Consider the following 56517-nt stretch of genomic DNA (forward strand, 5'->3'; position numbering starts at 1 on the left):
ATTTCCGCTTCGCGATGCGCCAGATCAAGACGGATTTCCGCCGTCTTGAAACAAAGACGGAATGGGTCGTCAGGCGTCCATAGCTGCGCCAGATTGACCGCCATGAAATGCGACATCCAGCTGCCAGCTGAAATACGCACCGTCGGAAGCTCATTGACGCCTTCATTCCAGGCGCCGATAGACCGGGCGGCTTCGTTCATCGCTAGAACATGTGTGAGCAGCGCTTGTCCGTCCTTGGTCAGCGAATAACCGGTTTGCCGCCGTATGAAAAAGTTGCGCCCCATCTGGCGCTCCAAAGCCAATAGCCGCCGTCCTATTGTCGCCGGGCTTGCACCGGTTTTTTCCGATGCGCCGGTTAAGCCACCCTCGCGCGCAACATGCAGGAAAAGTTTCAGGTCATCCCAATTCTCGTTTTTCATTTTTGAAAAACCTGTTTCATCGTTGCTCGTAGAAAACAGCCATTAATCTGCCCATTCTTCTCTCATGTGCAAACGGTTTTTTACTGGAGATAAATATGGGTGGCGATTTTTACCTGTTGTGGGGCACGGCCCATCAGCTAATAAGCCGGAATCAAAGGTGTCGGATGTCGGAGGATGAGTTTTATGAAAAGTACGGTGGACCACCAAGCCGGCTTTCCCTGTTGCTCAATCGCTTTTTTACATTGATACGTTCCGTGTTTTTCCGGCGCAAAGGTGCGTAACACCACTGAGTTTGATGCAAAAAAATTCATGCCCAAACAACTTTCTGCATAAGACCTGCGCGATCCCAGTTGACGAAGTCATCGCAATCTAAAAAGGTAGGGGAAACTTACCTGTGCGGTGCACCTTCGCGGATGCACAAAGATACAGTAAAGCGTCGATCTGGGAACGGGCGGCATTGTAGAAGGTGCTGGCAGCATGGAGAAAATAATGGGTATCAAAACAATATTGTTAACCGCAACGCTTGCGCTGGGGCTGACCACATCCGTGTGGGCACAGGAACGCGTCGTTAATGTCTACAACTGGTCAGACTATATTGACCCGACCACTCTTGAAGATTTTACCAAGGAAACCGGAATCAAGGTCGTCTATGACACCTTCGACTCCAACGAAATTCTGGAAACTAAGCTTCTGGCAGGCGGAACCGGCTATGATGTTGTTGTTCCGACAGCCTCCTTTCTCCAGCGCCAGATTGCTGCCGGGGTATTCCAGAAGCTCGACAAGTCAAAGCTGCCAAACCTCTCCAATATGTGGGACGTCATCTCCGAGCGCGTCCAGAAATACGATCCCGGCAATGAATATGCGGTTGACTGGATGTGGGGAACCACGGGCCTTGGTTATAACGTAGCCAAAGCCAAGGAAATCCTGGGCAATGATGAGCCGCCGACATGGGATGCATTGTTCAAGCCGGAACTGGCTGCCAAGTTCAAGGATTGCGGCATTCATGTTCTCGACTCGGCAACCGATGTCCTGCCATCCGTTCTTGCCTATCTTGGTCTTGATCCTGACAGCAAGAACCCAGACGACCTGGCAAAGGCCGGCGAGTTGCTGGAAAAGACCCGCCCCAATATCCGCAAGTTCCATTCGTCAGAATATATCAATGGACTGGCCAACGGCGATATTTGCCTTGCGCTCGGCTATTCGGGCGATATTTTCCAGGCCCGCGACCGCGCAGCGGAAGCCAAGGCCGGTGTTGAAGTCGGCTATTCCATTCCGGGTGCTGCGCAAATGTGGTTCGACGTGCTGGCCATTCCTGCCGATGCGCCGCATGTGGCCGAAGCACACGAACTCATCAATTATCTGATGCGTCCGGATGTAGCCGCCAAGGCTTCCAACGTGGTCTTCTATGCCAATGGCAACAAGGCCTCGCAGGAATTCGTCAGCAAGGAAATCATGGATGATCCGGCGATTTATCCAACGCCTGAAGTTCTGTCGAAACTGTTTACCGTCACACCCTACGATACCAAAATTCAGCGTGTGGTGACGCGCCTGTGGACCAAAGTCGTCACAGGCCAATAATCAACAAAGACCCCGGCAGCAATTGCCGGGGTCTTTTAACAAAAGCGACAGAATATCGGGGCATATTATGAAGTCATTGGGAAGTTTTCGCCGCAAATTTGCACCCTGGAATGATCCGGAAGCAAAGCCCTTCATCGCTGTCGAGAACGTTACCAAGAGATTCGGCGATTTCACCGCGGTCGACGATCTTTCCCTGAATATCTACAATCGTGAGTTCTTTGCGCTGCTCGGCGCGTCGGGTTGCGGCAAGTCAACGCTGCTGCGCATGCTGGCTGGCTTTGAAACACCGACATCGGGCCGAATTTTGATTGATGGCCAGGATATGAGCGGCATTCCGCCGTATAAGCGTCCGGTCAATATGATGTTCCAGTCCTATGCGCTGTTTCCGCATATGACAGTCGAGGGCAATATCGCCTTTGGCCTCAAGCAGGATGGCATGCCCAAAAACGAGATCGAAGCCCGCGTTGCCGAGATGCTCAAACTGGTCAAGCTCGAACAATTTGCCAAGCGCAAGCCGCACCAGCTTTCTGGCGGGCAGCGCCAGCGCGTTGCCTTGGCGCGTTGTGTCGCCAAGCGGCCAAAGGTTTTGCTTCTGGATGAGCCTCTGGGTGCACTCGACAAGAAGCTGCGCGAGGAAACCCAGTTCGAACTCATGGACCTGCAGATGAAGCTTGGTCTGACATTCGTCGTGGTAACGCATGATCAGGAAGAGGCAATGACCATGTCAGATCGCATCGCGGTCATGGACAAGGGCAAGGTCAAGCAAGTGGCGACCCCTGCAGAAGTTTACGAAGCACCTAATTCGAAATTTGTCGCAGACTTTATCGGCAATGTGAATATGTTCGAGGGTACGGCGGCGGCGGTCGAAAAGGGCAAGATCGATATTGACGTTGCGACCGATAAAATGACGATCCGAACGGAGGCGACGCGCGACTGTTCTGTCGGGCAAACGGTCGGTTTCGCAATCCGGCCGGAGAAAATCAGAATCAGCCGTAAGGAGCCTGCAAACTCCTCAGTTAACACCGCTTATGGCGAGCTTTACGACATTGCCTATTTCGGTGACATGACAGTTTTCCATGTGCGGCTTGAAAATGGCCGTATCATCAAGGCGGCAAGCCTGAATGCAGTGCGCACGGTGGAAGACCCGCTTGGATATGAGGATATGGTCTGGGTCAATTTCGATACCGATGCCGGTATTCTTTTAACCGCGTGAGGAGGGCTATCCGATGCAAAAATTGATAGCATCTGTCACAAGCCGGTTGGTCATCAGCGTCCCTTATCTGTGGCTGCTGGTCTTCTTTCTTGTTCCATTCCTCATCGTATTCAAGATTTCCCTGTCCGAAGTGGCGATGGCCATTCCGCCCTATACGCCCGTGCTTGATATTACGGCGGGTATCAGGTCTGTCTTCAACAGCATATCGCAGTTCTCCTGGGATAATTATATCTGGCTGGTCGAGGATCCGCTTTACTATAAGGCCTATATTTCCAGCCTGCTCATAGCGGCGGTTTCGACGCTTCTGACACTCATCATAGGCTATCCAATCGCCTATGGCATGGCGCGCGCGCCTGCAAGCGTTCGCCCGACTCTGCTTATGCTTGTCATTCTTCCATTCTGGACCAGTTTTCTTATTCGCGTTTATGCGTGGATAGGCATTTTGAAGCCCGAGGGATTGCTCAATCAGTTTCTGATGTGGGCCAATGTCATCGATACCCCGCTGAATATTCTCAACACCAATACGGCGATTTTCATCGGTATCGTCTATTCTTATCTGCCGTTCCTCGTCCTGCCGATTTATTCGGCTTTGGAAAAGATGGATTATTCGTTGGTTGAAGCTGCCGAAGATCTTGGGTGCCCGCCGCTCATGGCGTTCTGGAAGATTACATTTCCACTCTCAATGCCCGGTGTCATTGCCGGTTGCTTCCTTGTTTTCATTCCGGCTACCGGCGAGTTTGTCATTCCTGATCTCTTGGGCGGCTCGTCTACGCTGATGATCGGCAAGACATTGTGGAGCGAATTCTTCTCAAACCGCGATTGGCCGGTGTCGTCGGCGGTTGCGGTTGTTCTGCTTTTGCTGCTGGTCGTGCCCATTGTGCTGTTCCAGCGGTCCGAAGCCAAAGCCCAGGAAAGCGGGAAATAAAATGAACACAACCTGGTCCCGCTTTAACATTGCTTCGCTGGTTTTGGGCTTTGCCTTTCTTTATCTGCCCATCGTTCTGCTGGTGATCTATTCGTTCAACGAGTCCCGTCTCGTCACCGTTTGGGCCGGTTTCTCGACCAAATGGTATGTATCGCTTTTCCACAACCAAGCCTTTATCGATGCGGCTTGGGTTACCATCCGTGTCGGCCTGATTTCGGCGACGTTTGCTACCATTCTTGGCACGCTCGGTGCGTTGGCGATGACCCGCTACACGCGCTTTCGCGGGCGCATGCTCTTTTCCGCGATGATCTATGCGCCGCTGGTCATGCCTGAAGTCATCACAGGTCTGTCACTGCTGTTGCTCTTTGTCGCCATAGGTCTCGACAGGGGCATTTTGACAGTCACGCTCGCGCATATCACTTTTTCCATGTGCTTCGTGGCCGTGGTGGTTCAGTCGCGCCTTGTCACCTTTGATCGTTCGCTGGAAGAAGCGGCGATGGACCTTGGCGCAACGCCCGTCACGACGTTCTTCAAGGTGACATTGCCGGTTATCCTTCCTGCTGTCGTCTCTGGCTGGATGCTTGCTTTCACCCTCTCGCTTGATGATCTGGTTATTTCCAGCTTCACTTCTGGACCAGGGGCAACCACCTTGCCGATGCGCATTTATTCGCAGGTGCGTCTTGGCGTGACACCGGAGATCAATGCTGCCTGCACGATCCTTATCGCCATTGTTGCTGTGGGAGTAATCATCGCTTCGATTGCCAATAAGCGCCGTGAGGTCAACCGCGCCCGCGATGAACAGGCCGCCGCACGGAATTGATGCAGGAAATGCTGTTGTTTGCAGCGTAAGTAAACAGCAAAAAAGCGCGAACCTTTCTCGCTCCACCAGAGGGGATAGGCGAATTATTGTGAAATGATTGGCGAGATGAATGGATTGTCCCACGAGCCGCCGATGAAGAACCGCGTATGATTGAACATAGGTTCCGGCTTTGGCGCATCAGCCGGCGCGCCTTCCGCAGGCGCGGGCGTAGCGATCGGTGCTGCGAAGTCACCGGTGAGTGCCAGGCTCTTGCTCACAAGCGTTACAATGCCTGCAAAGGTAAAGGTGCCAAGCTTGTTCTGGATTTGCGCCGTTTCGAGCGCCGCGACACCGTCCATGATATTTGCCTTAAGCTCCAGCCTGTCGAGACTAAGCCATGCATCGGTCTTTTCGTTCAGGCTGAAAAATCGATCTGTCTTTGCTTTGCTAAGCAAGCGATTGAGATCGAGACTACGGATTTGACCATTGCCGAAGCGCATGGATAGCGTGCCCTTGGCGCTGCTCAAGGCTGTGGACCAGCGTGTTATCGGCCCCTTCAGCACCAGTGACACGGTGCCCTTGCCAAGCTCAAAGCGATTTCCAAGTCCGAGCAGCGAGGCAATGGAAGCGCTGTTTACATCGGTTCCATTCAAGCGCAACTCCCCGGTTGTCCCGGCTTCAGGTTCGTCGGCAAGTTGGAAGCTTCCGGCAACCGAGCCGTCAAAAGCAGTGGCATCGCCAATGTCAAATATGGCGCGGCCATTCCGCACTTGTGCAGTCGCCGCCACCTTTGTCAGGCTGACATTGCCCGCCGTTGCCTTTTGCGCCGAAACCCGCAGATCAAGATTGAGCTGTTTAAGAAAGGCCGTGTTTATCTCAGCGTCGGAATTGGCTGAGCCATCCGGCAGCGGCATGATGCCGGAGAAAACCGAGCGAAGGTCCAACGTCTCGAATGCCAGCGTTCCATTGATACCAAGCGGAGTGCCCGTTGCCGCGTTATTCAGCGTGATTTCGATCACACCCTTTGCCGGATTGTCGTTCAGCGTGGCCGTCAGATTATCCAGTTTCACACGGGAAGAGGAGCCGGTAACGGAAGCATCAAGCGTAAAGCTGCCAATGGGCGCCGTCGGGATTTCCGCCATTCGGGACCATTCGAGCGTGCGTCGCAGCGATGGTGAGGTGAGGGATAGTGTCCCTTCAAAAAAACGGTCCTTGGCAATATTGGCGGAGCCATTGAAAGAAAGGGTCAATGGCGTCGAACTCAGATTGATCTGCATCGGGCTTGACCCGCCCGCCAGAAGCAGCAGCGCCTTGCTGGCAGAGCTGTCGATTTCAGTCTCTTCGCCATGCCAGATTGCTTTGCCCTGAAAGCTGGCAATGCCAGATGTCTGCGGCCAGTCAAACACACCGCTTATGCTTGAAATCTGTTCTTCAGCGCCGTTGATAGGCCTTTTGAACGTGACCATTGCATCTTCCAGCCGTACACGCCCGAATGGCTGCGACGACACTGTGCTCATATCCGGCTTGGCAGGGTTGGCCACGATAGCGGCCTTTGCCTCGCGCACGACATCGCCGATGCGCCCATCGCTCCTGGCAAGCGCTTCACCAATATCTGCAAGGCTTTTAATTGGCTCATCGAGGACAAACCGTGGCCTGATGATTTTGGTCTCGGTGAATTCGGTTTTTCCCATCAATGCCGAGAGCAGGGAAAGATCAACCTCGATCCGCTCTGCCTGCATGAAGGGTTGGCCTTCCGTAGCCCATGGGTTGCGGATGGTCACATTGCCCATTGACGCGGTGAATGTTGGAAAGAAGGAAATGTGAGGTTCTTGACTTGCTTCGACGCTGTAGCCAGTCCAGTTGCTGATTTCTTGAGCCAAACGCTCGCGAATGAGATCCGTGCTGACAAGGCTGGGCAAAGCAACGAGTATCCCACCGGCGATAAATGCCAATAGCAGGATTGTCGCCAAAAGGTTTCTCGGTCTCAGCCAGAACATGAGTATTCCGATTTACAGCCAGTGAGCCAAAGCTCATGGTGCTATTGCACTATCTATCAACGGTTTAGCCATCATGGGCAGCAATTCAAGTCGATAAAACGGCTTTGGCGCAATTTTATTGCCTAAGCTCCTGTTTAATCCCGTGCGCGCGCATTTTCAAATTGACAGGCGCGCGTCTGGTCGGAGAACGTAAGGACGGTAAGACCGTGATCTATTTAATTGCCGACGATCACGTCCTGAAGCTTATCGAGAATGCGATCGAGCAACATTAACCACCAAGTTTTTTTGAAAGGAATGAATTATGAGCAACTGCACTTTTCCGCATCACCACGATCATGATCACAAGCATGAACCTAATTGCGGCCACACCGCCATTCGTCACGGCGATCATGTGGACTACCTTCACGATGGCCATTTGCATCACCCTCATGGCGACCATATTGATGAGCACGTGCTTGAGGTAAGCGCTAGAAATCCTGATCGCTGCACACCGGAACATCATTGCTCGGGCCACGATGCTGACCATGTGCATGGTCCTGGCTGCGGCCACGAGGCCGTACCCCACGGGGATCATATTGATTATCTCGTGGATGGGCATTTGCATCATCCACATGGCGATCATTGCGATGATCATGGCCCCGTTGAAATCGTCGCTTGATCAATAAGGACCATACCCCTGCATATCAGCAGGGGTATCTTTATTCGAAGATGGAAGATTACTCGGCCAGCACCCGCGTTGAAGGGAACGTAATTTCGACCATCGTTCCGCGGCCCGGGCTGGAATCAATATTGAAACTCGCCCGGTTTGCTTCCGCCATCGCTTTGGTGAGCGGCAGACCGAGACCTGTTCCGTCGCTGCGAACATTCCCCGGTGTTGTAATCTGCTTGTAGGGGCGCAGAGCCTGCTCGACTTCCTGCCGGGTCATGCCGATGCCTGTATCGCGTACCCGCAGCAAAACATCGCCGCTGGCTTCATAGCTTGTCGAAACGATGACCTGCCCGCCGGGGCCGGTAAAACGCACGGCATTTGACAATAAATTCAGCGCGATCTGCGTGATGGAGCGGTTGTCCGCCACGATGTCCGGCAAGCGCGAGGTCAGGCTTGACCGGATAATGACGCGCTCGCGATTGGCTTGTGGCTGCATGATCGCGACAGCTTCCGTCAGGGCGTCGTTCAAGGAGACTGCCTCGAAATTCATCTCGACAGCGCCAGCCTCGATCTTGGAAATATCCAGAAGATCATTGACCAGCGAAAGCACGTGATTACCCGAGCGGCTGATATCGTGCAGATAGTCGCGGTAACGCTCGCTGCCGATGGGACCGAATTTTTCATCCGCCATCAATTCGGAAAAACCGATTATGGCGTTCAGCGGCGTGCGGATCTCATGGCTAATGCGAGCCAGAAATTCACTTTTCTGGGTGGACGTGCGTTCAGCCTCTCGCTTGGCGCTTAGCAGTTCTTCTTCCGCGCGTTTCCAGTGGGTTATGTCGCGCAGCACGACACAATATCCTTTGGAAGCGTCCAGCTTGCCGATTGTCATGAACAGCGGAATAAAACGCCCCTGACTTTCGCGGCCAATCACTTCGCGCCCATCATTCAGCAGGCTGGCAACACCATTATTGGAAAGGCTGTTGAGATAATCCATCGCCGCTCTTTGGCTTTCGATAGCGAACAGGAGCGAGAATGCTTTGCCGTTGACCTCTTCCGGTTCATAGCCAAACAGCGCGGAAGCAGAGTGATTGATCGAGCGGATGGAACCTGCGGAGTCAAGCAGGATCACACCATCGGTAGCCGTATCGAGAATGGCGTTGAGCTCATCGATCCGCGTCTGCAGCAGCAGTCGTTCGCTTTCGTCGAAATGATTGGCCTTTGTTTGGGGCGACAAAGCCAGAAGCAGGGCGCGTGACCCATCGCCGTTTTCATCATTCCAGCGCACTGCCTGTAAATGTGCTTCAACACGGAGCGTCGAAGCGTCATTGCGGCGCAAATTCATGCCGCTTTCATCCTCGTCTTCGCCTTCAGGGCCGTCGGCGAAAAGGGTGCTTAATCCGCCAGCGGCATTGATTTCTTCTGCACTCTCATAAGCCGTCGCATCAAGCATGGCTTTGTTGGCATAAAGAATCTGGCCTTCACGATGGATCAAAACAGCAAGCGGCAAGGCTGCCAGAATCGATGTGTCGACGCCCTGGCGCACCTGCTCGCGAATGTCGCTGGCAAAACTCTTCGACGGCGCGTCAGCGGCAAATCCGGGCCCAACAATCTCGGCTTCAGGCACCTTGGCTTTCGCGGCTACAGGCTTCGTTTTTTCTTCCCGATCAGTAACGGCTTCCTCTGCGTTAACAGAAGCGGGCTCAAGAACCTCCCGGCGCAGCCTCTCGGCAATCTCACGAAATGCATTGCGTTCTGCATCATTCAAGCGGCCATCATTCTGCAAGGGCCGCTGGGTTTTCAGCGCTACAACATTGCTGGGCTCTGACGATGCGGTGGCAAGAGCCGGCGGTTCGCCCCCAAATGAATCGGGCTCGCTGGCAGCTATCGGATGGACCGAAGTTTCCAGCCCGCTCGAGTCCAATGGCGTGTCGATGACGGTCAAGTCCTCAACGACCTCTGCCATTTTGGCTACACCAAAGCCGCGAAAGCCCAAAAAGACCCGCTCACGCGAATAGATGGGCAATGCTGCAAGTTCAATTGGCACACGCAGATTGGTGCCCTCGATTGGCCAAAGCACGGCCCGCCCTGACCATGTATCGCGCCGTTCAAGCAGCCCGGCTATTTCACCATCCGCATCAAAACCATATTGGGCGGACACGTCGCGAAAAGATTTGCCGATAATATCGGCTGAAACCGGCCCGACTGCTGCCGCGAATTCCGGCGAAATCTCGCTGAAATTGGCCTGCGCATCCACTTTCCAGACAAAACGGGCGGATGTGTCACTGGGCCTGTATTGAAACGCCTCGGAAACTGGTTCGCTCTCGCTTGATCTTACTGCCGTCTGTTTATCTTCGGCAGTTATGGCAGGCGCAATCGGTTCGAATGGCAGACTTGCCTGCGGCACGTCCTTCACTTCGGCATCTGGAACAGGTGCAGCGGGGATCACATTCTCGGCAGGCGCCACCAGCCCGACATTCTCAGGTTCGATAGCCAGCAATAAATGCAGGGCAGGGCTATCAGTCAGCCGGGCTATACCTGTCGGCACAATACCCTTTATCGTCGTGACAGCGCGCTTCACCAGCCGATTACGCTCATGGCGGACTTCCCGCACCAGGTCGCCAAGGCTCTTGTCATTAAAGCCAAGCGCTGAAAATTGTTGCGATGCTGCGATGACAGCGCCTGATCCATCGACCATGGCGGCATGGGTTGTTTCGTCACCAAAGCCTTTTATCGCCAGAGCTGCGATCTGCTCCTCGGAACTCACGCGGTCATTATTGGCGATTGAAAGCACGATAGCCTGTTCGCCGCGCGGCAGAATAATATCGCTGGCCTGAAAGGTTAGAATGCGGCTGGTCAGCCCGAATGCAATGCGAAGCGAGACGCTGCGCCCATGCCCGATGGAAGGAAAGCCGTCCAGCGCCTTCAGCTGCCGCTGTGCCTGAACGCCCAGCACCGTGCCAGCAGTCAATATATCATCAACTGTCGCATAGCCGAGCATGGAGGCGCCTTGGCCATTGGCCCAGATGACATTTGCAAGATCGGGTGAAATGACCACAAGCGCATCGCCATTGGCAAAGTGCTCGCGAATTTCATCGAGAACGGCAATGTCGATGAACGGGTATGTTCCAGACGCCATTATTGTTTAGCAGCTCCGTAGCGGACCACCGCATCCATGCGACGTCCTTAATACTTTATTAATAATAGCCACAACGGCGCGCGTCCACTGGCTGCCTCTTATCTGCCAGCTCTTTCTCTTGGTTTAGTTAACTTCGATCAGCGCCTTTTAATGGTCCCCAGAATAATTTCCTTGGAAAATCAACGGGAAATGGTGCGCTGCAAGAAAAATGTTGCAATGCACAATAAATGTATTATATTCGGCCTATCAAATCACTTGCAGAGACAAACATCTGCACCAAGGAAGGGCTTTATTATGAGCAAGACTGCTAAACAGACTGCCGACGCATTTGCAATGCCTGCCTTCGATGCTACCGCTGTAACCGATCAGGTTCGCGAATTCACCGAAAAGGGTGTTGCCCAGTCCAAGGAAGCCTATGCCAAGATCAAGGATCAGGCTGAAGCTGCACAGAAGACTCTTGAAACAACTTTCGAAACTGCCCAGTCCAATGGCACTGCTCTTTCGTTGAAGGCGCTTGCTGCCCTGCGCACCAACACAGAAGCTGGCTTTGCACATATCGAAGCTCTGTTCGGCGTAAAGTCGTTCGGCGAAGTTATCGAACTGCAGACTGCATTTGTTCGCAAGCAGGCTGAAGCAATCTCCGGCCAGGCCAAAGAGCTTCAGGCCGTTGCTTCCAAGGCAGTTGAAGAAATCTCCGCACCGGTCAAGTCGGCTGTAGAGAAGGCAATCAAGGACGTAAAGGTAGCCTGATAAGGCACCTGCGGATCGCAATTTTTGCCTGCAAAGGCGTTAGGCGATCCAGATATTCTCCAGCGGCATTCCTCCTCCCAGCCGCCGGAGACGCGAGAACCGGCATCTCCTCCCAGCCATTCTCGCATTTATGGAAAAGGCCGGGTCCTCCCCCCGGCCTTTTTTCTTTTCTGGAGGTAGCTTGGCGTTTTTTTGGGAATGTCCCTGCCTTTTGTTGCATCAAGCGCTTGCAAAAAGCATCAATTCTCCGTATGTGACGCCAAGTCAAAAACTTGACGGTGTGCGGTCGTAGCTCAGTTGGTTAGAGCGCAGGATTGTGGCTCCTGAGGTCGGTGGTTCGAATCCACCCGTCCGTACCATTTTTCCCACATTATCAAAGATCATTCCTGCCGATCAGCTCCGTGCGCTTTGCCCAGGTCGTGTGGCACATAAAAGTGTTCCGTTGAAATCACTCAAAAGCATTTGATGCCCTTCCAACAAATGGTGGAGTGACCCAACAATACCGTTAAGTATGTTGCAAGTTTCGCCTATCTGTTCATGCCGCCTAAAGTCAGGCCGCCGAAACTCTCAAGTTCAGGATAGGACTATCGTGTTCCGTCCACCTGATCACGGCGTACCAGAATGAATAATACGCATTCATGAGGGCGACGGCATCCTCATTCTTGACCCTTTGTCTAACTGCGATCGTCATACACGAAGCCGTTGCTGCAGCCATGTGCCTCGCTATGTCATAACTTATCGCGATGATGCGCGGCTCGTCTGGGAAGGGACCTACGATTGTCAGGTCATTTGGGGAAATTGAATGATGACGACCCGGGTCGACGTGTGTTCCATGACCTGAATATAGGTTGTAAGCTGCTCGCCTGTACTCGACCGTCGAACTGTCTCGTTCTTCAAGCATTTGACGCACTTTGATAGGCTTGAATTGAGATTTTCTCTCTTTTTCCGAGGATTCTATCCAACGGATAAATTGCGTATTGTCTCGTTGAAACAAATCCAGCAGCAACGCCACTTCAAGAATATCCCGCAAACCCGCGATCGCCGGTTGGTAATACCCAGCTAGTGCAGAATCGCCCGCTGCACCTGCGGAGTTGATCAGGCGCACCGCCAAGCGGCACAGATTAATCTGCAGATCAGTCGTAAAAGATGCTGTGTATGCGCATGCCTTTAGGGCGTCGACGGCCAGTTGCACCATCATGATGTTCGCTTGCGCAGGATTGCTTGCCGCAATGTGCTTCAAATTCTCCTTCACGACATCAGAAGTATCTAGGAACATGCGTTTACTCTGCCTAGCTTAATCGCCGTGACCATATGCGCTTAATCTGTTGCTAACTCAATGTGGGATGAAAGCAGACAGTACCGTGGGCCACATAGCGCGCCGCATCAATTGTTGGGGTATCGAAACAAGCCAGTAAGTTTGGCATCACGAAGTACGGTAAAGCGATCGGTCCGTACCATTTTTCCCACATTATCAAAGATCATTCCTGCCGGTCAGCCCCGTGCGCTTTGCTATGAAGCGGGCGATGGCCGGGCCCGTTACCAGCACGATGAGAAAACGCGCTGTTTGCATTGCCATGACGAATGGCAGATCCACATCGCTTGAGGCGGCAATAATAGCGATGGAATCGGCACCGCCCGGGCTGGTGGCAAGATAGGCTGTTAGCGGGTCAATATCGGCGAAATAAACCAGCAAGGCTGCAATGCCGCCGCATATGGTGATGAGTGTAAGGATGGATGCAACCACGCGGGGCAGGGCGCGCGCTGCATGAACGAGGATCGGCCGCGTAAAGCGTGAGCCGATGTTCCAGCCGATCAGCGCATAGCTGGCTGCAAGCATCCAGGGCGGCAGTACGATGGTCATCAGGCCGGTATTGTGAAGAATAATGCCGAGAATCATCGGCACCAGCATTGGTCCAGCCGGGATACGCAACCTGACCGCGAGCCAACTTCCTCCTATGATCAGAATCAAGGTCTGGCCAAAGCCTAACCAGTCGAGTGGTGGGAACCAGATGAATTCAGGTGCTGCGGCGACCGGACCTGTTATCCACATGCGAGAAACGAGCGAGGCGATCACTGCTACGAAAACAACGCGCAGATATTGCATGAAGGCGACGAGGCGGATATCCGCGCCATAGGCTTCGGCCATCAGGGTCATCGCGGCAGCTGCACCCGGCGACGAACCCCAGACTGCCGTCGTACCTGGCAGTACCTGCCAACGTGCGAGAAACCAGCCGAGCGTGTTGCTGGCAAAAATTACAGATGCAATGACCATCAGGAAAATCGGCCAGTCATGCACCATTTCTTTCAGCGTCGAGGGTTCGATACTATGGGCAATAAGACAACCGATTACACCTTGAGATAGGATGAAAGGACGTACCGGAACACGAATGGCGCCTTCAGCCGCCGCAATCGCAATCGCCGCTGCCATGGGGCCAAGAAGCAGCGCTGCGGGGAGGCGCATGGCCTGAAAAATTACAAAAAAGAGCAGGGATAGGGCAAGCAGAGCCAGCCATTGCAACCCTGGCGAGCGGCTGCTCAAATTCATGCGCATTGTCTGTGAGTCCTAGCCTGTTTTGAAATTGCAGAATAATACTCTGAGTGCCGCCGTCCAGCCCTGAAGAGTTTCGCATTAGACGAATTGACACTTTAGCAATGGTCGATGAGATGCTATATTTGTTCTTGGAGTGGGGCGAACTTTCGTCCGCCCCTTTCCTCATTTCGTAAAGTGAACCCGGATCGTGAGTGACCAGCTCGTCCGGGTTCTTTTTACGATGAGGGTAATGCTAAGCGGTTTTGGCCACATAGCTTACCTCCAAGTTTGAGAGCAAGGCTGATGCCGCAGTCAAGGAAGCCAATCTTCCTTGATGCACTGGCTGGCTCAATGCTGCTGCTTCTGCGCTCAAAATCGAATAAGCGTCTGACCCATCGCCTGAATTCATACGCGCTGCAACGAATGCAGGGTTGCAATCATCTATGCTGGCTGGGTTGAGCAGTTGCGCGGGCGGCAATCGATACTGTTTGCGGGCTTTCCTGTTTCGTGCCAATGAAACACCATGCGCATATTGCTGGTAGAAGACACGCACGATGTGGGAGAAGCGATCGTCAAGCGCTTTGAAGCGACTGGCCATGCCGTCGATTGGGAAACCAACGGGCGCAATGCGGCGGAAATAATTGATTTTACCGAATACGCGCTCATCATTCTTGACGTCATGCTGCCGGGCATGGACGGTTTTGAAATTCTCAAATCCATCCGCAAATCGGGAAATGCCGTTCCCGTGCTGATCCTCACGGCCAGATCGGAAATTGACGACCGCGTGAGCGCACTTGATCTTGGCGCGGACGACTATCTGGTCAAGCCATTCGACTTCCGCGAATTGGAGGCCCGTGCCCGCGTTTTAATGCGTCGCCATGGTGGCGGGGAAGCGACCAACCTTATCAAATGCGGCGATATTGCCGTGGATCGCGCCACGCGTTCTGTCCATGTGGGCAAGCGTGAAATACAGTTGAAGCGGCGCGAGCTGACTTTGCTGGAGGTATTGGTCGCCAGACCGGGCCGCGTTTTCAGCAAGGATGAATTGCTCGACCAGATTTTCGGATTCGATGAGGCGGCCAATGCCAATGCCATCGAACTCTATATTGGCCGTTTGCGCAAAAAACTTGATGGAGCCAAAGCCCGCATCGTCACTGTTCGCGGCTTGGGTTATCAATTGGTGTCCGGCGATGCTGCCTGAAATGCGCGCAACCCAACCTTCGCTGTTCGCGCGCCTTGCAAGGCGCATTTCGCTGGTTCTTGGTGTTGGGGCAGCTCTGCTGGTCAGCGCCGCCTGGTATTATGCCGACACCGCCGCGGACAAGGCCTATGACCGTCTGCTTGTGGGCGCTGCGCTGCAAATGGCGGAAAGCCTGGCAGTTGAAGATGGAAAGCTCAGTGTTCGCCTTCCGGCCTCGGCTTTCGAGCTCCTCGGTCTTGCCGATCGTGACCGGATTTTCTACCGCGTCATCGATACCAATGGCGAAACGCTTACCGGCTATGACGACCTTGAGAGTCCGCGCGCTCCGGAAAGCAATGATGATGCAATGCGTGTCGAAGAGGGCACTTATAAGGGAGAGGATGTTCGCATTACCCGCGCCACCCGCGTTCTCGCTGATCCAGCCGTTACGGGCCGCGCCTATGTCATCGTCGCACAGACCAATGAAGCGCGATCGGCATTGACCCGCGAACTCACTTTGCGCGCGACTATATTGGTGATCGTCATGAGCCTTCTGGCATTTGTCGGGGCCATGCTTGCCATTCGTTATGCGCTCAAGCCTGTCGAACATTTGGGGACGGAAGTCCGCGGCCGCGATCCGCATGATTTGACACCAGTTTCTGTCGATGTGCCGCGCGAACTTGATCCATTTGTCGGTTCAATCAATCATTTCATGGGTCGTCTTGGTGAGCGGGTCGACCTGCTGCAGCGCTTCATCGCCGATGCCGCTCATCAGATACGCACCCCGCTTACCGCACTTAATGCCCAGATTGATCTGCTTGGTTCAGGGAAAATGAGTAAAGCAGACCGCCAGCATTTTGATCGTGTCAAGGAACGCACGGACGAGTTATCCCGCTTGACCAATCAATTGCTCAGCCATGCCATGGTTGTTCATCGCGCCGATTCTGTGCAACTGGAACCGATCAGTCTCGTTGATGTGGCTCGGCGCGCTTGGCGTGCGGCTGTGCCCATTACTGTTGATCCGGATATTGTCGTTTCCTTCGAGGCGCCGGAGAACCGCCCCTTTGTCCTGGGCGATGCGGTCAGCCTTCGCGAGGCGATTGTCAACGTCATTGATAATGCGCTGCGTCATGGCACTCGTAATCGTCTGGAAGTGCGGGTCAATGCGGACCAAACGCACGCCTTTGTCGAGGTCGAAGATGATGGGCCAGGCATCCCACCGGAAGGGTGGGAAAAGGCGATGCAGCGTTTCTCGACCTCGAAATCGCACGAAGGCGGCTCCGGACTCGGCTTCGCGATCGCACAGGAAGTTGCCAAGGCCCATGGCGGAAGCCTGAGTTTCCGTCCACGCAATGAACGCGGTTTCGTTGTGGTTTTAACACTGCCGCTCCACCAGAAAGAGCAAACCGCAGATTAGTCCTCACCATTGCTTATAAAAAAGACAGGCCCTGAAGAGCCTGCAAGTTGCCGCAGCGGGGACCAGGTTGCGGGGGAGCTGTGATGGGATCATACAGCCACCTTCAAATCTGCCATTGGCTCCAACTTTGTGCGTGGTTCGACGGGCTCACCATGAGGAAGGTTGAGGACTGCAAAAACCGTCTTCAATGCGGAATTAAAGTTCTCGCCAAACTTATGAGCGAGATTGGGATTGTACTACGCGCTAACAGTACGAGTTCCTTGCCAATCTCCACTTTCCTCATGGTGAGCCCCGTCGAACCACGCATAACGCCCTTACCATCCTGAGCTTGTCTTGCGCTTTAGAACAGCAACCTCGTATATGTCTATATTGGCAACTTGGCTGGGAGCCGGAAGATGATCAAACGCCTATGTGTTGCGCTAGCCGCAGCATTCATTGCGGCGCCCGCCTTTGCCGCAGATAATACAATCCGCTTTCCTGCCTTGCAGACAGAAACCGGTCGCTTGACCATTTATTCGGCCACAGACCTTGTTGTCATGAAGCCGTTGATTGATGACTTTCAAACCATTTGGCCGGACGTAACTGTCGACGTTATCGATTACCTGACCAATGAACTCAGCGTGCGTGCTGCCGAGGCCTGCCGCAAACAGCAGCCGCTCGGCGATCTTCTGCTGTCATCATCCGTGGATCAACTTGTGAAACTGGCCAATGATGGCTGTGCAACGGCCCATACCTCACCCGAAACCGCCCGCGTTGCCGACTGGGCAAATTGGAGGGATGAGGTTTTTGGGTTCACTTACGAACCGGCCGTCTTTGTATATAATAATGTCAAGGTGCCGCCGGGCGACGTGCCGCGCACCCATGTCGAGCTTGCAGATCTGCTGCGCGAGAAACTCGATACCTATCGCGGACGTGTCGGAACCTATGATATCCGCCTGTCCGGCATTGGATATTTGTTGGCATTTAATGATGCCCGTCAGACAACAGCCGTGTTTGGCCGGTTGCTGGAAGGCATGGCGCGCGCCTCTGCCGTGGCTCGTTGCTGCACGGGCGAAATCCTTGAGGAAGTTGCCAAGGGCAATCTCTATATCGGCTATAATATGCTCGGTTCCTATGCCTATGAGGCGGCACGTCGCTATCCGCAATTAAAAGTTGTCGTTCCTCGTGATTACACTTTGGTGTTGAGTCGTGGTGCCCTGATTCCGAAAGGCGCGAAACGTGCCGATCTTGCCGCAAGATTTCTGGATTATCTCCTCTCGCAGCAGGGGCAATCGGTTGCAAAAAACAATGCGTTTTACTTTACCGAAACCGGCAGCCTGCCGCCCGGTGTTGATGGCCCGCAAAACTTGAAGGAGTCGGGTATTGCGCAGCCGATCCGCATTGGACCTGCCTTGCTGGCGGTGCAGGACAGAGCGCAACGTCAGCGTTTCATTGATGATTGGTCGCAATCACTGATTGAACTGAACAGCCCGTCATGGAATCGGGAATAGATAAAACGGTTTTGGAAAATCAATGTTTGCTTTTAGCTAACTGTAAGCCCTGTCTCAGACAGGTTTTGCGCCAAACAACTGCGTTTCAAACAAAGTTTGAAGCTTTTTGCCGAAGAATGGCTGATTTTTGCTGAAAAATTTCCATCATGGCGAGTAAAATAGTTGTGGCGACGCGAGTAGAGCTAGAAAAGTGATCCCTGCGAACCGCCCGGAACAGGTGTTTTCTTGATGGCTGCAGGCTTCTCGATTTTTGGCTGTGCGGGCTTTGCATCGCCGTCTTTTGCCAATGCCTGAATGTCTCCATCCTGAAACCGGAGCGTCAAATCATCGCCAGCAGCGATACCCGAGGCGCGCTTGATCGGCGTTCCGGAAGGATCGAGAACGATAGCAAAACCACGCTCCAGAATGCTTGTATGAGACAAGCCATTCAGCAGCCGCCATTGTTCGTCCCTGCGGCGTTTGGCGCGGTCAAGCAGAAGCTTTACAGCTTGGATCTGGCGTCGGTCGAGCTGCTGCAAATGTTGCCTGCCGCGCTCGGCCAGACGTGACGTCTGTTCTATGGAAAGCCTGACTGAGCGGCGCGCGAAATTGGCACGCCTGTCCCGCACAAGAATCTCGACGGCACGCGGCAGGCGAGCGGATAAAGCACTGATTTCACGACGCTTTTCACGAAATTTCTGTTCGAGAAGGCGCGGGGACAATTGGCGTGCAGCCCCATCAAACTCACCGCGTTTTTTCTGCGTATTGGCTTGCAAGGCACGGCCCAGCCTCGCCGCGGTTTCGTCAAAACGACGTCTTGGCAATGCCAGTAACTGGTCTGCCGAGGGCAGGGCTCTCGCCAAGGCTCTTTGAGCCTGCCGCCGCCGGTCGAGATAGCGCGACATGCCTGAGGAAAGCCTTGCGCCAAGCGTTGCAAGATGGGCAACCAGGTCGGCTTTTACAGGCACTGCCATCTCTGCGGCCCCAGTGGGTGTCGGGGCGCGAACATCGGCGGCCAGGTCAATCAATGTCCAATCGGTCTCATGACCAACAGCGGAAATGACAGGTATATGCGAGGCAGCGACGGCTCTCACCACCACCTCATCATTGAAGCCCCAAAGGTCTTCAAGGCTTCCTCCTCCGCGCGCCACGATCAAGACGTCCGGCTGCGGGAAAACAGCGCTATTGGCTAAGCTATTGAAACCATTGACAGCATTGGCAACCTCATTGCCGGAAGTCTCACCTTGTACGCGCACCGGCCAGACCAGAACGTGCAGCGGAAAGCGGTCTGTTATGCGGTGAATAATATCGCGAATGACTGCACCTGTAGGTGACGTCACGACGCCGATAATCCGTGGCATATAAGGCAAAAGTTGCTTGGCGGAACTGTCGAAAAGTCCTTCTGCACCAAGCTTGCGTTTTCGCTCTTCAAGAAGCGCCATCAGAGCCCCGGCACCAGCTGGCTCCATTTGTTCGATGACAATCTGATATTTTGAAGAACCGGGGTAAGTGGTCAATTTGCCGGTAGCGATCACTTCCATGCCTTCTTCAGGCTGAAAGCGCATACGGCTCATGGAGCCGCGCCAAACAACAGCTTCAATGCGCGCCTTGTCATCCTTCAGTGAAAAATAGGCATGCCCCGAAGAATGCGGTCCCCGATAACCGGAAATCTCACCACGAACCCGAACATGGCCGAATGTATCCTCGACGGTACGCTTCAACGCCCCCGAAATTTCAGACACGGTATATTCGGCAACATTGGATGTGGTTTCGAGTTTTTCAGTCATATTCCATTCCTATCGGGACGATGGCGGAAATCAACCTTCCATAATCTCCGATTGCATTCTCAGCGGCAGACGAATAACGCCTATGGGAGAATGTATAGGGGAAAGAGGGAACACCATATGCCTGCAGTTGCATATATACAGAAAAAAAGCCCGAATTTGCGTTACTATTTGCTGTTAGGTGCGCTCATGATCGCTGTTGCGGCGGTGATTTTGCTGCTCATGGGCCGCAACCCCATCTGTACTTGCGGGACGGTAAAATTATGGGTGAGTGACACAAACTCTTCGGACAATTCGCAGCATATCGCCGATTGGTACACGCTTTCCCATATCATTCACGGCTTTCTGTTTTACGGGATTCTCTGGCTTGCAGCCCGCAAAAGGCCAGTCGGGCAGCGTCTTCTCGGAGCCATTTTCATAGAGGCAGCCTGGGAAATATTTGAAAATACCGAGATGGTCATAAGCCGCTATCGCGAAGCGACCATTGCGCTTGGCTATGTTGGTGACAGCGTGCTGAACTCCGTCAGCGATATTCTGTTTATGGTGCTCGGCTTTTTCTTTGCCGCGCGTGCGCCAATCTGGCTGACAATCGTTTTGGCGATCATATTTGAGTTGCTGGCTGGGTGGGTTATCCGCGACAACCTCACCCTTAATATTGTCATGTTGCTTTATCCGCTTGATGCAATCAAAGCCTGGCAGGGCGGATTATAATTACCAACCCGGGACAAGTTCGGTCGAGCGGACTTGTCTCATGCGCTGATTGACCGGCACTGGAACTGCCGCTTGTGTCATGCTGACTGGCGTTGGCATGGACAGATTATCAAGACTTTCAACAATGTGCTGCACCAACGCATCAACAATGGCGGAGGGCTTCGTGTGACCGCGCATGATGCCGATTCCAAACTCTGGAAGACGGCCAAATCCATCGGCCTCCGTTAGAACCCGCATACCCGGTCGCAACGCACATTCCGGTAGAATTGACACGGCAAGCCCGGCGAGAACAGCCGCGGCAAGAACTGTGGCGGACCAGCTGGTAAAGAGAATGCGATAGTCGTGATGCATCGAGTCGAGCACATCGACAGCGGCTGCGCGCCATATGCAGGTGGGTCGACCCACTGCCAGCGGCAGAACCACCTCCTCATGCACATTATGATTTGCGGACGTCACCCATAGGAGCTGTTCGCTACGCACGACCTCAGAGCGGCGCTGTTCGTCGCATTGAGTAACCAGCGCAATATCCAACTGGCCCTTGCGGATCATCTCATCAAGATTGACCGTTGGCTCACAGACAACGGATAGTTCGACACGTGGATTCGAGCGCGAGAAACGCGCCATGATTTCGGGCAGAAAACGATCTGCATAGTCGTCTGGAGTGCCGATGCGGATATGACCCTGCAACTGCGTATCATCAAAAGCTGCAATGGTTTCATTGTTTAGCTGCAGCATGCGCCGTGCATATGCAAGAAGCCGCTCGCCATCCTCGGTCAGACGGTTCGTGCGGCCATCGCGTTCGAAAAGCGCCTTCGAAACACGTTCTTCCAAGCGCCTCATCTGCATCGATACAGCCGATTGAGTCTTGTTGACCTTATCGGCTGCCTTGGTGAAGCTTCCCAAGTCGGCTATGGCTGTGAATGTCTGCAACTGGTCGAGATCAAGCGGTGCGCTCATGTCAGGTTCCCAAGGCTGTTGACTCATCATTATTATTGAACGTTTACATTAAAAACATTCGTTTGAATAATCAATCCTTCTGTATCATTCTAAAGATGTTCAGGAAACGCTGGTGTCTAACGGACATTGAGCGTGCTGCGCGGAAAATGGTTTTTCGCGTGATTTAACTTCTGATCGCTGCCGTTCAAAGGAGTACGGGCGATGACAACAACAACGAGAATGACTGAAGTAACTGGTTTCACCGGCACGATCGCATCGCTTGCGTCGCTGGCTGTCAGCTTTGTCAACCGAATGATTGTTGCCCGCCGGAACCGTAAAACGATTTTGAGTCTTGGCGAATGGAACGATTCAATGCTGCATGACATTGGTGTCACGCGTGCGGATCTCCATTCCGCCATTGGAACATCGCTGCTGGATGATCCGAGCGAAAGGCTGGGAGCGCTTGCAGACGTGCGCTCACGCGTTCGTAGTGCAACCAGATAGTATGATTTGACTGTTTAGCAGGCGCCCATTCACGCCGGAATCCCCTCCCGGCGCTCCGCCTGCCTCCTGCCCGGCCCATTTTGCATATGCAATTTGGCCGGGCTTTTTCTTATCGCGCCTGACCTATTTGTGGCGGTCCATTCCCCGCATATATTGGTCGAAAATGGATTCCATGCCCTTCTGATATTGCTCGTTGGTCTTACGGCCCGTATCGAACATCTGGCCTAGAATATCTTTCAAAGGATTATCAGAAGGAGGCGCAGACGCAGTTTCCGGCTCTGGCGCGGGTTCTGGCTGCGGAGTCGATCGCTTTTGCGTCGCGCCACCAAGCATTTCTTCAAAGATTTTGCCGAAAGGATTATCGCCAAAGGGATTTTGGCCTGCGCCCGGCTGCTGTTGGTTTTGCTGTGAGGTTTTTGGAGTTGCACTGCCAGGAATTCCCCCACGCATCATTTCCTCAAAGATCTTTCCGAGCGGGTTATTGCCGGTGGTACCACCTTGCCCTTGTGGTTGCTGCGTTGCGCCACCGAGCATTCCTTCGAGAATCTGCCCCCAAGGATTGGCGCTGGGTGCATTTTGTTGCGTGCTGGCAGTCTGGCCTCCGCCCCCTTGCCGCATCATCTGCTCGATCAGATCGCCGATTACATTTCCGCCGCCAAGACCGGAGGCGGCAAATTGGCCCGTAGACTTCTTATAGAGCCCGCCCATCAGCATGGAAGCGATAACGGGAAGCATCTCCTTTAGCGTGGTAGTCGCTAGGCCGGTCGTGGCAGCGGCATGGTCAGCTACAGCCCGTGACAAATCCTTGGAGCCAAACAAATGGCCCAGAATATTATTGCCGTCAGCTATACCAGACGAATTGAATGCCGCAGAAGGATCATCAAAATAATTGGCGTGCTGACCCGATGAAAGTGCCTGCACGAAAGCGCCCATGCCCATGGGATCGGCAGTGTTGCGCTGCAGCCCTTGCGAAAATGCGGGCATCAACGCTTCGATAGCGGCAAGCGTTTGCTGTTGGGAAAGATTGAATTGCCGGGAAAGCGCTTCAATATTTTTCCCCCCATCACCCTTTAGAAACATGTCCACGAGATTCATAACGCTGTCCTCCCTCACACTTGGTGTTGAGGAAGACTACCGCCGTAATAATGCGAACATCAACTGATTTGTGAGTCTAGAAAAAGCGCTTCAAGTTTTCCCTGATGCGTTGCAATGGATCTGTTGCAGCATCACCGGCTTCAAATTTACGGTCAGTGATTTTCTCATAGGCCTGAATATAGACCTTGGTTGTCGCATCAATGACGTCTTCAGGAATTTCCGGAATATCATCCTTGTATGGATCGCAACGCTCAACGACCCAATTTCGCACGAAATCCTTGTCAAAACTGACAGGGCGCTTGCCCGCTTCGTAGCTATCGGCAAACCAGTAACGGCTGGAATCGGGCGTATGGATTTCATCGGCAAGAACGATATTTCCTGCTTCATCCGTACCGAATTCATATTTGGTGTCGGCAAGGATCAGACCCCGGCTTGTCGCAATTTCCTGGCCGCGTGCAAAGAGCTTCAAAGCGTAGGATGAGATTGTCTCCCATTGTTCTTTGGTTAGCAGCTTTTGCTCGATTATATCTTCAGCAGTCAAAGGCTCGTCGTGACCGCCATCAAATGCTTTGGAAGTTGGCGTGATGATTGGCTCCGGCAGCTTTTCATTGTCCAGCATGCCGTCCGGAAGGGTGAAGCCGTACATTTCACGTCGGCCGGACTTGTATAGTGTCAGGATTGACGTGCCCGTTGTTCCGGCGAGATAGCCACGCACAATGATTTCGACCGGCAAGATAGTAAGCTTGCGGCAGAGCAAAACATTTGGGTCGGGATATTCAATAACGTGGTTGGGACAAATATCCTGCGTTTGCTCAAACTGGAAACGCGCCGTTTGCGTCAAAACCTGCCCTTTGAGCGGTATCGAGGCCAATATACGGTCAAACGCACTGATGCGATCCGTAGCGATAATGATGCGCGTGCCATCCGCAAGATCATAATTCTCGCGAACCTTGCCTTTATAGTAATTTGGAAGCTCGGGGATAAAGGCTTCGGACAGCGCTTTGTGTTTTGCCATGGTTCGTCAATCCGCGTGAATGAGATTGCTCCGCATAACACATATAGCGCGCAACGGGAGTCCTAATTGTCGATATGAACGTTTAACGTCCACCCGTCACGTCGAGCAATGCGCCCGTGACATAGGATGATGCATCGCTTAGTAGCCAGACGATCGATTCCCCAACTTCCTCTGCGGTTCCAGCCCTGCCGAGTGGGGCTGTGGCTCCAAGCCGTTGCGCACGGTCGGGTTGCCCTCCACTGGCGTGAAGGTCGGTCTCGATCAATCCCGGACGCACTGCATTGACGCGAATATTTTCAGAGCCAGCCTCTTTTGCAAGACCAAGTGTCAGGCTGTCCATTGCGCCTTTTGATCCGGCATAATCCACATATTCGAAAGGGCCACCGATGCGGGCCGCTGCCGAAGATAAAAGCACTATGGAGCCACCATTGCCGCCGCGCGACGGTGCGAGATAGCGTACAGCCTCGCGGGCACACAAATAGGCTCCAAATACATTCACGTCGAAGACACGCCGCATGCGGTCGCTGTCCATATCCATGAGTTTGGAAGCCGGGGCCACGATACCCGCATTGACCACAACGCCATCAAGTTTGCCGAGCTGCTTGGTCTGCTCGAACATTGAAATGACATCAGCCTCAACGGCTACGTCTCCCTGAATGGCTAATGCCTTGCCGCCAGCTGCGATGACGGCCTCCACCACTTCGTCAGCAGCAGCTTTGTTGCTTGCGTAGTTTACGCCAACGGACCAGCCCTTTTGACCAGCGAGAATTGCGGCTGAACGACCAATACCGCGGCTCCCGCCTGTGATCAGAATTGTCTTTGTCATCGGGCTTTTTCCTCTGCTCAGTAGGCATATTCCAGAAATGCGGGTTCGACGGAACTGCCCCAAACTGTGTTGTACTGGGATAACATCTGTTCGGCTGATGTTGTACCACGCGCAACGACTTCTTCCAGCGAAGAGAGATAGTGCGTCTCGTCGAAACCTTCACTATTGAGCATCGCTCTGTTTCGAAGGCCAAGCTTCGAAATAGCCAGCACGTCGCGCGCTATTTCGTGGACGGAACGATTGCGTAATTTGGCCTGAAGGCCCTTGGCGGGAACCTCATCGCGCAATGCCTGAACTTCTTCGTAGCTCCAGTCACGCGTCATAGCTTCCGCTGCATTGAGAGCCTCGGCATCATAGAGCAAACCTACCCAGAACGCGGGCAGGGCGCAGATACGCCGCCATGGTCCACCATCTGCGCCGCGCATTTCGAGGAAGCGTTTCAGCCGAACCTCGGGAAAAAGCGTTGAAAGATGATTGGCCCAATCACCCATATTGGGCGTGCTTTCCGGTATCGAATCCTTAAGCGCACCATTCATGAATTGCCGGAACGTCACATGGGTACAGTCGTGATAGCGCCCATGACGCATGACAAAATACATCGGGACATCCAGCGCCCATTCAACATAGTCGGCAAAGCCGAAATTTTCGTTGAAGATGAAGGGCAGGACGCCCGAGCGATTATTATCGGTATCCCGCCATATCTCCGAACGCCACGAAAGCAGGCCATTTGGCTTGCCTTCCGTGAAAGGCGACATGGCGAACAGTGCGGTAGCGATGGATTGCAGTTTGACCGAAACCTGCATCTTGCGCCGCATATCGGTTTCGGATGAGAAGTCCAGATTCACCTGGATAGTACAGGTGCGGTACATCATGTTCAGTCCATCCTTGCCAACCTTTGGCATATAATTGGACATGATATTGTACCGGGATTTGGGCATGCGCGGTGTTTCGGCAAGCGTCCATTTCGGGCTGCCGCCAAGACCCAGAAAACGAATGCCGAGTGGTTCGGCAATCTCGCGGACCTGAGCCAGGTGAGCGTTGGATTCGCGGCAAGTCTGATGGATGGAAAGAAGCGGTGCGCCGGAAAGCTCGAACTGCCCGCCCGGTTCAAGCGAAATTGCCCCTTGTCCTGTTGGCTCAACCAGGCCGATAATATTACCTTCGTCAATGATCGGTTCCCAGCCGAGTTTAGACTGCATGCCTTCCAAAATCGCGCGAATGCCGCGTGGCCCGTCATAGGGAACCGGGCTGTTATGCTCGGTGTAGAAGGGGAATTTCTCGTGTTCCGTCCCGATCCGCCAGGCAGATTCCGGCTTTGATCCTTCCGCGAGATGCGCAGCCAATTCTTCTGTATTGGCGATCCGTGTTTCGTCTGTCGTGTCCCGCGCCATGACTGGTGTTTCCATTATTGAAATATTGTTGGGCGTGATTGGCCATTTTTTGCATGAGAGCGCAAGCAAATTTCATTGATAGATCGATCAACAGAAATTGCTTCTCACCAATCTCCGATTGTCGCCTGAATCAGGGCGAGTGCAGCTACCGCCGCAGTGTCTGCCCGCAAGATGCGCTGACCAAGCGGAATTGCCGTTATAAAAGGCAAGCTGCGTAATCTCTGCCGCTCCTGATCGGAGAAGCCGCCCTCTGGTCCAATGATCACGCCAAGAGGTGTTTTAGGCAATGATTCCAACAGAGGTAGGGGATTATGTGTGTCGTGTCCCTCGTCGCAGAAGATCAACCGCCGCGCGGGGTCCCATTCATCGAGCAATCTTTCCAGTTTCAAAGGTTCGCGCACTGCAGGAATCGCCAAAACTCCACATTGTTCAGCTGCTTCAATTGCATTTGCTTCAATACGCTCAATGCCGATACGCGCCACTTGCGTGTGTTGGGTTATCACTGGTTGCAGAATGCCGGCACCCATTTCAACGGCCTTCTGCACCAGATAATCGAGCCGCCCCTGCTTCAGTGGTGCGAAACAGTAGATCAAATCAGGGATTGCGGGCTGTTCACGGGTCAATTCTACGGGCTCAAAATACAGCTTTTTCTTGCTCTCGAACCGCAAGACTGCCCGCCATTCCCCGTCGCGGCCGTTGAAGATAAGAATCTCATCGCCATCCTTCATCCGCAGAACATTGACTAGATAGTTGACTGCTTCCGGTGCAGCATCAGCCTTGCTTCCCGTTCTCAAGTCCGCAGCAACAAAAAGCCGTTGCATCTTATAGTTTGCGCGCATCATTGGCTCCGGGCGTCAGGCGAGGGGTGGCAAGCGGCGTTTTACCGGCGAGGATTTGACAATTGCAGTGTTTGTTTCAGCCTTTTCGGCCAAGCGGTCAAGGATGCTGTCCAATTGCTGCATTGTTCGGAACTGTAATTTGCCGATAAAGCAATCATCACCCGTGACCTTATCGCATTCGGTAATTTCCGGTGTTTCCTGGATCAGCTTTTCCACGATGTGGATCATGCCGGGGAGCGGCCGTACCCGCACAATTGCAGTCAGATTATAGCCTAATGTCTGTGGGTCAATATCGACAGTGAAGGCGCGGATGACCTTCCTTTCTTCCAGTCGTCGCAGTCGTTCTGAAACGCTCGGCGATGATAGACCCACTTTTTGGCTGAGCTCTTTCAAAGAGATACGCGCGTCGTCAACCAGAATTTCGATAATGGTCCTGTCGAGTTCATCAAGCATGTTTTTTCCGTAAGGCTCTTAGCTAAAATAGCCTTCATTAAAAAGGTTGAACGCCAATATTCCTGTCTCAAAATCATATCAAATCTCGAAGCCGCCGCATAGTCTGTTCCTTAACAGCTAAGGAGAACAGGCAATGGAAAGAGATATCGTCAGAGGCAGTTTGGAAATGACTGCAGCAATGGTCATTTCCGGTACGATTGGCTGGTTCGTATTGATGTCAGGTCAACCTGTTTTCTCCGTGGTGTTCTGGCGCTGCGCCATAGGCGCGTTGACATTGCTGCTTATTTGCGGCGCTTTGGGTTTGCTTCGCCCTAATGTGATCTCGTTGAAAATTCTGGGATTGGCCATGATAGGCGGTGTCGCAATTGTGCTTAATTGGGTTCTGCTGTTTGCTGCCTACCCGCGCGCATCCATCGCAATCGCCACCACAGTTTATAATGTACAGCCGTTCATGCTCGTCGGTTTGGGAGCCTTAATGTTCAAGGAAAAGCTCACAGTTACAAAGCTGGCGTGGCTGGCACTCGCATTTGCGGGCATGTTGTTGATCGTGCAGGCGAAGCCAGGCGGAATCTATAGCGGATCTGACTACATGGCCGGTATTGCTTTGGCGCTCGGCGCGGCATTTCTCTATGCCATAGCAGCGATCGTCGCCAAACGGTTGAGAGGCACCCCGCCGCATTTGATAGCGCTGATCCAAGTGAGCGTCGGCATTGTGATGCTCGCGCCCCTTGCCGATTTTACTACTCTGCCACAAAGTACGGGCGAGTGGGCGAGCATCATAACCATAGGCATCGTGCATACTGGGCTGATGTATATCCTGCTGTACAGCGCTATACAGAGACTACCCACTCACATTACTGGCTCGCTATCCTTCATTTATCCGGTGGCCGCCATTCTGGTTGATTATTTTGCCTTCGGTCATGCTTTGCAGGCAAGTCAGCTACTAGGCTCAGCGATAATTCTGATTGCCGCTGCCGGAACAAGTCTGGGCTGGAGCTTTCGCAGGCCGGTGATTGTCAATGCAAAAATTTGAAGTCTTATCTCGTAAGCGGTGTGAAGCCTGCTCTGAGAGCCCGAACTGTGGAAGGCGGTGTAAGCAAGGTTGCCTTGGATAATTCGATTTCAGCCGATGAATAGCCTTCCCAAGACCAGAGCAGCGTCTCCCCCTTTCTGACCAGAAAAGCATTGGCTCCGCTGGCCAGCATGGTTCCATCGGGCAGGTCGCGAACTGCGCTTTTGAGTGGGTAGTGTCTTTTGCGGCCCTTTTGATCAAGCCTTTCGCCGTGGAGTATTGCATCCATCTGTGGTGCAGATGGCAGCTCGGTTGCGTTTCCATCAGCCCAGGCCGCTTGAAACTCTTTGGCTCTTTGCCGCTGGCAGTAGAAGCAGGGGCGATGCCCCGCGCTAAGAGCGGTAGCTTCATCGAGAAAGAACAGCTCAGTCCAGCTTCGGCGCGCCATCACATCGCGCCGTACATTCTTGAACTGGCAAACGCAGATGATCCAGGCGCGCGATGACCATCGCCTTTTTAAGAGCGTTTTAGTAGCGGGGTCATGGATAATGCCGCGGTTTCCCATCAGCGAGCCGCGTTGTGTTACAGCAATAATGTCGCCAAAGGGTGTGACACGATTTTGCAGGGGCATCTTGCGGCTTCCGGTCATTGAGTCCTCATGCTATCCGGGAACATAGTCAATACACATCAGGGTCGCCATGCACGTTCTTGTCGTTCAGAATTATCACAATACCGGACTTGGACAGGTTGGCACCGCGTTAAATGAGGCCAATGCCTCGATTGACCTTCGCAGCGCCTATCTTGGCGAAGCTTTGCCGAGCAGCCATGACGATCATGACGCGATTGTCGTCCTTGGCGGTGATCAAAATGCCCTGGCTGACGAAGAATATCCCTATCTCCCGCAACTCGCTGGTCTCATCAAAAAATTTGGCGATGCGGACAAGGCGGTTCTTGGTATATGTCTTGGTAGCCAATTGGTGGCGCGGGGCTATGGCGCTACCAACATTCTTGGCCGTCCAGCGGAATTTGGCTGGCACGACGTGATCTGCACGGCTGAGGCTGCGTCGGATCCGGTGCTCTCCGCCGTCGAAGAGCGGTTTCCGATCTTTCATTGGCACAGCGATACTTTTACGCTGCCGGAGCAGGCAACACATCTCGCCCTAAGCCAGATGACAACCAATCAAGCCTTCCGGATTGGTCGGGCAGTCTACGGTATCCAATTTCACTTTGAGGCTGACACGCGCCTTGTCGACGAATGGAAACACGTGTTCCATGACCAGATAGTTGAAAGTTATCCGGATTGGCTTGCTAATTATGCCGGTAACGTTGCGAAGGATGGTGCTGCTGCAGACGCAGCAGGGCTCGCTCTGGCTCGTGCGTGGGTAGCGCTGATCCGATAGCGGGCATCCGGCTTTAGTTGCAGCTATGCAACATGTGTATCCTGAATCGCTTCAACGCTGCTCAAATATGTGGAACGTGTCTTCAATTCACTAGTTGGTAACGAGTGTGTCCTTTAGTGGGCACACGCACAACTGGCATCAAGCCAGAACAAAGCTAGCAATGGAAACGCCTAAGATGACCACCAAAAGTGCCGCCCTTTTGACCGCCTTTATGCTGTCAGCTATTTTGTTCATGGGCGTTGGTTTGTTTTCCGTTGATGCTGGCGGGCATCCGGTATCGAGCGATGGATACGGGATCAGCACGTCGTTTCGCCGATAGGCTCGATTATACGGTCGCTTCAAGAAACGTCTTGTTCGGCCCATCGATCATAATCGCGCTAAGCCGTCCGCTGGCATAAGCACCAGTATCCAAATTAATTCGATTTGGCCTGATTTCGACCTCGGTCGCTGGCGTATGCCCGTGGATGATGATTTTTGAATGAGGCCGTTGATCATCCAAAAACTCGGACCTGATCCAGATCAAATCTTCCTGACTCTGTCGTTCAAGCGCAATGCCGGGGCGAATACCGGCGTGGCAGAAGAAAAAATCTCCAAAGACCATTGATCGGGGTAGTCGTCTGATAAAATTCAAGTGGCTGTTCGGCACAGCGCGCTTCAATGCTTCATGACCTGATGCGACCGACAGTTCATTGTTGAAATCAATATTCACACCATAGGACAACCCCGTCTGGCGACCGCCGCAGCGAGCAAAAACACCGTAAGCGTCGCCAGTATTGAGAAAATCAACAAAACCAACTTCGTGATTGCCGGCCAGGGCAAGTATTCGATGATTTTTGCGTTGTCCATTGATCAGGAAATCGATGACGCCGCAGGAGTGTAGTCCCCGATCAACATAATCGCCAAGATGCACAACCACCCAATCAAAGGGCGGTGACTTTTCATTCTCCATGTAGATACGTCGATGCATCTCTTGCAAGAGATCAAGCCTGCCATGCACGTCGCCTATGGCATAGACGCGCAATTTATCGGGACCCCGGGCATGTTTGAAATCGACTGTTTTCATGATCCGTCATTGAAAGCTGTTTCGAAATCAAATCTTGGCACGGTTTGATGATTTAACAAATATGAATGTCTGAATTGACCACTGGAACAGCATGACGCAGTCTAAGCGGATCATTGGGATGTTATAGCTCTTTCCGAAGACTGTGACTGGGAGGAACAATGCCGGGACTTGTTATGCCAAAGGCTGACGAAGCAACCATGTCGCGTCGTGCAGCTATTGTTGCAGCCCTGCAGGCAATTGTTCCGGGCGAAGGCGTCGTTGATGCCACGAACGAAATGCGCGTATTCGAATCGGATGCGCTGACTGCTTATCACCAGTTGCCGCTTGTTGTGGTACTTCCCCAGACCGTGGCGCAGGTCTCGCTCATTCTCAAATATTGCTATGAAAACAATGTGAAGGTTGTTCCGCGCGGCTCTGGCACATCATTGTCTGGTGGAGCTTTACCCTTGGAAGATGCGGTGCTTCTGGTCATGACCCGCTTCAACCGCATTCTTGAGATTGATTACCCCAACAGAGCCGCTGTTGTGCAGCCGGGCGTCACCAACCTGGGAATAACCAAGGCCGTAGAACATGAAGGCTTTTATTATGCGCCTGATCCTTCTTCGCAAATTGCCTGTTCGATTGGAGGCAATGTTGCAGAAAATTCCGGCGGCGTTCACTGTCTGAAATACGGGCTGACAGCAAACAATGTTTTGGGTCTGGAGATGGTGCTGATAACCGGGGAAGTCATTCGGCTTGGCGGTAAGCATCTCGATAACGAAGGCTATGACTTCTTGGGACTCATGACCGGTTCGGAGGGTTTGCTCGGGGTTGTCACTGAAGTTACCGTTCGCATTTTGCAAAAGCCAACGACAGCACGTGCGCTTATGGTAGGCTTTGCTACAAGCGAGCAGGCCGGACAATGCGTGGCAGAAATTATTGCAGCGGGGATAATTCCAGGTGGTATGGAAATGATGGATCGGCCGGCGATCCACGCGGCCGAAGATTTCGTTCATGCGGGCTACCCTCTTGACGTTGAAGCATTGCTCATTATCGAATTGGACGGGCCGGCCGTTGAGGTTGACCACCTCATCACTATGGTTGAAGCCATCGGTCGCAAGAATGGCGCGACGACTTGCGTCATATCGCAGAGCGAAGAGGAGCGCATGGCATTTTGGGCAGGGCGCAAGGCTGCCTTCCCGGCGGTTGGTCGTATTTCGCCCGACTACCTGTGCATGGATGGCACAATCCCGCGAAAAGAGCTGCCGAAAGTCCTCGCCGGGATGCGCGAGCTTTCTCAGAAATATGGCTTGCGCGTTGCCAATGTTTTCCATGCAGGCGATGGCAATCTCCACCCGCTCATCCTTTATGACGCCAATATCCCGGACGAATTGCACAAGGCAGAAAGCTTTGGTGCGGATATATTGCGGCTTTGCGTGAAAGTCGGGGGCGTATTGACCGGCGAACATGGGGTCGGTGTTGAGAAGCGTGACCTCATGCCGGAAATGTTTAACGAAATCGATCTCAATCAACAGATCCGCGTCAAGTGCGCTTTCGATGAACGGCACTTGTTAAATCCCGGCAAAGTCTTTCCGCAGTTGCATCGTTGTGCGGAGCTTGGCCGGATGCATGTGCATCGAGGTAAGGTGCCATTTCCAGATATACCGAGATTCTAAACTTGAGCACATTCAATCCCCACTCCGAAGATGAGATTGTCGAGATCGTGCAATGGGCGCTGTCTGAACAAGCCCCGATTGAGATCATCGGTCAGGGCTCCAAGCGCGAACTCGGACGTCCTTTGCAAACGGAACACACGATCGCCTTATCAACCTATTCGGGCGTGACACTCTACGAGCCCGACGAGCTCGTGCTGGCGGCAAAGGCCGGAACACCGGTGGCTGAACTGGAAGCACTGCTTGCTGCCAGCGGTCAGGCATTTCAGTTTGAGCCAATGGATTATGGGCCATTGCTTGGTAAAGCTGCGGGGCAGGGCAGTCTTGGCGGCCTGCTTGCGACAAATCTTTGCGGCCCCCGCCGCCTTAAGGCGGGCTCAGCGCGCGATCACGTCTTGGGTGTGCGGGTTGTCTCCGGGCGAGGCGAATTGTTCAAGTCAGGTGGCCGTGTCGTCAAAAACGTGACGGGTTATGATCTTTCGAAAGGCATGGCACATTCGTGGGGAACCTTGGGTGTTGCAACAGAAATCACATTTAAAGTTCTGCCCAAGCCCGAAGCTGAGACCACTCTGGTACTGCGCGGATTAGCCGACGATGAAGCCGCCCGGGCGATGGCGATTGCAATGGGTTCAAGCGGAGAGGTGGCTTCCGCGGCGCATCTACCCGGCAATGTCGCCAGCCGTGTGATTGGCGGTACCCTTCAAGGTGAAGCCTCGACTTTGCTTCGTCTTGAAGGTTTTGCGCCTTCCGTCGCCGATCGCGCGGAAATGCTAAAAAAACTATTGGCGTCAGCGGGTGCGGTTGACACGTTGAGCGAAGATATATCCCGAAATCTGTGGCGCGAAATCCGCGATGTCATACCATTCGCGGATGGAACGGAGCGTCCGGTCTGGCGGGTGTCGATGGCGCCGATGGAGGCTTACAAACTGGTTGCCTCTCTTCGCATGGGCGCGGCGGTCGACGCGTTTTATGACTGGCAGGGCGGCTTGATCTGGCTGCGGATGGAAGGCGATCCGGAGGCAGAGGCTGTCCGTGCGCTTGTTGCAAAGTATGGCGGAGGTCACGCAACATTGGTGCGTGCTTCAGTGGCTCTGCGTGCCGCATTGCCCGTATTCGAACCGCAACCCGCGCCCTTGGCAGCCCTGTCGAAAAGGTTGAAACAACAGTTTGACCCCAGCGGCATATTTAATCCCGGTCGCATGGTTGCAGGAGTGTAGGATGCAAACCAACTTTACTCCCGAGCAATTACTTGATCCCGGTGTCGCAGAGTCGGAAAAGATACTGCGCAAATGTGTGCATTGCGGATTTTGTACCGCGACCTGTCCTACCTATGTCACGCTAGGCAATGAACTCGATAGCCCGCGTGGGCGCATTTACCTGATCAAGGACATGCTTGAAAATGGGAGGGCGGCGGATGAGCAGATCGTCAAGCACGTGGACAGGTGTCTGTCCTGTCTTGCCTGCATGACAACCTGTCCTTCCGGTGTAAATTATATGCACTTGGTGGACAATGCCCGGGCGCATATCGAGAAAACCTATAAACGGCCATTCATCAATCGTCTGACGCGTGCCCTGCTTGCGCTGGTTCTGCCTTATCCGTCGCGTTTCCGCCTTGCAGTGACGGCAGCCAGATTTGGCAGGCCGTTGATCCCTCTGTTCAAATCCGTTGCGGCTTTGAAGCCCATGGCTGCAATGCTGGAACTTGCACCCAAATCGCTTGCTGCAAAATCGTCCTATGCAGAAGCGGGTACGCACAAGGCGAAAACAGCAAAAAGGGGACGAGTCGCCATTTTAACCGGCTGCGCGCAGCCAGTCCTTGCCCCCGAAATTAACGAGGCAACGATCCGGCTGCTGACCCGGCTTGGCATTGAGGTAACTGTACCAAAAGGCGAGGGCTGTTGTGGCGCGCTCGTGCACCATATGGGACGCGAGGAAGCTGCCTTGGAAAATGCCCGCCGGAATGTCGATATATGGACGCGCGAGCTTGAGAATGGTGGCCTTGATGCGATCGTCATCACGGCTTCAGGCTGCGGGACGACGATCAAGGATTATGGTTATATGCTGCGACTTGACGCTGCCTATAAAGGGAAAGCCGCACGCATCTCTGCCTTGGCAAAAGATGTTACCGAGTATCTGACAATGCTGGATTTACCAGAGGCTGCGTATCAAACGGGGGTCACAGTCGCCTATCACTCCGCCTGTTCCATGCAGCATGGCCAAAAAATTACCCGTCAGCCTAAGGATTTGCTGAAGGCCGCCGGTTTTATTGTCAAGGAACCCGCTGAAGGTCATCTCTGTTGCGGTTCGGCTGGCACCTATAACATCTTGCAGCCCGAAATCGCCCGCACGCTTCGGAACCGCAAGGTCAAGAATATAGAAGCCACCGGAGCCAGCTTGATTGCAACGGGCAATATAGGTTGCATTACCCAGATTGCGACTGGAACCAGATTGCCGATTGTCCATACGGTAGAGTTGCTGGATTGGGCTTATGGCGGTCCGCAACCTTCCTGCGTCCCGCAAGCCAAGCCTGTGCTTAACATTGCTGAATAAAGGGCAGCGACGCATTCAAAAATGCGCCGCTGCCTTTTCCGGCACCACCCCTGATGCCGGCCCCCGTAACCTTATCTGACGATAACTTTTGTACCAACATTCACCCGCTCATAGAGATCGGTGACGTCTTCGTTGCGCATGCGAATACAGCCGCTCGACACGGACTGACCGATCGTCCATGGCGCATTTGTCCCGTGAATACGGTAAAGCGTGGATCCTAGATAGAGCGCTCGGGCGCCAAGAGGATTTTCAACGCCACCCTCCATATGCGCAGGTAGAATACGGCCCTTGCGTTTCTCACGTTTGATCATCTCGGCTGGCGGGTACCAAGACGGCCATTCTGCTTTGCGACTTATCGTGTTCGTACCGGACCAGCCAAAGCCTTCTTTGCCAACGCCGACGCCGTATCGCTGCGCCGTTCCACCGGCTTCGACCAGGTAGAGAAAACGTTGCGCCGTATCGATGACAATTGTTCCGGGTTGCTCAGGACCATCATAAGCTACGCTCTGCGGCAGGAACTTCGCGTCCATTTCCCGTTTTTTTGGTTTAGCGTCAGTTGATGGAGCGGTGGGGCGCTGAAACGAAACTTCGCGCACAGCAGGATTGGAGCTAAGGTTTTTACGCGCTGCTCGGCGTTCGCGTTGCTTGGCACGTGGGCTGGGCTGCTCGTCAAAGACAACATATCCGCGCGGATTGACCGGTGTGCCGACAGGCCGCTGGCGTAGTTGCATAACCCATGGAGCCGATAAGTCAGGACTCATGACCACAGGCGGGCGGGTAGCATAACGTTCGCTGGCAAATGCGCCGGAGGCGATGGTAAGGCCAATGCAAGACAGCAAAAGCAGGCGCGCAGACTTCATGGAACTCAGTCTCGTAATATAACTCTGCTGACAGGTTTTGTCAGGTTTCGGATTGAGTTTGCCAGTGGCAGGGTAGAAAAAAGTGAACGAGAATCGATAAAGCGCAATTTTGGGCGGAAACCATTTGGTATGGTTACCGAAGCGTGTTGCAAGCTGGTTAATCGCCGGTAAAAAGTAAAGAGGACTGGTTATGACTGAAGATGTTCCCGTGAAGACCGGCCTGATAAAAGGTGATGACGGCGCTACGCGCTGTTTCTGGCCTGGTGCTTTGCCTGAATATATTCGCTACCACGACAATGAATGGGGCAGGCCGGTAACGGACGACACGCGACTGTTTGAAAAAATATGCCTCGAAGGTTTTCAATCCGGGCTTTCGTGGCTGACAATTCTGCGCAAGCGCGCGAATTTTCGCGAAGCTTTTGATGGTTTCGACTATCACAAGATTGCCCGGTATACCGATAAGGATGTCGAACGGCTGCTTGGTAATGCTGGCATTATCCGCCATCGCGGCAAGATAAATTCTGCTATCAACAATGCCAATCGCGCTATCGAACTGGTTAAAGAAACCGGCTCGCTTGCCGCCTATTTCTGGTCGTTTGAGCCGCCCGCAGATGAGCGCCCCAAGATTGTCGATTATGCAACCCTCGTCGCCAATCCCACATCACCGACGTCAACGCGTCTTTCCAAGGATTTGAAGAAGCGCGGCTGGAGTTTCGTGGGGCCAACAACAATGTATGCGCATATGCAGGCGATGGGTCTCGTGAATGATCATATCGAGGGCTGCAAATGTCGTCAGGAAATTGAAACCATCCGTGCAAGTTTCAAAAGGCCCAAATAACGTTCAATCCTTGCCCTTGGGAGCCTGATAAGCTAGAGCAAACCCGCTTCGGCAATCAGCTTCATCTCAGGATATCGGATCATCATCATGGCAACCAAGGCAGACAGGGTAAAAGCGCGGCTGCCGCGCGGTTTCGTGGACCGGACACCGGATGATTTGCGCGCCGCCGAAAAAATGATGGCGGAAATCCGCAAAGTCTACGAGCTTTATGGTTTTGAGCCAGTTGAAACGCCATTAATTGAATATACCGATGCGCTTGGAAAATTCCTTCCTGATCAGGATCGCCCGAATGAAGGCGTGTTCTCGTTTCAGGACGATGATGAGCAATGGCTTTCGCTGCGCTATGACTTGACCGCGCCGTTGGCGCGCTATGTCGCCGAAAATTACGAAAGCATCCCGAAGCCATATCGCAGCTACCGGGCTGGATGGGTATTCCGTAACGAAAAGCCAGGCCCCGGCCGCTTCCGTCAGTTCATGCAGTTCGATGCGGATACGGTGGGTGCGCCCAATGTCTCGGCCGATGCAGAGATGTGCATGATGATGGCTGATGTCATGGAGGCGCTCGGCATTCAGCGCGGCGACTACGTAATCCGCGTCAATAATCGCAAGGTTCTTGATGGAGTGCTTGAGGCGATTGGGCTCGGCGGCGATGAGAATGCCGGCAGACGCCTGACTGTGCTGCGCGCCATCGACAAGCTTGATAAGTTCGGTGTCGAGGGCGTTCGTGAGTTACTCGGAAAAGGCCGCAAAGACGAAAGCGGCGATTTCACCAAAGGTGCAAACCTGGATGAGGCCGCTATCAAGCAGGTTCTTGATTTCACTGCGGCAGGCGCTGCGACGGGCAGTGCTACTATTGCCAATCTGGAAAAAGTTGTCACCGGCAATGATAAAGGCGCAGAGGGCGTCGCTGAACTGGGTACAATAGAAGCGCTTTGTTCTGCCGCTGGTTATGATGGCCGCGTCAAGATTGATCCATCCGTCGTGCGGGGTCTTGAATATTATACCGGCCCCGTTTTCGAAGCGGAGCTTCTTGCTGAAATTCCAAACGAAGATGGCCAGATTGTCCGTTTCGGCTCGGTGGGAGGCGGCGGACGCTATGATGGACTTGTTTCGCGTTTTCGCTCTGAACCCGTGCCGGCAACAGGTATTTCTATCGGTGTTTCCCGCCTGATGACCGCGCTCAAAAATCTCGGAAAGCTCGATATGTCCGACAATATCGGACCCGTTGTCGTAATGGTCATGGACCGCGATACGGAAAGCCTTGGCCGCTACCAGAAAATGGTATCCGATCTGCGGCAGGCCGGGATCCGTGCCGAAATGTATCTTGGTGGCTCAGGCATGAAGCCGCAGATGAAATATGCGGACCGTCGCGGCGCTCCCTGCGTCATCATTCAGGGTTCGCAGGAACGTGATCTTGGCGAGGTGCAGATCAAGGATTTGATCGAAGGTGCACGTTTATCGGCCGAAATCGAGGATAATATTACCTGGCGGGAAAGCCGCCCTGCACAGATCACGGCAAAGGAAGGCGATATTATCGCGGAGGTGCGTAAGATTCTCGATGCGCAGGCCCAAGATCGCGTCAACGCAGCAAAGGCCTCGTAAGCTCGAATGGTTGCTTCCCGTGCTCCTTTATTTAGCGATAGACTTGCCGCGTTGATCGCGAGCAGGGAAGCGGAACTTGTCGATATTCCTGTCATCCAGCCTGCGGACCAGTTTCTGGATATGGCTGGTGAAGATTTGCGCCGAAGGATTTTCCTCACGGAGAATGAAACAGGCCAAAGCCTGTGTCTGCGCCCTGAATTTACAATCCCGGTCTGTCGCAATCATATCGAACTCAATGCTGCGACGCCAAAACGTTATGCTTATCTAGGCGAGGTATTCCGCCAGCGGCGCGATGGTGGCAATGAGTTCTTCCAAGCGGGTATTGAAGATTTGGGCGATGCCAATCGCGCCCGAGCCGATGCACGCTCTCTAGCGGACGCTCTGGCTTCCATAAGGCTCGTTGCGCCCGATGCCCAGCTGGAAACCTTGCTTGGAGACCAAGCGATCTTTGAAGCGGTTCTGGCAGCTCTGGGCCTGCCACGCGGCTGGCAAAAAAAGCTTGTCCGGGCTTTCGGCAATCCTGATCAGCTCAAGGGCTTGTTGAAGGATTTGTCATCCGACAGACAAAATGGCGATCTGCCGGTCCATCTTGCAGCGCTGGTTGCCAAAGGTGACGAGGCCGCGCTCGCCGCCGAATTGGAAAAGGATATGGAGTCGGCTGGCATTTCTCCAGGGGCCGGTCGTACACCTGTTGAAATTGCTCGCCGTCTCATCGATAAAGTGGCCCTTGCTTCCGTGCGCTTGCAGCCCAAGGCGATTTCGGCACTTCAGGATTTTCTGGCGATCCGCATTCCTTTGCAATCAGCAGCGGGGCATCTGTTGCGATATGCGCGCGCAAATGAATTCGATTTGGGTCCAGCTTTGGAACAATTCGAGGCGCGTTCTGTATCGATCGTGGAAGCGGGTATCGGAGATGAAACCATTATCTACGACGCTTCGTTTGGGCGTCCGCTCGATTATTATACGGGTCTGGTCTACGAAACCCGTGCAGTGAGCAATGCCGAACTTGGTGCTATCGTTGGCGGCGGCCGTTATGATCGGCTGCTGACGATGCTTGGTGCTGTCGGTTCGATCCCGGGTGTGGGCTTTTCCATCTGGCTTGACCGTCTCGAGCAGATAGCTGGAGATGCAAAATGACCATCACATTAGCACTTCCATCAAAGGGGCGGCTTAAGGAGCAGGCTCTTGAAGTACTCAGGAAAGCCGGTTTGGAAGTCCTCCTTCCGAGTGATCAGCGTAACTACAGGGCGCAGGTAGCGGGCGAGGGCCAAATTGACATTCTTTTCCTTTCTGCTTCCGAGATTGCCCGTGAACTGGGATATGGCAGCGTCGATCTTGGTGTAACCGGCGAAGACCTCATTCGTGAAACCCTGTCTTCCGCCGATGATCGGGTGCAAATCGAGGCACGGCTTGGCTTTGGCCATGCGGATGTGATCGTCGCTGTGCCAGAGGTTTGGTACGACGTATCTACCATGGCGGACCTTGATGACGTTGCTGCCGATTTCCGCCAGCGCCACGGTCGTCGTTTGCGTATTGCAACAAAATATTGGCGGTTAACCCAGCAATTTTTCTCACAGATGCACGGTATCCAGGTTTATCGCATCGTTGAGAGCCTTGGCGCAACCGAAGGTGCTCCTGCCTCCGGGTCGGCAGATATCATCGTCGATATTACATCGACAGGGTCTACGCTGCGTGCCAATCAGCTCAAAATTCTGGAAGATGGCGTCATCCTGAAGTCGCAGGCATGTTTGATTTCTTCGCGTGCGGCAGCAGACGCCAAGGCTGTATCAGAACTATCGCAGCGCATAAAGGCAGCGCTCGGTTAGCTGTAAATCCATCAACTCTCTGTGATCCGTCCGGTTGAACGTAACCTTTTGGGTTCTTCCTTCGTATTTCCCTGCATGAAGCCGAAATAATTCGGTATCATCATGCAGGGAGCTTATCCATGATGACACGTCGAACCCTGTTCGGAGGCGCTGTGGCCACATTTGGTGCAGTTGTTGCCGCGCGCTTTGCGACCATGCCCAAGGCTCACGCTACGGGTACATTCGAAATTGAACACACGGATGCTGAATGGAAGAAACTTCTGACGCCGGAGCAGTATGATGTGCTGCGTCAGGAAGGCACGGAAGCGCCCTTCACCAGCCCGTTAAATCATGAAAAACGTAAAGGCATATTTGCCTGCGCTGGCTGTGATCAGCAGCTTTTTGAATCCGAAAAGAAGTTTGACAGTGGTACTGGCTGGCCCAGCTTCTGGCAGCCGATAAAAGGTGCGGTGATCGAGAAATCCGACAACTCGTTCGGCATGGCGCGTACGGCGGTGGAGTGTCATCGCTGCGGTGGCCATCTAGGGCATGTCTTCGACGATGGCCCGCAACCCACCGGTCTTCGCTACTGCATGAACGGTGTTGCCATGAAATTCATGCCCGCTGCTGCCTAAGCTATTTCGAAGGAAAAACAAATGAAACTTCGTTACTTGTTACTTGCAACCACCTTGCTATTTGCCCCAGCTATGGCATTCGCGGAAAGCGTCACGATGGTGCCTCCGCCAGCGATGGATCAGTCAATAGCGGCCGGAACTGAAAAAATCGTGCTTGCCGGCGGATGTTTTTGGGGCGTTCAGGGTGTTTACCAGCACATGAAGGGCGTCACAAACGCTGTGTCAGGTTATTCGGGTGGAGAAAAGGGCACTGCGAATTATAATCTTGTGAGCGGCGGCGATACCGGCCATGCGGAAGCGGTTGAGGTCACGTTTGATCCAAAGACCGTCAGCCTGGGCAAGATTTTACAGGTCTATTTTTCTGTCGCTCACAACCCAACCGAACTGAACCGGCAAGGACCAGATACGGGCACGCAATATCGCTCTGCAGTGTTCACGACCAGCGTAGATCAAGAAAAAGTGGTGAAGGCCTATATAGACCAGCTCGACAAAGCCAAGGTCTATTCAGATCCGATAGTGACCAAGGTCGAGCCTCTCAAGGCTTTTTACACGGCAGAAGCCTATCATCAGGATTATGCGACCATTAATCCGACGCAGCCCTATATCGTCTACAATGATCTGCCCAAGATCAAAAACTTGAGCAAGCTCTTTCCGCAGGAATATCGGGAAAAGCCGGTGCTTGTGAGTGAAGTCCAGCCTACCAATTGACGCAACAATAAAAATAAAGGCCGCGTGAAGCGGCCTTTATAAGCGAATGATATTTTCGTTTAACCGCGCTTTGCGTCGATTGAAAGTGCACCAGCTCCATAAGCAGCCAGGACAAAGAAACCACCAGCTACGCCCAGGTTTTTCTGAAAGAACATGAATTGGGTCATGCCGGCATCGCCAGCCCAGTTCAGGTGAGCAGTCGCCGTGGCGGCCAAAGTGAAGAGGCCAAGCAAGAGAGCTGCAATACGGGTCTGGAAGCCAACGAGAACTGCAATGCCCCCGAAGAATTCAAGCAGACCGACAAGAACCGCAACAACTGTTGGCGCTGGCAAACCCATGCCGCCAAAATAGGCAGCAGTACCGCCGATAGCTGTTAGCTTGCCCCAGCCAGCCATGATAAACATGACCGAAAGCAGAATGCGACCGATCAGAACCAGAATGCCATTGTTAGACATAGATTTTTCTCCAAAAAAAGTGACTGCGCGGTCAGTACGCGATGCATACTGTTTACTAAAGTCACTTTTTCGACAACAGATTGTTCATCAAATCCACTGCTTATTCCGGAGCGATCATCCGTTCCGGCCGCACAAGACGATCATAGTCCTCGGCTGACACATGTCCGCTGGCAAGCGCTTCCTCACGCAAAGTCGTCCCGTTCTTATGCGCTGTCTTGGCGATCTTGGCCGCATTGTCGTATCCGATGGCCGGAGCCAACGCAGTGACGAGCATGAGCGAACGTTCGAGCAAATCCTTGATGCGAACTTCGTCGGCTTCGATGCCCTCGACGCAATTGTCGGCAAAGGACACCATCGAATCGGCAAGCAGGCGAATGGACTGGAGTACATTGAGCGCGATAACAGGCTTGAACACATTCAGTTCAAAGTGGCCTTGGCTCGCTGCCACTGTAACGGTAGTTTGATTACCGAAAACCTGTGCTGCAACCATCGTCAGTGCTTCTGCCTGGGTTGGGTTGACCTTGCCTGGCATAATCGAGGAACCAGGTTCGTTTTCTGGCAATTTCAACTCACCGAGACCCGAACGGGGCCCCGATCCGAGAAAGCGAATATCATTGGCAATCTTGAAAAGATCAGTAGCAAGCGCATTCAGGCTGCCATGGAAATTCGCCAACGCGCCATGGCTCGCCAGAGCCTCAAATTTGTTTGGAGCCGTCTTGAACGGCAATCCCGTTATGTCTGACACAGCTTCAGCAAAGCCCGAATCAAAGCCCACGGGTGCATTCAATCCTGTGCCGACGGCAGTACCGCCCTGCGCCAGCAGGAAAACGTCCGCCAAGCTCTGTTCGATGCGTTTGCGGGCGTATTCAAGCGCGGCGCGGTACCCCGAAAACTCCTGTCCAAGTGTTACAGGTGTCGCGTCCTGAGTGTGCGTACGGCCAATCTTGATAATGTCGGCGAAGGCCTTTTCCTTTTTGGCAAGCGCTGCTGTCAGATGGGCCAGGGCAGGATAGAGACGCTCGGTCGCTTCGACCGCCGTCGCAATGTGGATGGCTGTCGGGAACGTGTCATTTGACGACTGGCTCATATTGACGTGATCGTTAGGATGGACCGGTTTCTTCGAGCCCTTCGTTCCGCCGAGCATTTCAATAGCACGGTTAGAGATAACCTCGTTGGCATTCATATTGGACTGTGTTCCGGAACCAGTCTGCCATACGACGAGCGGGAAATGATCATCGAGCTTGCCTTCGATAACCTCTTCGGCGGCAACTGTAATTGCGCGGCCGGTGACTTCATCCAGTTTGCCCAGAGCCATATTGGTTTCTGCCGCAGCGCGTTTTACGATACCAAGTGCCCGAACCAATGGGATGGGCATACGTTCGCCGCCGATCTTGAAATTATGCAAAGAGCGCTCGGTCTGTGCGCCCCAATATTTGTCGGCAGCTACTTCGATTGGACCAAACGTGTCTGTTTCGGTGCGTGTAGAAGTCATCGTCTATTTTTCCTGTGACAGTTGGCGCAATGACTACTGCGAAGCGGTCCGGGAGGCAAGGTTCCAGCACGGAATGTTGGTCTGGATTTCGTAAGGTGCTAAGATAAAATCGATTATAGCACTGGTGGGAGGTCAAGCTATGACAGCACTGGAAGCACGAACTCTTCAGATCGCCATTCAACGCGATTGGAAGGATGTTTACCGCTATGCAAGCTTACCTGAGCATTTGCCGGAGTGGGCATCGGGATTGACTTCGGGCCTGCAGAAGTCCGGAAATGAATGGGTGGCTGACGGTCCCGCCGGAAAGCTGCGTCTTCGGTTTGCGCCCGATAATGAGTTTGGCGTGTTAGACCATTGGGTAATAACGGAAACCGGAGAGAATGTTTATATTCCCCTGCGCGTCGTTGCCAATGGCAATGCTTCCGAAGTGATATTCACCTTGTTTCGATTGCCCGGCATTGACGATGAAAAGTTTACTGCGGACGCAGCATGGGTTATGCGCGACTTACAGAAACTGAGAGATTTGCTGGAAGCGCAATTGCTGGAGTAAGGGATGAGCAATAGTTCAGGTCAAGACAAACAGATCAACTATATCGAGTTCAACGTCGAGGATATTTCGCGCGCGAAGGATTTCTATGGCACCGCATTCGGCTGGACCTTCACCATTATGGCCCGGCCTATTGCGAGTTTTCGGACGGCAATCTCAAGGGCGGTTTTGCTCATTCTGAGGGGGTGAGATCTGGCGGCCCATTGGTTATTCTTTTCGCCGATGATCTTGCGGATACGCTGGAACGTGTCAAAAAAGCGGGCGGAAAAATTTCAAAAGAGATATTTGAATTTCCCGGAGGAAAGCGCTTCCATTTTGTCGATCCGGAAGGTTACGAATTGGCGGTCTGGTCGGACAAGTAAGGAGGCGGCTGCACAAGCAGCCGCCGAATAGCATTAGGCGTCGCGTGCAGCTTTCAAGGCGTTGCCCCACCAGACAAGCTGATCAAGCTGGGCGCCTGCCGCCTCATTGAGGTGCGGATAATCGCTAAGCTTCTTTTCCCCTTTAACGACAGTCAAATATTCGGGGAAGGAAATATGGACGCCGGTCTTGACAGATGCCGCACCCATTTCAACGAATATAAGACGCAGATGTTCAACGGCGCGTGCACCGCCGACACCACCATATCCCACAAAAGCGACTGGCTTTTGAATGAACTCACCAAGATCTATCGCATTCTTCAGCACGGCAGTTGGCGCGTGGTTGTACTCTGCGACGGTGAAAATAAATCCGTCGAAAGAGCGCATCTTCTTCTTCCAGCGCTCGGCGGTTTCGCTTTCCGCCGTCGTGCTGCGTTCTTCACCAAAGAAATGCATAGGATAGTCCAGCAGGTCGACAATCTCGACCTCTAAATCATCGCGTTGGCTTGCAACGTCAGCGATCCATTTGGCAGGAAACTCGGCGAACCGGCCAATGCGCGTGCTGCCGACGATGACGCCGATTTTTAGTTTTGCCATTTTCAGAAATCCTTATCTTGGGATGGTAACTATTTGTGACCGGAGCTATATAGGTGACTGTTAAAAGTTCTAGCAAGGAGGCACTTTTTTGAAACCGAAGCACTTTGAGGTAACTCCTGCCTGTGGTGCGGTCCACCAGATTCTTTCCCGTGTCGGAGATAAGTGGACCGTGCTGGTCGTTAATTATTTGGGCGCTGGTTCAATGCGGTTCAACGAGTTGAAACGCTCGATTGATGGCATTTCTCAAAAAATGCTTACCAGCACTTTGCGTGGCTTGGAGCGCGACGGTTTTGTAACGAGAACGGTGTTTCCGACAATCCCGCCGCGTGTGGATTATGAGCTTACCGATCTTGGACGCGATCTGCTTGTGCCGGTGCGCAACCTTGCTGACTTCGCCATCCAAAATGAAACGCGTATCGCCAATGCGCGGGCCAGCTTCGATTCCGCGAACAAGGCTACGGAAATCACTCCGCCTTTCGCTCAAGCTGCCGAATAAAAACGCTTACTCGTACAACAAAAAAGGCGGGTCGAAACCCGCCTTTTCCGTATTCTATAGGGAGAGGACTTCTTAGAAGTCCATGCCGCCCATGCCGCCCATTCCGCCGCCTGGCATCTGGGGAGCACCGCCATTGTCCTTCTTAGGAGCTTCGGCAATCATGGCTTCGGTGGTGACTAGAAGACCTGCAACCGATGCTGCGTCCTGCAGAGCAGTACGAACAACCTTGACTGGATCAACAATGCCCATGACGATCAGATCGCCATATTCACCATTGGCCGCATTGTAGCCGTAGGTTTCTTTCTTGCTTTCAAGAATCTTGCCAACAACGATGGAAGCTTCATCGCCAGCATTTGTTGCGATCTGACGAGCCGGAGCCTGCAGAGCACGACGAACGATGTTGATGCCTGCATCCTGATCGGAATTTGCGCCCTTAAGAGTAAGGTTCGCAGAGGCACGTAGAAGAGCAACACCACCGCCAGGAACAATGCCTTCTTCAACAGCAGCACGCGTTGCGTTGAGAGCGTCGTCAACGCGGTCCTTCTTTTCCTTCACTTCAACTTCCGTTGCACCGCCAACGCGGATAACTGCAACACCGCCAGCGAGCTTGGCAAGACGTTCCTGCAGCTTCTCACGGTCGTAGTCGGAAGTTGTTTCATCGATCTGCTGCTTGATCTGGCCGACGCGGGCGTTGATTTCACCCTTCTTGCCATGACCGTCAACGATCGTGGTGTTTTCCTTGGTGATCGACACCTTCTTGGCGCGGCCGAGCATGTCGAGCGTAACGCTTTCGAGCTTGATGCCGAGGTCTTCGGAAATAACCTGACCGCCAGTAAGGATAGCGATGTCTTCAAGCATTGCCTTGCGGCGATCGCCGAAGCCAGGAGCCTTTACAGCCGCAATCTTCAGACCGCCGCGCAGCTTGTTGACAACGAGCGTAGCAAGAGCTTCGCCTTCTACGTCTTCAGAAATGATGACGAGTGGCTTGGAAGTCTGAACAACAGCTTCGAGAACTGGCAAAAGAGCCTGAAGGTTCGAGAGCTTCTTTTCATGAAGAAGGATGTAAGCATCTTCAAGATCAGCAACCATCTTTTCAGGGTTGGTGACGAAGTATGGCGACAGGTAGCCGCGATCGAACTGCATGCCTTCAACGACTTCGAGTTCGGTTTCAGCGGTCTTGGCTTCTTCAACGGTGATGACACCCTCGTTGCCGACCTTCTGCATTGCCTTGGCAATCATTTCGCCGATTTCGGTCTCGCCATTGGCAGAGATCGTGCCAACCTGCGCAACTTCTTCCGAAGTCTTGATCTTCTTGGCGCTCTTGCCGAGCTGCTTGACGACTTCTGCAACAGCAAGATCGATGCCGCGCTTCAGATCCATCGGGTTCATGCCAGCAGCAACAGCCTTGCCGCCTTCCTGAACGATTGCCTGAGCAAGAACAGTAGCAGTCGTGGTGCCGTCGCCAGCGATGTCGTTCGTCTTCGAAGCGACTTCACGGACCATCTGTGCGCCCATGTTTTCGAACTTGTCTTCAAGTTCGATTTCCTTGGCAACAGTCACGCCGTCCTTGGTGATGCGTGGAGCGCCGAAGGACTTGTCGATGACAACGTTGCGGCCTTTCGGGCCGAGCGTTACCTTGACTGCATCTGCAAGGATATTAACGCCGCGCAGCATGCGCTCACGCGCGTCGCGGCCGAATTTTACTTCTTTAGAAGCCATTTTATCTCTCCTGGGATTTAACCCGGTTTGATCGAAATATTATTGGGTGACGGTGATTAGCCGAGGATGCCGAGAATGTCGGATTCCTTCATGATCAGCAGATCTTCGCCGCCGATCTTGACTTCCGTGCCGGACCACTTGCCGAACAGGATGTGATCGCCTGCCTTGACATCGAGCGGTATGAGCTTGCCAGCTTCGTCACGAGCGCCTGTGCCTACGGAGACGATTTCGCCTTCCTGTGGCTTTTCCTTGGCAGTATCCGGAATGATGATGCCGCCTGCAGTCTTTGCTTCCGATTCAACGCGGCGTACTACGACGCGGTCGTGAAGCGGGCGGAACTTGGTCTTGGCCATGGTTAGAACCCTTGATGTTGGTGTCAAAACGGTTTCGCAAACAGTTGTGCCATTCGCGTTATTAGCACTCGTTGATAGTGAGTGCTAACTGGAGCCGGAGATAGTGGGAGGGGTCGAAAGAGTCAAGGGAAAGGCGATGAAATTTTCATGACATTGGTGGATTCGAAGTTCCGGATTGGACGCCCTGATATTGGAATAGCAAGGCACCGGCAAACCCAATCGCTACTTCACCATCCAGCGCTCGAGCAATGTGCTGTCTTTGATTGCGCGCCATTGCGGCAACTCGTCCTTTGAAAAAGAGCCCAGAACTTTGGTGAGCGCCTTACCTAAAGTATAAAACGATCCGATGAAGCAGTTTTAGTCGTCACTATCCTCGCATACGTGATGCGCCATATCGACAAGCATGTCGCTGACATGTTTATCAGCAAGTTCATAAAAAATCTGCTTTGCCTGCCGGTTGCCGCGCACCAGACGCGCCCCACGCAATAATCGCAAGTGGTGACTGACTAATGATTGCGACAAATCCAGGCTTGCCGCAATATCGCCGACGGAGCGTGGGTTTTCGAGACAAAAGAACAGGATTCGTAGTCGCGTCGGGTCGCCAAGCAGTTTGAATGTCTCGGCGAGGATGGTCGTATCAAGCTGGGATGGTATCGTTATTTTGCTCAATGTTTGTGACCTTCATGGCTATGGTCATGCGCTGCATGATCATGATCACCGTGGCCGCTATGGTCATCCTCCCCGTGATCGTGGTCATGTTCGCCGGAGGTGTCGATGCCAAGACAGCAGTCGCCGGTAGCATCGGCAAAATCGATGGCAATGGTCGAATGCTCGATCTCGAATTTTTTGATCAGCTCCGCCTCGACGGCTTTCACCAGCAGGCGCGGATCGCTGCCCTCTTTTGGCTTCACATGCAAGGTTGCCAGCGCCTTGCCGGATGTGATCATCCAGACGTGGACATGGCGTACGCCAGCCAGGTCGGGGACCGTTTTCATCAAGTGCTGTTCGATTTCTTCCGGCTTGGCATTTTCCGGGGCGCCTTCAAGCAGAATATGCAGGGAATTGCGCAGAAGTGCCCAAGCGCTGCGCAGGATCAACAAGCACACGAAGACCGAAAGGATCGGGTCGATTGGTGTCCAACCAGTATAATAGATAATGACCGATGCCGTAATCGCAGCTACGGAACCAAGCAGGTCGCCAAGAACGTGCAAGATCGCACCTTTGATGTTGACGTGATCCTTGTCGCCGCGGGTCAAAATCCAGAAGACGCCGATATTTACGAGCAGTCCTATCGTTGCGACGATAAACATTGGACCCGCGAGGACCTCGCCGGGATTGCGAAACCGCTCAAAGGCTTCGATGGCGATCCAGACAAGAATGGCGAAAAGTGCGAGCGCATTAATAAGGCCGGCAATGACCTCAAAGCGCAGATATCCAAATGTGCGGCGTTCATCAGCCGCGCGTTTGCCAAAACGAAATGCTGCATAGGCCAGTGCGAGAGCCCCCGCATCCGTTAACATATGTCCGGCGTCGGCAATCAATGCCAAGGAACCCGATAAAAGGCCCCCAATGACTTCCACAATCATAAACGTGAATGTGATCAGGAAGGCGATCAGGACCTTGCGCTCATTGTCAGCCGTTATTTTGGCAGCATGATCATGTGCGTGATCGTGCCCGTGCGTGCCGTGGGAATGCGCCATTTGAACCTCGTTTGATAACAAACATATCAATATTTGTTCATGTGTTTACTGTCAACCGGTCGATACAGCTTTTGATGATGATCCCGAGTGACAGTTTTCCTGCAATCAGGTAAGCGAGGTGCAACTCGATTACTGGCATGGAGAAGAGCGGCATGACCGACATGGTACATTTGGCAAGTCTGGACGACTTGATGGATCGTTATGACGTGCTTCTTTGCGATGTCTGGGGTGTTTTGCACAATGGTATCGATTCGTTTGCCTCTGCTTCAAAAGCATTGGCTCGCGCCAGAGCCGCTGGTTTGACCGTGGTCCTGATAACCAACGCCCCGCGACGCTTCGATAGCGTGGCAGCGCAAATCCATGGCTTGGGTGTGCCCGAAGATGCCTATGACCGGATCGTTACATCAGGCGATGTTACGCGTGAATTGATCCGCAATTCGCCGCGTAAGGTCTTCCATCTTGGACCGGAGCGTGATGAAACGCTTTACGAAGGACTGGACGTTGAGCTTGTGGAAGAGCGGGAGGCTGATGTCGTCGTCTGTACTGGTTATTTTGATGACGAAACGGAGACACCGGCTGATTATGCCGAAATGCTGACGCGTTTCCGTTCGCGCGATCTGCCATTTATCTGTGCCAATCCTGATATTGTCGTTGAGCGCGGAGATCGTCTGATCTGGTGTGCCGGTGCTTTGGCCCGCGATTATGGCCAGCTTGGTGGCCGGACCTTGATCGCCGGCAAGCCGCATCGACCCATTTATGAGGCTTCCATTGCCGCAGCTGAAGAGGTGCGTGGCAAACCTGTGGACCTTAACCGTGTCATTGCGATAGGCGATGGTATGCTGACGGATGTCAAAGGTGCTGATCTCTTTGGCATAGATGTCCTATATATATCCGGTGGCATTCACGCGGGTGATTATGTCCATGGTGGCGTTCACGATGTCGAAAAGCTGCTGGAATTCCTGAAGAAACACGGAAGCAATCCTGTTGCTACGATGCCTGCTCTGGCTTGAGGACAAGCAGCTATGCCAATTTTGCGCTTGACGGACCCCACGCAGCTGCCAGCTGATTTAAGAGACGCTGTTGTCGCGATTGGTAACTTTGACGGGGTGCATCGTGGGCATCAAGCAGTTCTCGAACGCGCTTTGGAAGCGGCTCAGGCTGCGGGCAGGCCCTCGTTGGTTTTAACGTTCGAGCCGCATCCACGCAGCGTCTTTGTGCCGGACCAACCCGTGGACCGGCTGACACCGGCAGCTGAAAAAGCTACTATTCTGGAGGCTTTGGGCTTCGACGCCGTGGTGGAATGCCCGTTCACGCGCGAATTCTCGCAATTGACTGCCGATGACTTCGTTGACCAGATTCTGGTCAGTGCCCTGCATGCAAGCCGCATCGTCACCGGCTTTGATTTTCATTTTGGCAAAAATCGCCAAGGCGGCCCCGCTTTTCTCATGGAGGCCGGTGACAAGCGCGGTTTCCATGTCACGCTGGTTGATGCGTTTCGCGATGAAGGCGGACAGGCCGTATCATCCAGCCGCATTCGCTCGCTGTTCGGGGAGGGCGACGTTGTAGAGGCGGCCGGCCTGTTGGGATATCGCCATCGCATTCGGGCAAAAGTGGTTCACGGCAAGCAGCTTGGTCGGACCATCGGTTATCCTACTGCCAATATGGTTCTGCCCCCGGAAACTCATTTGAAGCACGGCATCTATGCGGTTCGCTTTCGCCGGGCTGATGGCACCCTTTACGATGGCGTGGCCAGCTTCGGACGCAGACCCACAGTTGACACGGATGGCGAGCCACTTTTGGAAACGTACGTTTTCGATTTTTCCGGCGATCTATACGGTGAGATCTGCGCTGTTTCCTTCTTTGCATACCTTCGTGGCGAAGAAAAATTCGATGGGCTGGAGCCTATGATGCTTCAGATCAGAAGGGATGAAGAAGAGGCACGGGGACTTTTACAGGGTGTGAAGCCGCTCTCGCCGCTGGATAACACGATTAATTTTGTCTGAAATGGCAAATCGTTTACCATAAGAATAAATCCAATTTTATCTATCCTTTCGTAGCTTGGCCCGGAATTGCCGTCTCCCAAGGCAAATTTCGGAGTCAAGATATGTCTGTTCGTTTGATTGGCGCCCTTGCTGGCGCAGTATTTTTCGCGTCCCCCGCCATAGTGCTTGCGGATGAATATTATAGTGACGCGGAAACACCGGCCAGCAGCTCAAGAGGCGATCATTGGTGGTCGGGCGACTGGTATCTGACATTGGGAGCAAAGGGATTTGTTGCGCCGCGCTATGATGGCGCAAGCGATTATCGCCTGCTGGCCGCTCCGGTTATTTCACTTGGACGCGCTGGCAAGTCTGAAAAATTCTCGTCCCTGAATGACAATGCTTCCATCGGCTTTATCGATACCGGCGTGTTTCGCGCCGGTCTGACGGGCAAGCTGGTTTCCGGGCGCGACGATGATGACTCACGCGATTTGAAGGGACTGCATGATACCGATTGGGGCGTAGAAGTTGGCGGGTTTGCCGAATTCTATCCGACAGATAATGTCCGCGGCCGCGTTGAAGTTCGTCGTGGCATTGGCGCGCATGATGGCGTGGTTGCAGATTTCGCTGTTGATGCCTTTACGGATATTACTCCAACGGTGCGTGTGTCCGCCGGTCCACGCGCTACTGTCGCGACGAAAGATTACTTCCGTGAATATTACGGTGTTAACCCAGCAGAGTCTGCTGCGTCTGGCCTTAAGGAATACCGGCCAGGAGGGGGGCTGAAGTCGCTCGGAATCGGCGGACAAATTACCTGGAAGACCACAGACAAGATCACGACAAGCGCCTATGCGGAGTATAATCGTTTGATGGGACCTGCTGCCGATTCAAGTCTGGTCAAAGAGCGTGGGTCAGCTAATCAGGCAACGTTTGGTTTGCAGGCAACCTACCGATTTGACTTCTCGCTGTAGCGGATGTCGCAGATACAGACGAAGTTTATTGCATCTGCCCCTTTATTCTCGCGAGCGTGGTTGCTAAAAGCGCGGTCATGAAAACCGTTTGCGGGGCTTTTCCCAAGTCCGTACCGATTCAGATACGAATTACTGGCCCGGCCTTCACCTGAACCTGAAGCTATTTGCTTCGTGGTGTTGAAGGTCCGGGCGGCGCCTTTGCGCCTTATTTCGATTTCTTCAAATCCTTGCTTGCAGCGATAACGCGCGGGCCCAAGAAAAGCCAAGAAAAATGAACGATACGCCTAAGCCAATCGACTATTCGAAAACTCTATATCTGCCGCAGACGGATTTTCCGATGCGTGCTGGTTTGCCAGCCAAGGAACCGGAATTCGTCCAGCGCTGGCAGGACATGGACCTTTATCGGAAGCTGCGTGAAGACGGCAAAGATCGTCCGCTTTATGTGCTGCATGACGGTCCTCCCTATGCCAATGGCAATATCCATATCGGCCATGCACTGAACAAAATTCTCAAGGACGTCATCACGCGCTCCTTCCAGATGCGCGGTTACAATTCCAATTATGTCCCGGGTTGGGATTGCCACGGTCTGCCAATCGAATGGAAGATCGAGGAACAGTACCGCGCCAAAGGCAAAGACAAGGATCAGGTGCCGATCAACGAGTTCCGCAAGGAATGCCGCGAATTTGCCGCCAACTGGATCAAGGTCCAATCTGCCGAGTTCAAACGGCTTGGTATCGAAGGCGATTTCGAAAATCCCTACACAACGATGGCATTTCATGCAGAAAGCCGCATTGCCGGGGAACTCCTGAAGTTCGCCATGTCGGATCAGCTCTATCGCGGTTCCAAGCCTGTCATGTGGTCGGTTGTCGAGCGTACTGCTTTGGCCGAGGCCGAAGTGGAATATGCCGACGTTGAAAGCGATACGATCTGGGTCAAGTTTCCGATCGTCAATGGCGAAGGTGATCTCGCATCGGCCTATGTCGTCATCTGGACGACCACCCCTTGGACCATTCCTGGAAATAGGGCGGTCAACTACTCACCTCGCGTAGCCTACGGACTTTACGAGGTTGAAACGGCAGAGAATGATTTCGGCCCGCGTCCGGGCGAGATGTTGATTTTTGCAGATGCGTTGGCGGAAGATTCGGCCACGAAAGCCAAGCTGACTTTCAAGCGTGTCAGAGCCATAACAGCCGATGAGTTTGCAGGCATCGCTCTCTCCCACCCGTTCAAAGGTTTTGGCGGTGGTTATGAATTTGCAGTGCCGATGCTTGGCGGGGATCACGTAACCGACGATGCAGGTACAGGCTTCGTCCATACAGCGCCCGGCCACGGTCGTGAGGATTTCGATGCGTGGATGGATGCGCGCAGCGATCTTGAAGCACGCGGTATTTCCTCGGCAATCCCCTTCACCGTTGATGATGCGGGTTACTACACCAAGGATGCACCGGGTTTTGGGCCGGACCGTGAAGGAGGTGCCGCGCGCGTCATCGACGATAATGGCAAGAAGGGCGATGCCAACAAGGCTGTTATTGAAGAGCTGATCAACCGTGGCATGCTGTTTGCACGCGGTCGTATCAAACATTCTTATCCGCATTCGTGGCGTTCGAAAAAGCCGGTCATTTTCCGCAATACGCCGCAATGGTTTGTCTATATGGACAAAGATCTTGGCGATCAGACGACATTGCGTTCGCGCTCTCTTGCCGCCATCGACGAGACACGTTTCGTCCCTGCTGGTGGGCAAAACCGCTTGCGTGCAATGATTGAGGACCGTCCCGATTGGGTGCTTTCGCGCCAACGCGCCTGGGGCGTGCCAATCTGCGTTTTTGCCGACGAAGATGGCAATGTCTTGAAGGATGAAGCGGTCAACGCCCGCATTCTTGAGGCCTTTGAGCAGGAAGGCGCTGACGCCTGGTTTGCCGAAGGTGCCCGTGAGCGGTTCCTTGGCGAAAAAGCCAATGAACCCTGGGTACAAGTACGCGATATTCTCGACGTCTGGTTTGATTCAGGCTCGACCCATGTCTTCACTCTCGAGGATCGCCCTGATCTGAAATGGCCAGCGGATGTTTACCTCGAAGGTTCCGATCAACATCGCGGCTGGTTCCATTCGTCTTTGCTTGAAAGCTGCGGCACACGCGGACGCGCTCCATATAATACTCTTGTCACCCATGGCTTCACCATGGATGAAGAGGGGCGCAAGATGTCGAAGTCGCTCGGCAATACTGTCACGCCGCAGGATGTCATCAAGGATTCCGGGGCAGACATCCTTCGCCTTTGGGTCATGACAACCGATTATTGGGAAGATCAACGTCTGGGTAAAAACATCATCCAGACAAATATCGACTCATACCGCAAGCTGCGTAATACGATCCGTTGGATGCTAGGGACTTTGGCTCATGACGAAGGCGATGAAGTTGCCTATGCGGATATGCCAGAACTCGAGCAGCTAATGCTGCATCGACTCGCGGAACTCGATGAACTTGTGCGTTCGGGCTATGATGCCTTCGAATTCAAGCGGATCACGCGCGCATTGATCGATTTCCTCAATGTGGAATTGTCAGCATTCTATTTCGATATCCGCAAAGACGCACTCTATTGCGATGCGCCTTCCAGCATCAAGCGGAAAGCTGCACTGCAAGTTGTCAGGCATCTGTTCGACCGTATCGTGACTTGGCTGGCTCCCATGCTGCCATTTACAACGGAGGAAGCATGGCTTGATCTGCACAAGAATGCCGTTTCTGTTCATCTGGAGCAGTTCAGGGACACGCCAAAAGAGTGGAAGAACGAAGCGCTGGCCGCAAAGTGGCGCAAGGTGCGCGATGTTCGCCGCGTAGTTACGGGTGCGCTGGAGTTGGAGCGCGCCAAGAAGACGTTGGGTTCATCACTTGAGGCTGCGCCGCTGGTTTTCATCAACGATTCTGAATTGTTCGAAGCGGTGAAGGGTCTTGATATGGCCGAGATATGCATCACCAGTGCCATAACCATCACGGACGGAGCAGCGCCAGCAGATGCCTTTGTTGCTGATGACGTCAAAGGCGTTGCGGTCGTATCGGAACGGGCAACCGGCACAAAATGCGCACGGTCATGGCGATACACGCATGATGTTGGATCAGATCCGGCCTATCCTGATGTATCGGCGCGGGATGCAGCGGCGCTACATGAACTGGCGAAGTTGGGAAAACTTGATGCCTGAATCAAATCTGCGGGTTATCCCTTGAGATAATCCGCGGATTTATTAACAAGAAAGAGCCTCGACTTGCTTAATGCTACAGGCCTCATGTAAAAGGCTTGCCATTGAGTTGCCTGAATTTAGAGGCAGGGCATAGATCAAGCGTATTTTTTGGCGGGCATCAGTGCTCAGGCTTGGGTGGAAGTGGCGAGTATGAATTTGAACGGACGCATCACGGTTCTAAGTGCATTGTTTGCATCGCTGGCAATAGCTGGCTGCAGCACATCGCCCACCTATGGCACCGACAAAACGTCCGGTGCGCAATTGCTTGACGACGTATCAAACATTGCTTCGTTCAGTAAAAAGAAAAATACGATCGCGTATAATCCAAGGCCGGAGCTTGTTCGTCCACCTGCTGGCGCTTCTGCAAACGCCCAGTTGCCGCAGCCGCAGGGCAATGTTGTATCTGAAAACAGCGCCAACTGGCCAGAATCGCCAGAACAGCGGCGCAAGCGCATTCGCGATACCGCAACTGCCAACCAGAACAACCCGAATTTTGTTCCGGAAGTTGAAAACGATATTCCTGCCGCTGCCAAGTCGTCAAAATGGGATGAGTATGGCGTTTACAATGATAAGGCACCGAAGGTTGTGCCCGCTGGCTCGCCGCAAACCGATCAGAGCAGCGAGTTTCGTGCGCGCAAGCTCGCCTCAACGGCTGGCTCACCGACCACACGCAGATATTTGAGCGAACCACCGTTGGAATATAGGGCGCCCGCACCGACTGCTGCCACGGATGATCTTGGCAAAGACGAGGTCAAGAAAGAACGTGAGCGGAAAGCTGCAGCCCGGAAGGACAAGGGCTTCAGCTTCAAAAACTTGATTCCCTGGAACTGATCCAGAATTACTGCTCCTTACCTGTCGTAATGGTTGCCGCTTAAA

53 protein-coding genes, 1 tRNA gene and 1 pseudogene (1 of these 55 cut by a window edge) are annotated in these 56517 nt (G+C 53.4%); 31 read left to right on the forward strand and 24 right to left on the reverse strand.

Annotated elements, in window-relative coordinates:
* Positions 1-419 carry the beginning of a LysR family transcriptional regulator gene (locus tag V9K92_RS06680; protein ID WP_115051247.1) on the reverse strand. The gene continues 451 nt to the left of window position 1, outside the view, so the window shows 419 of its 870 coding nt (coding positions 1-419); the start codon lies at positions 417-419; its stop codon lies off the left edge, out of view.
* A 489-nt stretch (positions 420-908) separates the two neighbouring features.
* On the opposite strand from V9K92_RS06680, the gene V9K92_RS06685 reads away from it, so the two are divergent.
* The 4 genes from V9K92_RS06685 to V9K92_RS06700 all read left to right on the forward strand — a co-directional run bounded on the left by V9K92_RS06685 (position 909) and on the right by V9K92_RS06700 (position 4955).
* Entirely contained in the window at positions 909-1997 is a 1089-nt protein-coding gene (locus V9K92_RS06685) for a polyamine ABC transporter substrate-binding protein (RefSeq protein ID WP_336440581.1), read from the forward strand.
* A 67-nt stretch (positions 1998-2064) separates the two neighbouring features.
* Positions 2065-3210: an ABC transporter ATP-binding protein gene (locus tag V9K92_RS06690; protein ID WP_115055258.1), complete on the forward strand. Its 1146-nt coding sequence runs from the start codon at positions 2065-2067 to the stop codon at positions 3208-3210.
* Between the two features lie 13 nt (positions 3211-3223).
* Entirely contained in the window at positions 3224-4135 is a 912-nt protein-coding gene (locus V9K92_RS06695) for an ABC transporter permease subunit (protein ID WP_307282883.1), read from the forward strand.
* Between the two features lies 1 nt (position 4136).
* Positions 4137-4955, forward strand: a complete 819-nt coding sequence (locus tag V9K92_RS06700) for an ABC transporter permease subunit (RefSeq protein ID WP_115055256.1) — start codon at positions 4137-4139, stop codon at positions 4953-4955.
* A gap of 83 nt (positions 4956-5038) precedes the next feature.
* Here the strand turns inward: V9K92_RS06700 and V9K92_RS06705 are convergent, their stop codons facing one another.
* The 3 genes from V9K92_RS06705 to V9K92_RS06715 all read right to left on the reverse strand — a co-directional run bounded on the left by V9K92_RS06705 (position 5039) and on the right by V9K92_RS06715 (position 10719).
* Positions 5039-6931: an AsmA family protein gene (locus V9K92_RS06705; RefSeq protein ID WP_307282886.1), complete on the reverse strand. Its 1893-nt coding sequence runs from the start codon at positions 6929-6931 to the stop codon at positions 5039-5041.
* A gap of 268 nt (positions 6932-7199) precedes the next feature.
* Positions 7200-7565 carry a hypothetical protein gene (locus V9K92_RS06710; RefSeq protein WP_337353624.1) on the reverse strand — a complete coding sequence of 122 codons (366 nt, stop codon included), beginning with the start codon at positions 7563-7565 and terminating at the stop codon, positions 7200-7202.
* 82 nt (positions 7566-7647) lie between these two features.
* Positions 7648-10719 (reverse strand): histidine kinase dimerization/phospho-acceptor domain-containing protein, encoded by a 3072-nt coding sequence (locus V9K92_RS06715; protein WP_337353625.1) that lies wholly within the window; start codon positions 10717-10719, stop codon positions 7648-7650.
* A gap of 294 nt (positions 10720-11013) precedes the next feature.
* On the opposite strand from V9K92_RS06715, the gene V9K92_RS06720 reads away from it, so the two are divergent.
* The gene (locus V9K92_RS06720; RefSeq protein ID WP_115055277.1) at positions 11014-11469 is read left to right on the forward strand and encodes a phasin; all 456 of its coding nucleotides are present in this window, start codon (positions 11014-11016) and stop codon (positions 11467-11469) included.
* A gap of 282 nt (positions 11470-11751) precedes the next feature.
* A tRNA-His gene (locus V9K92_RS06725) sits at positions 11752-11828 on the forward strand.
* A 191-nt stretch (positions 11829-12019) separates the two neighbouring features.
* Here the strand turns inward: V9K92_RS06725 and V9K92_RS06730 are convergent.
* Complete coding sequence (locus tag V9K92_RS06730) at positions 12020-12745, reverse strand: hypothetical protein (RefSeq protein ID WP_337353626.1); 726 nt, start codon at positions 12743-12745, stop codon at positions 12020-12022.
* A gap of 195 nt (positions 12746-12940) precedes the next feature.
* Positions 12941-14020, reverse strand: coding sequence for an AbrB family transcriptional regulator (locus V9K92_RS06735; RefSeq protein ID WP_307282895.1), 1080 nt, complete (start codon positions 14018-14020; stop codon positions 12941-12943).
* Between the two features lie 502 nt (positions 14021-14522).
* Here V9K92_RS06735 and V9K92_RS06740 point away from each other — a divergent pair.
* The 3 genes from V9K92_RS06740 to V9K92_RS06750 all read left to right on the forward strand — a co-directional run bounded on the left by V9K92_RS06740 (position 14523) and on the right by V9K92_RS06750 (position 18086).
* Positions 14523-15200 carry a response regulator transcription factor gene (locus tag V9K92_RS06740; RefSeq protein ID WP_115055249.1) on the forward strand — a complete coding sequence of 226 codons (678 nt, stop codon included), beginning with the start codon at positions 14523-14525 and terminating at the stop codon, positions 15198-15200.
* Entirely contained in the window at positions 15190-16596 is a 1407-nt protein-coding gene (locus V9K92_RS06745) for a sensor histidine kinase (protein WP_307282899.1), read from the forward strand. The genes V9K92_RS06740 and V9K92_RS06745 overlap by 11 nt, the downstream gene beginning before the upstream one ends.
* A gap of 395 nt (positions 16597-16991) precedes the next feature.
* Positions 16992-18086, forward strand: a complete 1095-nt coding sequence (locus V9K92_RS06750; protein ID WP_115055247.1) for an extracellular solute-binding protein — start codon at positions 16992-16994, stop codon at positions 18084-18086.
* Between the two features lie 182 nt (positions 18087-18268).
* Here V9K92_RS06750 and xseA read toward each other — a convergent pair whose 3' ends face one another.
* Positions 18269-19852, reverse strand: a complete 1584-nt coding sequence (gene xseA, locus V9K92_RS06755) for an exodeoxyribonuclease VII large subunit (RefSeq protein WP_337353627.1) — start codon at positions 19850-19852, stop codon at positions 18269-18271.
* 117 nt (positions 19853-19969) lie between these two features.
* Here xseA and V9K92_RS06760 point away from each other — a divergent pair, with 117 nt between their 5' ends.
* Positions 19970-20560 (forward strand): DUF2585 domain-containing protein, encoded by a 591-nt coding sequence (locus tag V9K92_RS06760; RefSeq protein WP_115055245.1) that lies wholly within the window; start codon positions 19970-19972, stop codon positions 20558-20560.
* Here V9K92_RS06760 and V9K92_RS06765 read toward each other — a convergent pair whose 3' ends face one another.
* On the reverse strand, positions 20561-21517 hold the full coding sequence (locus tag V9K92_RS06765) for a LysR substrate-binding domain-containing protein (protein ID WP_115055244.1): 957 nt from the start codon (positions 21515-21517) through the stop codon (positions 20561-20563).
* A gap of 201 nt (positions 21518-21718) precedes the next feature.
* On the opposite strand from V9K92_RS06765, the gene V9K92_RS06770 reads away from it, so the two are divergent.
* Positions 21719-22000 carry a DUF1127 domain-containing protein gene (locus V9K92_RS06770; RefSeq protein ID WP_307282911.1) on the forward strand — a complete coding sequence of 94 codons (282 nt, stop codon included), beginning with the start codon at positions 21719-21721 and terminating at the stop codon, positions 21998-22000.
* Between the two features lie 123 nt (positions 22001-22123).
* On the opposite strand, the gene V9K92_RS06775 is transcribed toward V9K92_RS06770, so the two are convergent.
* From V9K92_RS06775 to V9K92_RS06800, 6 genes are all read right to left on the reverse strand, one after another.
* On the reverse strand, positions 22124-23095 hold the full coding sequence (locus V9K92_RS06775; protein WP_337353628.1) for a DUF937 domain-containing protein: 972 nt from the start codon (positions 23093-23095) through the stop codon (positions 22124-22126).
* 76 nt (positions 23096-23171) lie between these two features.
* Positions 23172-24110 carry a phosphoribosylaminoimidazolesuccinocarboxamide synthase gene (locus V9K92_RS06780; RefSeq protein WP_336440572.1) on the reverse strand — a complete coding sequence of 313 codons (939 nt, stop codon included), beginning with the start codon at positions 24108-24110 and terminating at the stop codon, positions 23172-23174.
* Between the two features lie 82 nt (positions 24111-24192).
* On the reverse strand, positions 24193-24936 hold the full coding sequence (locus V9K92_RS06785; RefSeq protein ID WP_337353629.1) for an SDR family oxidoreductase: 744 nt from the start codon (positions 24934-24936) through the stop codon (positions 24193-24195).
* A gap of 17 nt (positions 24937-24953) precedes the next feature.
* Positions 24954-26327 carry a glutamate--cysteine ligase gene (locus V9K92_RS06790; RefSeq protein ID WP_115055239.1) on the reverse strand — a complete coding sequence of 458 codons (1374 nt, stop codon included), beginning with the start codon at positions 26325-26327 and terminating at the stop codon, positions 24954-24956.
* Between the two features lie 104 nt (positions 26328-26431).
* On the reverse strand, positions 26432-27166 hold the full coding sequence (locus V9K92_RS06795) for a 16S rRNA (uracil(1498)-N(3))-methyltransferase (RefSeq protein WP_337353933.1): 735 nt from the start codon (positions 27164-27166) through the stop codon (positions 26432-26434).
* A gap of 15 nt (positions 27167-27181) precedes the next feature.
* The gene (locus V9K92_RS06800) at positions 27182-27619 is read right to left on the reverse strand and encodes an AsnC family transcriptional regulator (protein ID WP_115055237.1); all 438 of its coding nucleotides are present in this window, start codon (positions 27617-27619) and stop codon (positions 27182-27184) included.
* A gap of 133 nt (positions 27620-27752) precedes the next feature.
* On the opposite strand from V9K92_RS06800, the gene V9K92_RS06805 reads away from it, so the two are divergent.
* On the forward strand, positions 27753-28652 hold the full coding sequence (locus V9K92_RS06805) for a DMT family transporter (RefSeq protein ID WP_337353630.1): 900 nt from the start codon (positions 27753-27755) through the stop codon (positions 28650-28652).
* 4 nt (positions 28653-28656) lie between these two features.
* On the opposite strand, the gene V9K92_RS06810 is transcribed toward V9K92_RS06805, so the two are convergent.
* Complete coding sequence (locus V9K92_RS06810) at positions 28657-29262, reverse strand: hypothetical protein (RefSeq protein ID WP_336440737.1); 606 nt, start codon at positions 29260-29262, stop codon at positions 28657-28659.
* Between the two features lie 67 nt (positions 29263-29329).
* Between V9K92_RS06810 and V9K92_RS06815 the strand changes: the two genes are divergently transcribed.
* Both V9K92_RS06815 and V9K92_RS06820 read left to right on the forward strand, forming a co-directional pair.
* Entirely contained in the window at positions 29330-30031 is a 702-nt protein-coding gene (locus V9K92_RS06815) for a type 1 glutamine amidotransferase (RefSeq protein WP_337353631.1), read from the forward strand.
* Between the two features lie 175 nt (positions 30032-30206).
* A complete protein-coding gene (locus tag V9K92_RS06820; protein ID WP_336440565.1) occupies positions 30207-30350 on the forward strand; it encodes a hypothetical protein in 144 nt (47 codons plus the stop codon).
* Between the two features lie 6 nt (positions 30351-30356).
* Here the strand turns inward: V9K92_RS06820 and V9K92_RS06825 are convergent, their stop codons facing one another.
* Positions 30357-31094: a metallophosphoesterase family protein gene (locus V9K92_RS06825; protein WP_337353632.1), complete on the reverse strand. Its 738-nt coding sequence runs from the start codon at positions 31092-31094 to the stop codon at positions 30357-30359.
* Between the two features lie 158 nt (positions 31095-31252).
* Here V9K92_RS06825 and V9K92_RS06830 point away from each other — a divergent pair, with 158 nt between their 5' ends.
* Genes V9K92_RS06830 through glcF form a run of 3 tightly spaced genes read left to right on the forward strand, consistent with a single transcriptional unit; the run spans position 31253 to position 35296 of the window.
* A complete protein-coding gene (locus tag V9K92_RS06830; RefSeq protein ID WP_337353633.1) occupies positions 31253-32749 on the forward strand; it encodes an FAD-linked oxidase C-terminal domain-containing protein in 1497 nt (498 codons plus the stop codon).
* A gap of 2 nt (positions 32750-32751) precedes the next feature.
* Positions 32752-33963 carry a glycolate oxidase subunit GlcE gene (gene glcE, locus V9K92_RS06835; protein WP_337353634.1) on the forward strand — a complete coding sequence of 404 codons (1212 nt, stop codon included), beginning with the start codon at positions 32752-32754 and terminating at the stop codon, positions 33961-33963.
* A gap of 1 nt (position 33964) precedes the next feature.
* Positions 33965-35296, forward strand: coding sequence for a glycolate oxidase subunit GlcF (gene glcF / locus V9K92_RS06840; RefSeq protein ID WP_337353635.1), 1332 nt, complete (start codon positions 33965-33967; stop codon positions 35294-35296).
* A 71-nt stretch (positions 35297-35367) separates the two neighbouring features.
* On the opposite strand, the gene V9K92_RS06845 is transcribed toward glcF, so the two are convergent.
* On the reverse strand, positions 35368-36156 hold the full coding sequence (locus V9K92_RS06845; RefSeq protein ID WP_337353636.1) for a L,D-transpeptidase: 789 nt from the start codon (positions 36154-36156) through the stop codon (positions 35368-35370).
* A gap of 190 nt (positions 36157-36346) precedes the next feature.
* Between V9K92_RS06845 and V9K92_RS06850 the strand changes: the two genes are divergently transcribed.
* The 6 genes from V9K92_RS06850 to msrA all read left to right on the forward strand — a co-directional run bounded on the left by V9K92_RS06850 (position 36347) and on the right by msrA (position 41744).
* Positions 36347-36994: a DNA-3-methyladenine glycosylase I gene (locus V9K92_RS06850; RefSeq protein ID WP_307282953.1), complete on the forward strand. Its 648-nt coding sequence runs from the start codon at positions 36347-36349 to the stop codon at positions 36992-36994.
* Positions 36995-37081: 87 nt separating this feature from the next.
* The gene (gene hisS / locus V9K92_RS06855) at positions 37082-38596 is read left to right on the forward strand and encodes a histidine--tRNA ligase (RefSeq protein ID WP_336440559.1); all 1515 of its coding nucleotides are present in this window, start codon (positions 37082-37084) and stop codon (positions 38594-38596) included.
* A 6-nt stretch (positions 38597-38602) separates the two neighbouring features.
* Positions 38603-39733, forward strand: coding sequence for an ATP phosphoribosyltransferase regulatory subunit (locus tag V9K92_RS06860; RefSeq protein WP_337353637.1), 1131 nt, complete (start codon positions 38603-38605; stop codon positions 39731-39733).
* Complete coding sequence (hisG, locus tag V9K92_RS06865) at positions 39730-40422, forward strand: ATP phosphoribosyltransferase (RefSeq protein WP_307282961.1); 693 nt, start codon at positions 39730-39732, stop codon at positions 40420-40422. The genes V9K92_RS06860 and hisG overlap by 4 nt, the downstream gene beginning before the upstream one ends.
* Positions 40423-40541: 119 nt before the next feature.
* Positions 40542-41036, forward strand: a complete 495-nt coding sequence (msrB, locus tag V9K92_RS06870) for a peptide-methionine (R)-S-oxide reductase MsrB (RefSeq protein WP_337353638.1) — start codon at positions 40542-40544, stop codon at positions 41034-41036.
* Positions 41037-41057: 21 nt separating this feature from the next.
* Positions 41058-41744 carry a peptide-methionine (S)-S-oxide reductase MsrA gene (gene msrA, locus V9K92_RS06875; protein ID WP_443094448.1) on the forward strand — a complete coding sequence of 229 codons (687 nt, stop codon included), beginning with the start codon at positions 41058-41060 and terminating at the stop codon, positions 41742-41744.
* A gap of 59 nt (positions 41745-41803) precedes the next feature.
* On the opposite strand, the gene V9K92_RS06880 is transcribed toward msrA, so the two are convergent.
* Both V9K92_RS06880 and fumC read right to left on the reverse strand, forming a co-directional pair.
* A complete protein-coding gene (locus tag V9K92_RS06880; RefSeq protein ID WP_115055223.1) occupies positions 41804-42199 on the reverse strand; it encodes a DoxX family protein in 396 nt (131 codons plus the stop codon).
* Positions 42200-42299: 100 nt separating this feature from the next.
* On the reverse strand, positions 42300-43691 hold the full coding sequence (gene fumC / locus V9K92_RS06885) for a class II fumarate hydratase (protein WP_337353639.1): 1392 nt from the start codon (positions 43689-43691) through the stop codon (positions 42300-42302).
* Positions 43692-43830: 139 nt separating this feature from the next.
* Between fumC and V9K92_RS06890 the strand changes: the two genes are divergently transcribed.
* Together V9K92_RS06890 and V9K92_RS06895 are read left to right on the forward strand one after the other, a co-directional pair.
* Positions 43831-44241, forward strand: a complete 411-nt coding sequence (locus V9K92_RS06890) for an SRPBCC family protein (RefSeq protein WP_115055221.1) — start codon at positions 43831-43833, stop codon at positions 44239-44241.
* A gap of 3 nt (positions 44242-44244) precedes the next feature.
* Positions 44245-44600, forward strand: a pseudogene (locus V9K92_RS06895) (VOC family protein).
* Between the two features lie 33 nt (positions 44601-44633).
* Here the strand turns inward: V9K92_RS06895 and V9K92_RS06900 are convergent.
* Positions 44634-45194: an NADPH-dependent FMN reductase gene (locus tag V9K92_RS06900; RefSeq protein WP_115055219.1), complete on the reverse strand. Its 561-nt coding sequence runs from the start codon at positions 45192-45194 to the stop codon at positions 44634-44636.
* 88 nt (positions 45195-45282) lie between these two features.
* Between V9K92_RS06900 and V9K92_RS06905 the strand changes: the two genes are divergently transcribed.
* On the forward strand, positions 45283-45690 hold the full coding sequence (locus V9K92_RS06905) for a winged helix-turn-helix transcriptional regulator (protein WP_115055218.1): 408 nt from the start codon (positions 45283-45285) through the stop codon (positions 45688-45690).
* Between the two features lie 72 nt (positions 45691-45762).
* On the opposite strand, the gene groL is transcribed toward V9K92_RS06905, so the two are convergent.
* From groL to V9K92_RS06925, 4 genes are all read right to left on the reverse strand, one after another.
* Positions 45763-47409, reverse strand: coding sequence for a chaperonin GroEL (gene groL / locus V9K92_RS06910; protein ID WP_115055217.1), 1647 nt, complete (start codon positions 47407-47409; stop codon positions 45763-45765).
* Between the two features lie 56 nt (positions 47410-47465).
* Positions 47466-47762 (reverse strand): co-chaperone GroES, encoded by a 297-nt coding sequence (gene groES, locus V9K92_RS06915; protein ID WP_115055216.1) that lies wholly within the window; start codon positions 47760-47762, stop codon positions 47466-47468.
* Positions 47763-48119: 357 nt separating this feature from the next.
* A complete protein-coding gene (locus V9K92_RS06920) occupies positions 48120-48431 on the reverse strand; it encodes an ArsR/SmtB family transcription factor (protein WP_336440553.1) in 312 nt (103 codons plus the stop codon).
* Positions 48428-49462, reverse strand: coding sequence for a cation diffusion facilitator family transporter (locus V9K92_RS06925; RefSeq protein ID WP_337353640.1), 1035 nt, complete (start codon positions 49460-49462; stop codon positions 48428-48430). Before V9K92_RS06925 ends, V9K92_RS06920 begins: the two co-directional genes overlap by 4 nt.
* A 161-nt stretch (positions 49463-49623) precedes the next feature.
* Here V9K92_RS06925 and V9K92_RS06930 point away from each other — a divergent pair, with 161 nt between their 5' ends.
* The 5 genes from V9K92_RS06930 (at position 49624) to V9K92_RS06950 (ending at position 56472) form a co-directional block, all read left to right on the forward strand.
* Positions 49624-50472: a TIGR01459 family HAD-type hydrolase gene (locus V9K92_RS06930; RefSeq protein WP_337353935.1), complete on the forward strand. Its 849-nt coding sequence runs from the start codon at positions 49624-49626 to the stop codon at positions 50470-50472.
* A gap of 12 nt (positions 50473-50484) precedes the next feature.
* Positions 50485-51465 (forward strand): bifunctional riboflavin kinase/FAD synthetase, encoded by a 981-nt coding sequence (locus V9K92_RS06935; RefSeq protein ID WP_337353641.1) that lies wholly within the window; start codon positions 50485-50487, stop codon positions 51463-51465.
* A 101-nt stretch (positions 51466-51566) separates the two neighbouring features.
* Positions 51567-52412, forward strand: coding sequence for a MipA/OmpV family protein (locus V9K92_RS06940; protein WP_307282988.1), 846 nt, complete (start codon positions 51567-51569; stop codon positions 52410-52412).
* A gap of 271 nt (positions 52413-52683) precedes the next feature.
* On the forward strand, positions 52684-55602 hold the full coding sequence (gene ileS / locus V9K92_RS06945) for an isoleucine--tRNA ligase (protein WP_337353642.1): 2919 nt from the start codon (positions 52684-52686) through the stop codon (positions 55600-55602).
* 189 nt (positions 55603-55791) lie between these two features.
* The gene (locus tag V9K92_RS06950) at positions 55792-56472 is read left to right on the forward strand and encodes a hypothetical protein (RefSeq protein ID WP_336440548.1); all 681 of its coding nucleotides are present in this window, start codon (positions 55792-55794) and stop codon (positions 56470-56472) included.
* Positions 56473-56517: the final 45 nt, after the last annotated feature.

The organism is Phyllobacterium sp. CCNWLW109 (assembly GCF_037203905.1).
GTDB lineage: Bacteria > Pseudomonadota > Alphaproteobacteria > Rhizobiales > Rhizobiaceae > Phyllobacterium > Phyllobacterium ifriqiyense.

Excerpts from the sequence above, each read along its gene's own strand:
- V9K92_RS06830 (WP_337353633.1), top strand. The coding sequence starts at position 31,253 with ATGCCGGGACTTGTTATGCCAAAGGCTGACGAAGCAACCATGTCGCGT.
- V9K92_RS06690 (WP_115055258.1), top strand. The coding sequence starts at position 2,065 with ATGAAGTCATTGGGAAGTTTTCGCCGCAAATTTGCACCCTGGAATGAT.
- V9K92_RS06925 (WP_337353640.1), bottom strand. The coding sequence starts at position 49,462 with ATGGCGCATTCCCACGGCACGCACGGGCACGATCACGCACATGATCAT.
- V9K92_RS06705 (WP_307282886.1), bottom strand. The coding sequence starts at position 6,931 with ATGTTCTGGCTGAGACCGAGAAACCTTTTGGCGACAATCCTGCTATTG.
- V9K92_RS06935 (WP_337353641.1), top strand. The coding sequence starts at position 50,485 with ATGCCAATTTTGCGCTTGACGGACCCCACGCAGCTGCCAGCTGATTTA.
- V9K92_RS06760 (WP_115055245.1), top strand. The coding sequence starts at position 19,970 with ATGCCTGCAGTTGCATATATACAGAAAAAAAGCCCGAATTTGCGTTAC.
- V9K92_RS06805 (WP_337353630.1), top strand. The coding sequence starts at position 27,753 with ATGGAAAGAGATATCGTCAGAGGCAGTTTGGAAATGACTGCAGCAATG.
- V9K92_RS06780 (WP_336440572.1), bottom strand. The coding sequence starts at position 24,110 with ATGGCAAAACACAAAGCGCTGTCCGAAGCCTTTATCCCCGAGCTTCCA.
- groL (WP_115055217.1), bottom strand. The coding sequence starts at position 47,409 with ATGGCTTCTAAAGAAGTAAAATTCGGCCGCGACGCGCGTGAGCGCATG.
- V9K92_RS06880 (WP_115055223.1), bottom strand. The coding sequence starts at position 42,199 with ATGTCTAACAATGGCATTCTGGTTCTGATCGGTCGCATTCTGCTTTCG.
- V9K92_RS06745 (WP_307282899.1), top strand. The coding sequence starts at position 15,190 with ATGCTGCCTGAAATGCGCGCAACCCAACCTTCGCTGTTCGCGCGCCTT.
- groES (WP_115055216.1), bottom strand. The coding sequence starts at position 47,762 with ATGGCCAAGACCAAGTTCCGCCCGCTTCACGACCGCGTCGTAGTACGC.
- V9K92_RS06845 (WP_337353636.1), bottom strand. The coding sequence starts at position 36,156 with ATGAAGTCTGCGCGCCTGCTTTTGCTGTCTTGCATTGGCCTTACCATC.
- V9K92_RS06795 (WP_337353933.1), bottom strand. The coding sequence starts at position 27,166 with ATGCGCGCAAACTATAAGATGCAACGGCTTTTTGTTGCTGCGGACTTG.
- V9K92_RS06790 (WP_115055239.1), bottom strand. The coding sequence starts at position 26,327 with ATGGCGCGGGACACGACAGACGAAACACGGATCGCCAATACAGAAGAA.
- V9K92_RS06815 (WP_337353631.1), top strand. The coding sequence starts at position 29,330 with ATGCACGTTCTTGTCGTTCAGAATTATCACAATACCGGACTTGGACAG.
- V9K92_RS06950 (WP_336440548.1), top strand. The coding sequence starts at position 55,792 with ATGAATTTGAACGGACGCATCACGGTTCTAAGTGCATTGTTTGCATCG.
- hisG (WP_307282961.1), top strand. The coding sequence starts at position 39,730 with ATGACCATCACATTAGCACTTCCATCAAAGGGGCGGCTTAAGGAGCAG.
- ileS (WP_337353642.1), top strand. The coding sequence starts at position 52,684 with ATGAACGATACGCCTAAGCCAATCGACTATTCGAAAACTCTATATCTG.
- V9K92_RS06940 (WP_307282988.1), top strand. The coding sequence starts at position 51,567 with ATGTCTGTTCGTTTGATTGGCGCCCTTGCTGGCGCAGTATTTTTCGCG.
- V9K92_RS06715 (WP_337353625.1), bottom strand. The coding sequence starts at position 10,719 with ATGGCGTCTGGAACATACCCGTTCATCGACATTGCCGTTCTCGATGAA.
- hisS (WP_336440559.1), top strand. The coding sequence starts at position 37,082 with ATGGCAACCAAGGCAGACAGGGTAAAAGCGCGGCTGCCGCGCGGTTTC.
- V9K92_RS06860 (WP_337353637.1), top strand. The coding sequence starts at position 38,603 with ATGGTTGCTTCCCGTGCTCCTTTATTTAGCGATAGACTTGCCGCGTTG.
- V9K92_RS06700 (WP_115055256.1), top strand. The coding sequence starts at position 4,137 with ATGAACACAACCTGGTCCCGCTTTAACATTGCTTCGCTGGTTTTGGGC.
- V9K92_RS06710 (WP_337353624.1), bottom strand. The coding sequence starts at position 7,565 with ATGATCATCGCAATGATCGCCATGTGGATGATGCAAATGCCCATCCAC.
- V9K92_RS06750 (WP_115055247.1), top strand. The coding sequence starts at position 16,992 with ATGATCAAACGCCTATGTGTTGCGCTAGCCGCAGCATTCATTGCGGCG.
- V9K92_RS06825 (WP_337353632.1), bottom strand. The coding sequence starts at position 31,094 with ATGAAAACAGTCGATTTCAAACATGCCCGGGGTCCCGATAAATTGCGC.
- V9K92_RS06765 (WP_115055244.1), bottom strand. The coding sequence starts at position 21,517 with ATGAGCGCACCGCTTGATCTCGACCAGTTGCAGACATTCACAGCCATA.
- V9K92_RS06770 (WP_307282911.1), top strand. The coding sequence starts at position 21,719 with ATGACAACAACAACGAGAATGACTGAAGTAACTGGTTTCACCGGCACG.
- fumC (WP_337353639.1), bottom strand. The coding sequence starts at position 43,691 with ATGACTTCTACACGCACCGAAACAGACACGTTTGGTCCAATCGAAGTA.
- V9K92_RS06775 (WP_337353628.1), bottom strand. The coding sequence starts at position 23,095 with ATGAATCTCGTGGACATGTTTCTAAAGGGTGATGGGGGGAAAAATATT.
- V9K92_RS06800 (WP_115055237.1), bottom strand. The coding sequence starts at position 27,619 with ATGCTTGATGAACTCGACAGGACCATTATCGAAATTCTGGTTGACGAC.
- V9K92_RS06720 (WP_115055277.1), top strand. The coding sequence starts at position 11,014 with ATGAGCAAGACTGCTAAACAGACTGCCGACGCATTTGCAATGCCTGCC.
- V9K92_RS06930 (WP_337353935.1), top strand. The coding sequence starts at position 49,624 with ATGGTACATTTGGCAAGTCTGGACGACTTGATGGATCGTTATGACGTG.
- msrB (WP_337353638.1), top strand. The coding sequence starts at position 40,542 with ATGATGACACGTCGAACCCTGTTCGGAGGCGCTGTGGCCACATTTGGT.
- V9K92_RS06900 (WP_115055219.1), bottom strand. The coding sequence starts at position 45,194 with ATGGCAAAACTAAAAATCGGCGTCATCGTCGGCAGCACGCGCATTGGC.
- xseA (WP_337353627.1), bottom strand. The coding sequence starts at position 19,852 with ATGACTGAAAAACTCGAAACCACATCCAATGTTGCCGAATATACCGTG.
- V9K92_RS06890 (WP_115055221.1), top strand. The coding sequence starts at position 43,831 with ATGACAGCACTGGAAGCACGAACTCTTCAGATCGCCATTCAACGCGAT.
- V9K92_RS06850 (WP_307282953.1), top strand. The coding sequence starts at position 36,347 with ATGACTGAAGATGTTCCCGTGAAGACCGGCCTGATAAAAGGTGATGAC.
- V9K92_RS06735 (WP_307282895.1), bottom strand. The coding sequence starts at position 14,020 with ATGCGCATGAATTTGAGCAGCCGCTCGCCAGGGTTGCAATGGCTGGCT.
- V9K92_RS06685 (WP_336440581.1), top strand. The coding sequence starts at position 909 with ATGGGTATCAAAACAATATTGTTAACCGCAACGCTTGCGCTGGGGCTG.
- V9K92_RS06820 (WP_336440565.1), top strand. The coding sequence starts at position 30,207 with ATGACCACCAAAAGTGCCGCCCTTTTGACCGCCTTTATGCTGTCAGCT.
- V9K92_RS06695 (WP_307282883.1), top strand. The coding sequence starts at position 3,224 with ATGCAAAAATTGATAGCATCTGTCACAAGCCGGTTGGTCATCAGCGTC.
- msrA (WP_443094448.1), top strand. The coding sequence starts at position 41,058 with ATGAAACTTCGTTACTTGTTACTTGCAACCACCTTGCTATTTGCCCCA.
- glcF (WP_337353635.1), top strand. The coding sequence starts at position 33,965 with ATGCAAACCAACTTTACTCCCGAGCAATTACTTGATCCCGGTGTCGCA.
- V9K92_RS06810 (WP_336440737.1), bottom strand. The coding sequence starts at position 29,262 with ATGCCCCTGCAAAATCGTGTCACACCCTTTGGCGACATTATTGCTGTA.
- V9K92_RS06740 (WP_115055249.1), top strand. The coding sequence starts at position 14,523 with ATGCGCATATTGCTGGTAGAAGACACGCACGATGTGGGAGAAGCGATC.
- V9K92_RS06785 (WP_337353629.1), bottom strand. The coding sequence starts at position 24,936 with ATGACAAAGACAATTCTGATCACAGGCGGGAGCCGCGGTATTGGTCGT.
- V9K92_RS06730 (WP_337353626.1), bottom strand. The coding sequence starts at position 12,745 with ATGTTCCTAGATACTTCTGATGTCGTGAAGGAGAATTTGAAGCACATT.